Here is a 56,285-nt window from a genome sequence, read left to right as displayed (position 1 = left end):
CGATCACCGCCGCTTTGCAGTACGCCGGCGGGACGAAGATGACCGTGACGTCGGCCCCGGTCTCCTTCATCGCCTCACCGACGTTGGCGAACACCGGCAGCCGGGTGTCGCCGAACTCGACCTGCTGTCCGGCCTTGCGCGGGTTGACCCCGCCGACGACGGTGGTGCCGGCGGCGAGCATCCGCCGGGTGTGCTTCGAGCCCTCGGAGCCGGTCATCCCCTGCACGATGACCTTGGAGTCCTTGGTCAGCCAGATCGCCATCTCGATCACTGTCCTTCCGGGCGGCCGGACGCCGCTGCGGCGAGCTGTGCGGCCCGCTCGGCCGCTCCGTCCATGGTGTCGACCCGCTCGACGAGGGGGTTGGCGGCCGAGTCGAGGATCGCCCGGCCCGCCTCGGCGTTGTTGCCGTCCAGCCGGACGACGAGCGGCTTGGTCACCGTCTCTCCGCGCTGTTCGAGCAGGGCCAGCGCCTGGACGACGCCGTTGGCCACCTCGTCGCAGGCGGTGATCCCGCCGAAGACGTTGACGAACACGGTCCGCACGTCCGGGTCGGAGAGCACGATCTCCAGCCCGTTGGCCATCACCGCAGCGCTGGCGCCACCGCCGATGTCGAGGAAATTGGCGGGTTTGACGCCGCCGTGCGCCTCGCCGGCGTACGCCACCACGTCGAGGGTGGACATGACCAGGCCGGCCCCGTTGCCGATGATGCCGACCGAGCCGTCGAGCTTGACGTAGTTGAGGTCCTTCTCCTTGGCCCGCTGCTCCAGCGGGTCGACCGCGGACTGGTCGACCATCGCCTCGTGGTCGGGGTGCCGGAAACCGGCGTTCTCATCCAGGGTGACCTTGGCGTCGAGGCAGAGCACCCGACCCTCGGGGGTCCGGGCCAGCGGGTTCACCTCGACCAGGGTGGCGTCCTCGGCGATGAACGCCTGCCAGAGGCGGACCGCGATCTCGGTGATCTGGTCGGTGAGCTCGGCCGGAAAGCCGGCGGCGGTGACGATCTCGGCGGCCTTGGCCTCGTCCACCCCGACGTTGGCGTCGATCGCGATCTTCGCCACCCGGTCCGGTGTCTCGGCGGCGACCTGCTCGATGTCCATCCCGCCCGCGACACTGGCGATGCAGAGGAAGGTACGGTTGGCCCGGTCCAGCAGGTACGACAGGTAGTACTCGTCGGCGATGTCGGCGGTCACCGTCAGCATCACCTTGCCGACGGTGTGCCCCTTGATGTCCATACCGAGGATGTTGGTGGCGTGGCTGACCGCCTCGTCGGCGTCCTCGGCCAGCTTCACGCCGCCGGCCTTGCCTCGACCACCGACCTTGACCTGGGCCTTGACCACGACACGGCCGCCGAGGCGCTCGGCGATCGCGCGGGCCTCTTCCGGGGTGGTGGCGACGCCGCCGGCGAGCACGGGCAACCCGTGTCGCTCGAACAGCTCGCGCCCCTGGTACTCGTACAGGTCCACGTTTGCGCGTCCCGTTCCGTCTCCGCGGCGCGCCGTCGCGCCGCCGCCAGCGTGCAGAATCAAATGATTTCCCGGTCACGAGCGGTGACCGGCCATTGGCGCAGCCTAACCACCCGGCCCTGGGACGCCAGTAGGCGGGCGGGCGGTGTGCGCAACTGCACACATCCGGCGTGCCGCCCACCCAGCCGTACGGCGACCCGGTCGCGACCACCGGCACGCCCCGAAAATAAGGTGTGCCGGCGACGTAACCCCCGGTGACAGGTGTCGTTGAGTGAGGTGTCGGAAACGCAGCGCGGGGCCGACGGAAGCGGCCGATGCCCTGTCGGTCGAGGGGTGGCGGCGGGGCATCGTGCATGGAGAGGCCGGACGTGTGAGGGGTGCGTCCGGCCTCTCACCCTCTTCACTGGGCGGGGACGTTGCCGCGGACCCAGTCGACGATGTCGGCGGTGCTCGCCCCGGGGGTGAAGATCCTGGCCACGCCGAGCGCACTGAGTGCCGCGATGTCCTCGTCGGGGACGATGCCTCCACCGAAGACCACGATGTCCTCCGCATCCCGCTCGCGCAGCAGGTCGAGCACTCCGCGGAACAGCGTCAGGTGCGCGCCGGACAGCACGGAGAGCCCGATGGCGTCGGCATCCTCCTGGATGGCGGTCTCGACGATCTGCTCCGGTGTCTGATGCAGACCGGTGTAGATGACTTCGATGCCGGCGTCCCGCAACGCCCTGGCCACCACTTTGACGCCTCGGTCGTGGCCGTCGAGACCAGGCTTCGCCACCACCACCCGGATCCGAGTCTCCATCGCTGCGCGCCTCCTGCCGACCGGTCGATCCTTAACGAAGGTTAACCAACCTCGGCACATCGCCGGCAGCCCGGCCGACCCTGAGCCACAACCCCGAATCCACCCTGACTGAACGCACGATAAGCATTGCTCAATGTAACCAGCAGTTACCAACGAACGGCCTGATAAAAGGTTACGAAATCGGGCAATACACTACGGACGGTCGCAGGACGTCAACAATTTTTCGCGAGTCGGGTTGTGGCGACCCTAGGGGTTGGCTACCGTGTCCACGGTTGTCCTCTGGCTCCGGCCAGAACCAACCCGGCCAACGAGCGTTAATCCCAGGTTCCGCAGTGAGGTCCCCGGATGCTCGCACCGCCGCCGAACTACCCGCCAATGGAGGGTGTGCGTGCGCCAGCGCCTGTCGTCAGAGCCCGATCGATATCGGGGTCGTCGCCGCGTACCGACTCCACCCCGTAGCCGCTACGCGGCGGTCATGACCACCGCCGTCGTCGGCGCGGGTGTCGTCGCCCTCGGGGCGAGCGCGATGCCCGACGCCAAGACGCTCAGCCCGTCGGCCCTGGCCGACCTGGAGAACAGCGTCGCGCTGAGCGACCAGGCCCTGGAGATCGACGACCAGGCCCTCGACCTGGACAGCCAGATCAGCGAGCGGGCCGAGGATGCCGAGCGCGCCTCCCGGGATGCCGACCGGACCCCGGCCACCTCGATGACCCAGGCCGCTCCGGACGTGTGGATGCTGCCACTGCGCGGCTACACCTTCACCTCCCCGTACGGCATGCGCTGGGGAAAGCTGCACGCTGGCGTCGACCTGGCCGCCGCCGAGGGCACCCCGTTCCACTCGATCCACGCCGGCACGGTCACCCTCGCCGGCTGGAACGGCGGCTACGGCTACTGCGTGATCGTCAAGCACGACGACGGGACCGAGGCCGTCTACGGCCATGCGTCCCGGCTGCGGGTCACCGCCGGTCAGCGGGTGGAAGCCGGTGATCTGCTCGGCGACGTCGGCAACACCGGCCACTCCTACGGTGCCCACCTGCACCTCGAGGTGCACGTGGACTCGGAGCCGCAGGACCCGATCACCTGGCTGCGGGGCAAGGGAGTGGACCTCAAGCTGCAGGTCGAGGCGATCTACGGTGGCGTCGTCGAGCCCTGACACTCCAGGTGACTGGACGAAAACCGCTCAGACTGTACGGTCTGAGCGGTTTTTTGTGCAGTCGGTCACTCAGATCAGCGAAAAGGTGCCCTGCGTCACACTGGATTTTGTGATCCGCACCACTTTCGGTCGGGCCAGCAAATAGCCCATCCGACCACGGAGAGTCACGAAAGTCCGGCCTCCGGGCGGTCCCCGCCGACTTCTCCGGCTACCCGGTACCCACCCTCTGTGCCTGGCACACCACCATTTCCGGGTCCGTGCCCCTTACCACGGAGGTCACCCCCGTGTCGCACCCTGAGCCCACGGAGCGCAGCGAGCCCTCGACCCAGCGTCGGTCACCAGGGCTGCACCGGCTGGTTCCGCCCGGCAAGCACGCCCAGGTGGCGGAGTTCGGCCGCCGGACCCGTACCACCGCCCTCACCGTGCTGGCCGTCGTGGCCCTCGCTATCGGCGGCGCGGCCGCCGCACTCAACTCCGCCCCCGACGCCACCGCGACCGATCCGGCGACGACCTCGATCCTCGCCGACCGGGCCGACTCGGCGGGACGCGCCGACCGGAGCACCCGTCAGCCGACGGCCACCCCGGAAAGCGTCGGGGACGAGACCGGTTTCGGCCCGGCGCCCACCGACAGCAGCACCAGCCGCGCCGAGGAGACCGAGCAACCGGCGGACCCGACCGAAGCAGCCGACGGCGCCGCGCCGACCGGGACCGATGACGAGACCGCGAGGCAGACCGACGACGCCGGCAGCGACGGCAGTGACGGCAGTGACTCGGCCACGACCGCAGCGGCGCAGCCGAGTACAGCGGCCAGCGCGGCCGACTGGGTCACCCCGATGCCCGGCGCCCAGATCACTTCCTGCTACGGCCAGCGCTGGGGCGTGCTGCACGCCGGGATCGACCTGGCCCTGCCGGCCGGCACCCCGGTGCTCGCCGCTGGCGCCGGAACGGTGCAGGTGGCCGGCTGGGCGTACACCGGGTACGGGATCTCGGTGGTGATCGACCACGGCGGCGGTGTGCTCACCCACTACGCGCACCTCTCCGCGACCAGCGCCGCCGTCGGAGACCAGGTGGCCCCCGGGGACACTATCGGCGCGGAGGGCTCCACCGGCGACTCCACTGGCCCGCACCTGCACTTCGAGGTGCACGTCGGCGGGCTGTGGAGCCAGGTGGACCCGGCCCCGTGGATGCGGGAACGCGGCGTCGACCTGGGCTGCTGACCGCTGCGGTACGGGCCGGGTCAGATCTTCTCGATCGGCGCGTGCCGCAGCACCAGCCACATCGTCTGGTCACCGAAGTCGACCTGGGCCCTGGCTCCCGGCCCGTGCCCCTGCACCGCCAGCACCCGGCCCAGCCCGTACCGCTGGTGGTTGATCCGCTCCCCCACCGTCACCTTGGGCGCGGTGGGCAGCTCGCTGGCGGTGCTCAGCCGGCTCGGATCCACCCCGAGTCGCTGAGCGAGGCGGGCGGCCTTCGGCGTACCGCCGGCGAAGCCGCCGCCGCGCGCGACCGGCGACCGGTCCGCGGCGGCCGACCGCCCGCCGACCCCGCCACCCGTGCCCGACCAGGAGGTGTACGCCGCCTCGGTCCGCTCCCAGCGGACCAGCTCGGCCGGCAACTCGGAGAGGAACCGCGACGGCGGGTTGTACGCCGGCTGCCCCCACGCAGCCCGGGTCACCGACCGGGACAGGAACAGGCGCTGCCGGGCCCGGGTGATCCCCACGTACGCCAGCCGCCGCTCCTCCTCCAGCTCCCCGGTGTCGCCGAGAGCCCGCAGGTGCGGGAAGACGCCGTCCTCCAGGCCGGTCAGGAAGACCACCGGGAACTCCAGGCCCTTGGCGGTGTGCAGGGTCATCAGGGTGACCACACCCTGGTGGTCCGGGTCGTCGTCGGGCACCTGGTCGGCGTCAGCGACCAGCGCGACCTGCTCCAGGAAGCCGGCGACAGTCGCCGGCTCGTCGGACGCCTCGACCCGCTCGGTGTACTCGCGGGCCACGCTGACCAGCTCCTGCAGGTTCTCCACCCGGCCGGCGTCCTGCGGATCCAGGCTCTCCTCCAGCTCGGTCAGGTAACCCGAGCGCAGCAGCACCGACTCCAACGCCTCCTCCGGGGTGGTGGTGGCCAGTTGCTCCCGTACCCCGTCGAGCAGCGCCACGAAGTCGGCGATCGCGTTCGCCGCCCGGGTCGAGATCCCCGGTGCCTCGGTCGCCCGCCGCAGCGCGGCACCGAACGAGATCCGCTCGCGGGCGGCCAGCGCCTCGACGCACGCCTCGGCCCGGTCGCCGATGCCCCGACGCGGCGTGTTGAGCACCCGCCGGATACTCACCGTGTCGTCGGCGTTGACCACCGCCCGCAGATAGGCCAGCGCGTCGCGGACCTCCTTGCGCTCGTAGAAGCGCACCCCGCCGACCACCTTGTACGGCAGGCCGACCCGGATGAACACCTCCTCGAAGACCCGGGACTGGGCGTTGGTGCGGTAGAAGACCGCCACGTCGCCCGGGCGGGCCGCGCCGTCGTCGCACAACCGGTCGATCTGCCGGGCCGCCCAGTCCGCCTCGGCGTGCTCGGTGTCGGCGACGTAGCCGACGATCCGCTCGCCGTCGCCCTGGTCGCTCCACAGGCGCTTCGGCTTGCGACCGGCGTTGTTGGTGATCACCGCGTTGGCGGCGGTCAGGATCGTCTGGGTGGAGCGGTAGTTCTGCTCCAGCAGGATCGTGCGGGCCTGGGCGAAGTCCCGCTCGAACTCCAGGATGTTGCGGATGGTGGCGCCCCGGAAGGCGTAGATGGACTGGTCGGCGTCGCCGACCACGCAGAGCTCCCCCGGCGGTACGTCGTCCGAACCGTCCCCCACCAGCTCCTTGACCAGCTGATACTGCGCGTGGTTGGTGTCCTGGTACTCGTCGACCAGCACATGGCGGAACCGCCGCCGGTAGCTGCCGGCCACGTGCGGGTGGGCCTGCAGCAGGTGCACCGTCGTCATGATCAGGTCGTCGAAGTCGAGCGCGTGCGCCTCGCGCAGCCGGCGCTGGTAGAGCGTGTACGCCTCGGCCAGGGCCCGCTCGTTGGGGCCGGCCGCCCGGTCGGTGAACGTCTCCGGGTCGACCAGCTCGTTCTTCAGGTTCGACACCTGGGTGGCCAGCCCCCGGGCCGGGTAGCGCTTCGGGTCGAGGTCGAGCTCCCGGGCGACCAGTTGCATCAGCCGCCGCGAGTCGTCCGCGTCGTAGATGGAGAACGTCGACTTCAGCCCGGCGTGCCCATGCTCGGCCCGCAGAATCCGCACGCAGGCGGAGTGGAAGGTGGAGACCCACATCATCCGGGCCCGCGGCCCGACCAGGTTGCCGACCCGCTCCTTCAGCTCACCGGCCGCCTTGTTGGTGAAGGTGATCGCCAGGACCTCACCGGGGTGGGTCTGCCGGGCCGCGAGCAGGTAGGCGATCCGGTGGGTGAGCACCTTGGTCTTGCCGGAACCGGCACCGGCCACGATCAGCAGCGGGCCACCGGCGTGGGTGACTGCCTCCCGTTGCGGGCCGTTGAGCCCGGTCAGCAGCGCGGCACCGGCCAAATTTGGCTCAACTGGCCCTCGGCCGGCCACACCGGGCTCGACCGGGGGCGGTCCGGCCGACGGACCGTCCCGATCTGGGGTAGGTGCGGATGGGGCCGCTGGGGTTTCGAAGAGTGGATGCATCGCACGGCGAGTCTATGCCGCACGACCGACAGCCCTGCGCCGCCCGCGCCGCCCGCCAGCCCGGATCGCACGCTCAGGCCCGCCACGCTCAGGCCGTCGGCGCGCTGGGTGTCTTCCCAGAGGATGGCGGATTCTTGCGCTGGCGTCACCGGCCTGGGCATACTCGTAGCGTGATCCGCCAGGCACGATTTTTCGTTAGCTACGGTTCCGGGAGTCCGGCTGCCGTAGGTCGCGCCTGATCATCAGACCTACAAGTGCCCCGGGCTCTCGCGAGAGCCCGGGGCACTTCGCGTTCCGGCTTCCGCGTCCACCGGGGCCGGACAGTCCAGGAGGCAGGACATGGGGACCAACGCCGTTGCGCACACCGCCGACAGCAGCGCGACGCCACCGGCCGGCACCGCCGAGGAGGCGAGCCAACCGGGCGCGACCGGCTCGGCGGGGCGATCCGACGGTCGGCACCAGACCGGGACGGACGCGCCGGAGGCGGCCGATCGCATCCTGGCCATCCGGAACAGGATCAACGAGATCGACGACGCTCTGATCGCGCTCTGGCAGGAACGGGCCGAGCTGTCGAAGCAGGTGGGCGCGGTGCGGATCGCCTCGGGCGGCACCCGGCTGGTGCTCTCCCGGGAACGTGAGATTGTCGACCGCTACCGGTCGGAGCTGGGTGCCGACGGCACCCAGTTGGCGCTGCTGGTGCTGCGGGCAGGCCGCGGCCCGCTGTGAAACACCGGCCGGGACCCACGAAGGCCGGCCGGCCCGCTCCTGCCAGGCGTCGATGTGACGTGAGGCGACGAGCGGGCCGGCGCCGGGACTACTCGGTGACGTGCACGACGTCGCGTACCTCGGCGAAGTGGCAGGCACTAGGGTGCGCCGAAGTCGCCCGTACCGTCAGGGTCGGTTCCTCGGCGGCGCAGATGTCCTGCGCCTTCCAGCAGCGGGTCCGGAACCGGCAGCCCGACGGCGGGTCGGCTGGTGACGGCACGTCGCCTTCCAGCACGATCTGATCCCGCAGGCCGCGTACCGTCGGGTCGGGCAGCGGGACCGCGGAGAGCAACGCCTGGGTGTACGGGTGGGTCGGCCGCTCGTAGATCTCCTCCTCGGTGCCGATCTCCGCGATCTTGCCGAGGTACATCACGCTGACCCGGTGCGCGATGTGCCGCACCACCGACAGGTCGTGGGCGATGAAGATGTACGACAGCCCCAGCTCCTTCTGCAGCTGCTCCAGCAGGTTGATCACCTGAGCCTGGATCGACACGTCCAGCGCGGAGACCGGTTCGTCGCAGAGGATGATCTCCGGGCGCAGCGCCAGCGCCCGGGCGATGCCGATCCGCTGCCGCTGCCCGCCGGAGAACTGGTGCGGGTAGCGGTTGATGTGGTCCGGGTTGAGGCCGACCAGCTCCAACAGCTCCTGGACGCGGCGGCTACGGTCGCTCTTCGGCGCCACGTCCGGATGAATCTCGAACGGCTCACCGATCAGGTCACCGACCGTCATCCGCGGGTTCAGCGAGGTGTACGGATCCTGCATCACCAGCTGGATGTTTCGCCGGGCCCGGCGCATCTCGGTGCCACTGCGGCCGGCGATGTCCGCACCGTGCACCATGATCGAGCCGGACGACGGGGTCTCCAACCCGACCAGCAACTTGGCCAGGGTGGACTTGCCGCACCCGGACTCGCCGACGATGCCGAGCGTCTCGCCCCGGTGCAGCTGGAGGTTGATCCCGTCCACCGCGCGGACCGCGCCGATCTGCCGCTTGAACAGGATGCCCTGAGTCAGCGGGAAGTGCTTGACCAGGTCCTTGGTCTCCAGGACAACGTCACTCATCGCCCTTGACCTCCTTCCAGAAGTGGCAGGCGGAGGTCCGGCTCGGGGCCAGCGCGAACCGGGGCGGCTCCGGGTCGGCCCGGCAGACATCCTGCGCGTACCGGCAGCGCGGGTTGAACGAGCAGCCGGCCGGGATGTTCGTCAACGCGGGCGGCAGGCCCTTGATGACGTTCAGCTCCTGGCCCTTGAGGTCGATCCGGGGGATCGATTCCAGCAGCGCCTTGGTGTACGGGTGGGCCGGCGAGGCGTAGATGTCCCGCACCGGCGCCTCCTCGACGACCCGACCGGCGTACATGACCGAGATCCGGTCGGCGACGTCGGCCACCACCCCCATGTCGTGGGTGATCAGCACCAGGCCCATGTTGCGTTCCCGCTGCAGCTCCGCGAGCAGGGCCATCACCTGGGCCTGGACGGTGACGTCGAGGGCGGTGGTGGGCTCGTCGGCGATCAGCACCTCGGGGTCGAGAGCCAACGCCATGGCGATCATCACCCGCTGGCGCATGCCACCGGAGAACTGGTGCGGGAAGTCGCTGATCCGCTGTTTGGCGGCCGGGATCTTCACCAGGTCGAGCAGTTCGACCGCCCGGGCCCTTCCGTCGGCCCGGGACATCCCCCGGTGCTTGCGGAACAGCTCGGAGAGCTGGAAGCCGACGGTGAACACCGGGTTCAACGCCGACAGCGCGTCCTGGAAGATCATTGCGACCCGGTTGGCCCTGATCTTGCGCCGCTGCGACTCGGGCAGCTTGAGCAGGTCCACGCCCCGGTACTTGATCTCGCCGCCGGTGACGAACCCGGGCGGCGAGTCGATGATGCCCATGATCGCCTGAGCGGTGACGCTCTTGCCGCAGCCGGACTCACCCAGGATGGCCAGGGTCTCGCCGGCCTGCAATGAGAAGCTGACCCCGTTGACCGCGCGGGCGATGCCGTTGCGGGTGCGGAACTCGACCTGCAGGTCGTTGACCTCCAGCGGCGGTGCGCTGGCGTCGAGCCCGGGTAGTGCGTCGATGGTGGCGGTGATGTCTCTGTCTGTCGCCATGGCTCACCTCACCGCAGCTTCGGGTCGAGGGCGTCGCGCAGCGCGTCGCCCATGAGGATGAAGGAGAGCACCGTGCCGACCAGCAGCCCGCACGGGAAGAGCAGCAGCCACGGGTGGTCCAGGAAGTAGACCTGGTGCTGGGAGATCATGATGCCCCAGGACTCCTCCGGTGGCTGCAGGCCGACGCCGAGGTAGGTCAGCGTCGCCTCGGCGGAGACGAACGCACCGAGGGTGATCGTCGCGTAGACGACCATCGGGGCGATCGCGTTCGGCAGGATGTGCCGGAACATCAGCCGGCCGTGCCCGGCCCCCATCGCCTTGGCCGCCTGCACGTAGTCCAGGCCCTTGGAGGACAGCACGCTGCCCCGCATGATCCGGGCGATGGTGGTCCAGCCGAGCACGATCAGGACAGCGGCCAGCGTCCAGACGTTCTGCTGCTTGATCACGGTCAGGAACACGATCGCACCGAGCAGGAACGGCAGCGAGAAGAAGATGTCGGTGATCCGCGAGATGATCGCGTCCACCCAGCCGCCGAAGTAGCCGGCGAGCAGCCCGGCGGTGCCGCCGAGAAGGACGATGCCCAGCGTGGCGAAGATCGCGATCTGCAGCGACGGCCGGGCCCCGTGAATGGCGTGCGAGTAGTAGTCGCAGCCCAGGTTGTTGAACCCGAACGGGTGCTCCCAGCTGGGCGCGATCCGGGTCCGCTGGACGTCACAGGCGCGCGGGTCCTGCCGGGTCCACAGGGTGGGGAAGGCGGCCATCGACGCGACCAGCAGCACGTAGATCGACGCGGCGATGAAGACCGGGTCACGCAGCAGTTGCCGCCGGGCGTCGGCCCACAGGCTGGCGTTGCGTTCGGTGGTGGCCGGAGCCGGAGCTGGGTCGGGTGGCGGTGGTGCCACCTCGGTGCCGCCGGCGGGGGCCGTGGGATGGGTCGGGTCACTCATGGTGGCACCTCGCTACGCTCGGTCCGCCGTGGATCAACACGGCACCGGGCCGGATGTTCGGTCCATTGCGATCACTCATAGCGGATCCTCGGGTCGAGGACCGCGTAAAGCAGGTCCACCAGCAGGTTCACCAGCAGGAAGACCATGACCAGCATGGTCACCACGCCGATCGCCACCGAGGCTTCACCGGAGGTGGCGGCCTGGGCTACCAACGATCCGATACCGCGTACGTTGAAGATCCGCTCGGTGACCACCGCGCCGCCCATCAGCGAGCCGATGTCGACACCGAGGTACGTGATCACCGGGATCAGCGAGTTGCGCAGCGTGTGCACGCCGATGACCCGCCGGTTCGCCAGACCCTTGGCCTTGGCGGTACGCACGTAGTCGGCCCGGATGTTCTCCATGATGCTGGTCCGGGTGAGCCGGGCGGTGGTGGCCAGGGAGACCGCGCCGAGCACCATGCCGGGGATGACCAGGCTGGCGGTCGGGTAGTCGGCGATGAACCCGGCGCCGAAGACGCCACGGGAGATCACTTCCGGTATCCAGTCCTGCCCGCGCAGGACGTTGCCGAACTCGACGCCGACGTACTGGCGGACCACGACGCCGAGGACGAAGATCGGCACGGAGATGATGAAGACTGTGGAGATCTTCACCAGGTAGTCCCAGAAGCTGCCGTTACGCAGGCCAGCCAGGACGCCGGCGAAGATGCCGATGACCGCCTCGAAGACGATGGCGATGAGCACCAGCTTGAGGGTGTGCGGCAGGGCCCGGGAGACCAGTTCGGTGACCGGCTCCTGCTGCAGGTTGATGCCGAAGTCGAAGCGCAGGAAGATGTCCTGCAGGCGGTCGAGGAACAGACCGAAGCACGGGTTGCCCGGCTGCTCCAGGCAGGGGTCGCCGAAGCCGAGCTTCTCGGTCATGGCGGCGAGCTGCGCTTCGGTCGGCCTGCGGTCGCCGAAGATCGCCCGGACCGGGTTGCCGCTGAACTGGATGCCCAGCGACGTGACGTAGTGCAGTAGGAACATGGTGCCCAGCACGGTGGGGATGAACTGGAGCAACCGTCGGATGACGTAGCGCCCCATCTGGGGGGTCTCCTCTCGGCGCTAAACGTGGCGGCAACAGGCCCCCTCGTGGGAGTTCCCGTTGCCGCCACGTCGCGTTACGACTTGATCAGTCAGACTCGCAGGTCAGGAGTTCTTCAGAGTGATCTTGCCGTACTCAGCGTCCGAGATCTTGTTCCAGTGGAACTCGTCCACGTTCTCGCCGTACAGCGCGGCGATCTTGCTGAACCACATCGGGATGACCGGCATGTCCTCGACGATGAGGTCCTCGGCCTGGTTGTAGAACGGGATGGCCGCCTCGAGGTCCGCCGCGGCGTCGCCCTGGGCAATCAGCGCGTCGAAGTCGGGGTTGTTGTAGCCCGAGCTGTTGCTGTCCGAACCGGAGCCGTAGAGCGGGTAGAGGTAGGTCTCGACCACCGGGTAGTCCGGGCCCCAGCCGAGCCGGAACGGGCCGGTGAACTTCTTGTCGTCGGCGGTCGCCAGGTACTCGGGGAACTGCAGGTTGACCTTCAGTTCGTAGTCGATGCCCAGCGCGGCCTTCAGCTGGTCGCCGACCGCCTGCAGCCACTGCTCGTGACCGGCACCGGCGTTGGCCCACAGCACCAGCGGCTCGCCGTCCCAGCCGCCGGCCTCTTCCAGCAGCTCCTTGGCCCGGTCGACGTCCTGGGTGCAGTACTCGCAGACACCCGGGCGGTAGCCGTCGAAGGTCGGTGCCACGACGCCCTCGGCGGGGGTGAACCGGCCGTCGAAGACGGCGTCGATGATGCCCTGCCGGTCGATGGCGAGCGAGAAGGCCTGCCGGACCCGCTTGTCGGCGAAGCGGTCGTCGTAGGTCGGGAAGCCGACATAGGTGAAGCTGTCGCCGGGGGCCTCGTACATCCGGTCGCCGTACTGCTGCTTGGCCTCCTGGTACCGCGCCGGCGGGATGGTGTACATCACGTCCAGCTCACCGGACTGGAAGGCGGCGTAGCCGGCGTCCACATCGGCGTAGATCTTGTAGTCCAGGACGTCGGCCGCGCCCTTGTCCTCACCGGCCCAGGTCTCGCTGCGCGCCAGCTGGATCCGCTGGTCGTGCTCCCAGCTGCCCTCGATCTGGTACGGACCGTTGCCGATCGGGGTCTCGTTGCAGGCGTCGGTGTCCGCGAGGCAGGCCTCGGCCATCGGGAAGAACCCGGAGTAGCCGACGATCGCCGGGAAGCCGGCGAACGGCTCCTTCAGCTCGACGGTGAAGGTCAGCTCGTCGACCTTCTGCAGGCCGGAGAGCTCCTCGGCCGCCGGCTCCTCGCCGCTGACCTCGTCGATGCCGACGATGCGCTTCATGAAGTACGCGTTGTTCTGGGCGTTGGGCCCGTACGCCGTGTAGTTCCACGCCCGGATGAAGGCGTCGGCGTTGACCGGCTCACCGTTGTCGAAGGTGTGGCCGTCCTTGAGCGTGACGGTCCAGGTCTTGTTGTCCTCGGACTCGATCGACTCGGCGAGGTCGTTCTCCGGCTCACCGGTCTCGGCGTTGTACTTGACCAGACCGCGGTAGAGCTGGCGGATGACCAGGATGGACGGCTCGTCGTCACCAGCGGACGGCAGCAGGAACGCCGGCTCCGAGGCATAGATGCGAAGCGTACCGCCGGAGTTGTTGTTCTCCGTGGTGTCTTCGCCGTCGCTACTGCAAGCGGTGGCGAACAGAGCGATGGCGGTCGCTGCGACCGCCATCTTTAGGGTTTTCCCACGCATGGGAGAGCCTCCTCAGGGCGCTCACGGGGGGGTGTGAGGTGACTGACACTGTGACACCAGGTAGCCCGTTGCGTGAAGGTGCCGTTATCAAGGTGATACGCGGACGGGACGGCCCCGATACTCCAGTCAAGATCACTCAACCGTCGCTCGGAACCGCCCTGACCTGGGCATCTAACCACTGTACAACCCTTGTTACCGCAGAGTAGAAACGCCCTCGTGTGACCTTCCCCGCGACCCCTCCATCACGTTCGGATGTCAAGTCAATACGATTAGCCACCACTTGTCCGAGGTGCCCGGATGCCGGATTGGCGGCAATTGCCGGCTCGTAACCTCAGGATTACCATCAGTCCGCAGCAGACCCACCGCGAGGCCACAACCAGGCCCGCCTTGATTGACTCCGAATGGGTCGCCAACCAGGTTCCCACCATCCGGGAGATAGAGCAAGTCCGCTGGTCGGTCAGATGAGCCGCCGGTCCGCCGCCCATCTGGACAGTTCGTACCGGTTCGACATCTGCAGCTTGCGCAGCACGTTGGAGACGTGGGTCTCGACCGTCTTGATCGAGATGAACAGCTCCTTGGCGATCTCCTTGTAGGCGTAGCCCCGGGCGAGCAACCGCAGCACCTCCCGCTCCCGGTTGGTCAGCTGGTCCAGCTCCGGATCCACCACCGGCGCGTCCGACCGGGAGGCGAACGCGTCCAGCACGAACCCGGCCAGTCGGGGGCTGAACACCGCGTCCCCGTCGGCCACCCGTTGGATCGCCGCCGCCAGATCGTCCGGTGAGATCGTCTTCGTCACGTACCCACGGGCGCCCGCCCGGATCAGCCCGATCACGTCCTCCGCCGCATCCGAGACGCTCAGCGCCAGGAACCGCACCGACGGCCGCGCCACGCCGGAGCCCCGCAGCACCGCGTCCAGCACCGCCCGTCCCCCACCATCAGGCATGTGTACGTCGAGCAGCACCACGTCCGGGCCGACCGCGGCGATCCCGCTGACCGCCTCGGCCACCGTGCTCGCCTCGCCCACCACATCCACGTGGGCACCGAGTTCGGCGCGGACCCCGGTGCGAAACATCGCATGGTCGTCGACCAGGAAGACCCGCAACCGCCGTCCGTCCGGCTGCCCCGGTGCCCCACCCGCCGCCGGCTGGCCGGTCGGCTCACTCATGTCTGCCATCCTCTCCAGGTTGCCGGCTCTCCGGCCCGACCGGCAGCGTCAGCCGGACCTCGGTGCCCGACCCCGGCGTACTGATGATCTCGGCTCGACCGCCGTGCCGGCGCATCCGGCCGACGATCGAGCCGCGCACCCCGTGCCGGTGCTCCCCCACCCGGGCCGGGTCGAAGCCCGCGCCCCGGTCCCGGACGAAGACGCTGAGCTGCTCCGGCTCCACCTCCGCGTACAGCGACACGGTCTGCACCCCGGCGTGCCGCGCCGCGTTGACCAGCGCCTCCCGGGTCGCCGCCACCAACGCTCCGACCCGCTCGTCGGTGCCCCGGTCACCCACCACGACCGCCTCGACGGACAATCCGAAAGTGTCCTCCACCTCGGCCGCGACCTGCTCCAACGCCGCCGCGAACCGCTCGGTCGGCGAGGCCGTCGGCTTGTAAAGCCAGTTCCGCAGAGTCCGCTCCTGGCCCCGGGCCAGCCGCTGCACGGTCTTCGGGTCACCGGCGTTGCGCTGGATCAGTGCCAGGGTGTGCAGCACCTGGTCGTGGATCATCGCGGCGAGCTCGGCCCGCTCCTGCTCCCGGACCCGGCCCTCCCGCTCGGCGCGCAACTGGTTGAACGTCCGCCACAGCACCGGGGCGGTGACCACCCCGACGCCGGCGAGACCGACCAGGGCGAAGATGACGCCGTTGACGACAGCGGCGAAGTCGCCCCGGGGCGAATACACCGCGGCCACCCCGATCACGCCGACCGCCACCAGCAGCCCGCCGCCGATGAACCGCAGCAGGAAGGCCCGGCGGTCACTCTCGTCGACCACCGCACCCAGCCACGGCACCTGCGGCAGGGTCTCCCGCCAGGCGCGCCGCCGTTCCGGTGCCGACTGGTGCCAGATAATCCCGGTCCCGACCGCGATGACCGCCACCAGCCAGCCGGCGGTGGCACTCACCCCGCTGGACTCGAAGACCAGCACCTGGATCAGGATGATACCGAGGCCGATCGCCACGAACGGCAGTAGTTCGCCCAGGTCGCGACGCTTCGGCGGTCCGGCGGTCGCTGGTGGCACCACCGCCCAGAACGCCGCGTAGAGCAGCACGCCGAGTCCGCTGAACCCGATCAGTACGACGAACGCCACCCGTACGCCGACCACCGGCAGTCGCAGGTGGTGGGCGATCCCGGCGGCGACTCCGGCGACCACCCGCTGCTCGCGACTGCGATACAGACGTGGCGGCTCGATCGCGGTAGTGATCGCTGCCTCCTCGGCGGATGGGACGTGGACGATCTGACGGCCGATCCGGCCGGCGCCCGGTGGCGGTGAGTTCGGCCGGCGAGTTCGGCCGGTGGATTCGATCGTCACACGGCGACGACCCGCGCGACCACGGGGACGTCCCGGACAACCACCGTCTGGAAAGTCAGGGTGGCGTCAGGGTCGATTCCCGAGGCGGGTCGGACAGCCGGGCACGGAGGATCACAAGTATGACCGACGACCCGACCAAGCCAGGTGGACCGGCTCAGCCCCCCGACCCAGCGAACAGACCGGCTCAGCAACCCGGCCCGGCGGACGAGTCGGCACAGCAACCCGGCCCGGCGGACGAGTCGGTACAGCAGCCCGGCACAGCGGGCGAGTCGGCCGACGGGACCGCGTCGGCCCCGCCGACGGACGCCCCCGGGTACAGCTGGCCGCCACCGCCACCACAGGCCGAGGCCCTCGCCTCGCGGTACGGATTGATCAGGCCGCGTCAGGGCCGGTACCTGGCCGGGGTGTGCGGGGCTATCGGCCGGGCCACGAACACCGACCCGGTCCTGTGGCGGGTGCTGCTGGCGGTGCTCGGCTTCTTCGGCGGCATCGGCATCCTGGTGTACCTGGTGGTGTGGCTGGCCACCCCGAGTGAGGGGGACAGCACCTCGCCGGTGGAAGGGCTGCTGGGCCGGGGCCGGTCGAGCACCTCACCGGTCGTCGTACTGGTGATCGGCATCCTCGCCGCTGTCATGTTCGGCTTCATCGTCACCGACGGGTTCCGGGCCGTCCTGCTCGGCTCGGCGGTGCTGATCGGCGGCGCGTTGCTGCTCAACCGCAGCTTCCGGGAGAACGGCCCGCGACCGGCCGGACCCCCGGCGCCGGCACCGCCGGGATACGGCCCACCACCACCGCACGGGTACGGCCCACCACCGCCACCCGCGCCGGTAGCGGGAGCAGCTGGAGCAGCCGTACCGGTCGCCGTCGGGCAGCTGGCCCAGCCGCGGCCGGACGACCCGCCGACCCGCCCGCTGCCGGTGTACCCGCCGGTTGGTCCGCCGCCACCGGCCGGGGGCTACCGGGCCCCGTTCGCGCCCTACGGCCCGTACGCCGGTCGTAGCGGGCCACCAGGGCAGTTCCCCCCACCGCCTCCGGTTCCGCCGTACCCAGTGCCACCACCGCCAGCGGCCGCACCACGGCCCCGCAAGGAACGGTCCCGGCTGGGCACCATCACCTTTTCGATGATCTTCGTGGTGCTCGGGCTGGTCGCCGCGCTCGACCTGACCGACCTGGCGCCTACGCCACCCTCGGCCTACTTCGCGGCGGTACTCGCCACGATCGCGGTCGGGCTGCTGGTCGGGGCCTGGATCGGCCGGGCCCGCTGGCTCATCGCGCTGGGTCTGACGGCTGCCGCAGCGGTCGGTGTCTCCAGCCTCGTCGAGTCGGCCAAGGAGGCCACGTCGGAGCCGGTGGTGTGGAAACCGGCATCCTACGGCCAGGTGGATTCGCGGTACGCGGCGACATTCGGCGACGCCGTACTGGACCTGCGCAACGTGGACTTCACCGACCGGCAGAAGAACCTAACCGTCTCGCTGTCGTTCGGCAAACTCCGCGTCTACCTGCCGGACGAGGTCGACGTCCGGACCGAGACCGACATGAACGCCGGCAACGCGTCCGTGCTCGGCCACCGCTGGGACGGCTTCGAGCAGGGCAGCCGCGTCGTGGAGGACCTCGGATCGGACGGCACCGGCGGCGGCCGGCTCACCCTGCGGATCGAAATCAACGCTGGCGACTTGGAGGTCATCCGATGAAACGGCATCGCACCGACGGCGTCTCCCTCACCTTCGGGCTGATCTTCCTCCTGATCGCCGGCTGGTGGTTGATCGCCCAGTCAGTCAACGTACCGCTGCCTCGAGTCGGCTGGATCGTCGCCGGCGGGCTGATCCTGATCGGCGTACTCGGGTTGGTCGGTGCTCTGCGGTCCGGCCGCCGCGAACCTCCCGCTGGCACCGCTGGCCAGGACAACGGGCCGGCGGACGTTGACGAGCACAGCGCCGGACCGGCGGACGCCCACGCCCGGACGCCCGTCACCGCCGCGCCCGGCGAGCCCGCGCCCGACGAGCCCGCGCCCGACGAGCCGACGTCCGATTCCCCGACGGCCGCCGAGCCGGCCACCCGGCCCAGCGGGTCGGGTGGTTGACGGCCCGCTGCAGCCCACCGGTGGTGCACCTATGCTGGGTCCGCGTCCCACCATTGCCGCGAGGAGCCCGTCCGCCATGTCCGATACCCCCGTACCAGTCGCTTCCGTGCTTCGCACCCGCGTCGACATCGGCGAGCGCGCCGCCCGGGCGCTGACCGCCGAACTCGCCCGGGACAACGTGGCGAAGCACGTCCTGCTGGTCGGGGTGGTTCCGGGAGCGAGGGTGGTCGACGCCGCCATCGACGCACTGCTGCCCGGCGACACGATGACCGTGGTGCCGGGCAGCGTCGACCAGACGGCACAACTGCGGGCGGAGATCGCCGGTCACGGCCCGTGGGTCGACGAACGGGTCCGGGTAATCGAGACGGTGTCGGCCGCCGACCCGGCCGATCTGCTGATCGTCGGAGCCGTCCTCACCGGAAGTGGTGAACAGGCCCGCACGATGATCGACGGCTACGGCAAGTACCTCGCCGAAGGCGCCGTACTGTCCGTGGCCGCCGCGGCGCTGCCGGGCGGCACCTCCGGTGCGGCCGCCGAGTTGGATCGGCAGGCGGCGCTCTTCGGCGTCGGCAGCGACCTGGTGCTGCGCAACGTCCCGCCGCTGCGGGTGCACCGGCTGCGATTCACCCCGGCACCGGTCGACCGGGCCGCCAAGCTGGGGCCGGCGTTCCGGACCAGCAGCGTTCCGCTGACCCGGGGGATGCACATCGACTCCAGCGGCGTGGCCGCCGCCGGGATCGCCCTCGGGCTGGCCGCCGCGACCCGGCTGGCCCGGCCGAAGAGCCGGCTCTGGCTGCTGCCGGCGTTGGCCGCCGGTCCGGTCGCCGCGTTCTTCCGCGACCCGCAACGCGACGTACCGGAGGACCCGGCCGCCGTGGTCGCGGCGAGCGACGGCCGGGTGCTGTCGGTGGAACGGGTGCACGACGAACGGCTCGGTGCCACCGGGTTCCTACGGATCGCGGTCTTCCTCTCGGTGCTCGACGTGCACGTCAACCGCAGTCCGGTCGCCGGCCGGGTGGTCGACCACTTCGTCACCGACGGAGGTTTCGCCGCCGCGATGCAGCCGGCCGCCGAGCACAACGTCGCCGCGTACACGGTGCTGGAGACCCCCCGTGGGCGGGTGATCGTTGCGCAGCGTACTGGGATGGTGGCCCGACGGATCGTGCACCGCGCCCCGGTTGGCAGCCTGCTCGCCAAGGGTGAGCGGTTCGGGCTGATCAGGTTCGGTTCACGCACCGACGTCTACCTGCCGGCGGACGCCGCCGAGGCGCTGGTCGGGCCGGGTGACCGGGTGGCCGGTGGCAGCTCGGTGATCGCCCGCTGGCGCTGACCCTGGGTCAGGTGGCCCGCCGCTGGTGCAGCCAGAGCAACGGCCCGCTCACCAGGTAGGCGAGCACGGTCAGGCCGAAGGTCAGCCGCGCGTCGATCAACGCGCCGACCACCGGCACGACCCACAGCCACGGCGGCAGCTTGATCAGCCGGGCCAGCTTCGCGTACGGGAAACTGGAGACCATCGCGAAGGCCAGCAGCGCCACGACCGCCAACTGCGCACCGCCGGGGATCGGGACGTCGATCAGCACGCCGAGACCGAGGACGGCGGCGGCCAGTGTGGTCGGTACGCCGGTGAAGAACCGGCCGTCGCACGGCGACACGTTGAACCGGGCCAGCCGGATCGCTGCGCAGCCGGCGACCAGGGCGCAGGCGACCGCCGCGGCGGTGGTGGACACCGAGCCGGCCAGCGAGGCGTAGACGACGACCGGGGCGGCCAGCCCGAACGAGCACATGTCGGCGAGTGAGTCCATCTGCGCGCCGAACGGGCTCGCCACCCCAAACCGGCGGGCCAGCGCCCCGTCGAGTCCGTCGAAGACCACGCAGGCGATCAGGCAGGCCGCAGCCGTGCGGACATCGCCTTCCATGGCCAGAAAGATGGCGGTGAGGCCGAGCGTGAGGCTGGCCAGCGTGGTCGAGTTGACCAGCACGAATCCGGCCCGCCGGGCCGCTGTCGGGGTGCCGGGCAGCAGCGGTACGGGAGCCGGCCGCAGCCCGCTGGGCCGGCTGACCGCCGTGGCGGTGTGGTCGGCGGGGGTGATCGGGTGGTCCTCGACGCCGGTTGCAGGTGCCGGACCGACCGGACCGACCGCCGGGCTGAGCGGAGCGATCGTGGCGATCTCGGCCGCCGTCAGCGGGTCGACCCGGTATCGTCCGACGGAGTCCGCCGACCGCCGGCCGAACCGGAGCCGGTCGCGGCCGCTTCGGCCGACCCGCACCAGCAGGACCTGGCGGGCCAGACTGCCACTACGACGAAGCGGACCGGTCCATCCCCGGCCCGCCCATCGACGTCCTGCCGGCCGGGGACTATCAGTCGTGCGCCGCCGCCGCCACGGGGCTCTCGCCACGGATCCCTCCATCATCGGTCGGTCGTCCCGCGCAACTTGCGCCGGACGCCCGATTATGCGGCCTACACCATTGCACAGCCGACGCGGGATGGCGAGAGATCAGTCTGAGTTATGCCGGTTCGTCCGGGCCAAACCGGTCACCTACTCACTGCGATACGCTAGCTCAAGCAAGCAGTGCTAGCTGGAGCCAGCACGACCACGCCTTCCCGGCGGCGCCGCCGAGCGTCGGAGGCACCGCCGGGGTCAGGGTCAGACCAGCCGGGCGGCTCCGACCGCCTCGGCGGTCACCTCGGTCAGCTCCGATCGGATGGCTGCCAGATCCGTCCGGGCGAACCAGCGGGCCTCCGAGGTCGACCCACCGATGTCAGTGACGATCGGCAGGGACGGGCGGTCCACCTCAACCTGGTAGAAAGCGCGCACCCCGTGCCAGTCGATCGGGTAACCCTCCGGACCGAGCGAAGCCGCGTCCCGGTGGCTGGCCACGCCGAGCAGCCGGACCAGCCGGCCACGCTGGCCGGTCTCCTCGACCAGCTCGCGGATCAGCGCCGTGCCGGGCTGCTCGCCGTAGTCGGTGCCACCGCCGGGCAGATGCCACCGACCGGCACCCGGGTAGCCGGGCGCGATCCGGGTCAGCAGGACCCGCCGGGCCGGGTCGGTGGCGACCGCGTACGCCGCGAACCGTTGCGCCCGGTGCAGCCCGTCCGGCCCCGGTACGGCGTAGAACGACGGGAAGTCGGGAGCGGTGTCCGGCCGCAGGTCGATCGTCTCCGGCGGCAGGCCGAGAGCGCTGGCGGTGAACGGACGCAGCGGCAACTGTTTCGCCTCGTCCAGACTGCACCACCGGGCGAGGTCGGTGGGCTGGTTGATCCGGTGGCAGATCTGTCCGCCACGGATCGACGCGTCGTAGATCAACCGGTCGGTGTGCAGGGTGATGCCGCGCCGGGGAAGGGAGCGCATGTCGGCGAGGACGTCCCGCAACCCGGTGACCGCGACCGAAATGCCAGTTTCCGCGGCGGTCTCCCGGACGACGGTGTGGTTGGGATCCTCCCCGTGGTCCACTGCTCCTCCCGGCAGCGACCACACCCCGGGTGTACCGGAGCGCGGAGAGGCGCGGACCAGCAGAACCCGGTCCTCCGAATCGGCACAGACAGCGTATGCCGCGATCCTGCGAAGCGGCTCTAGGGCGGGAGTCACGAGTCAGAATTCTGCCCGCAAGTGGCCAGTCGGCGCGGACGACTGTCAGATTGGCGACAGTATTCTAGGTAACTGCTTGACTACCTAGAGCCGCATTCCGGGACGGATCAGGGTATTGATCCGGGAGGTCACCGAGGTCGCCGAGGACCGCCGCGCGGACCGTTGAAGCATGACGACCTCCCAGAACCCCACAGCTCAGGCCCCGTACAAGCAGCTTCGGCGACCCACCACGGACCGCATGATCGCCGGTGTCGCGAGCGGCCTCGGCCGCTACTTCGACACCGACCCCACCCTGGTCCGGGTGATCTTCGCGGTGGCCACCGTACTGACCGGCGGTTTGGCCGCGCTGACCTACCCGGTGATCTGGTTCCTGATGCCGGAGGAGCCGCCGACCGCGCCACCCTGGCCCGGCACCGAACCGACCCGGCCGCACAGGGCTGGTCCCACCGACTGACCAGTCAGCTCACTCCCACTCGATGGTGCCCGGCGGCTTGCTGGTCACGTCCAGCACCACCCGGTTCACCTCGGGCACCTCGTTGGTGATCCGGGTGGAGATCCGGCCGATCACCTCGTACGGCAGCCGGGACCAGTCGGCGGTCATCGCATCCTCACTGGACACCGGACGCAGCACCACCGGGTGACCGTAGCTGCGCCCGTCGCCCTGCACCCCGACACTGCGCACGTCGGCCAGCAGCACCACCGGGAACTGCCAGACGTCACGGTCCAACCCGGCGGCGGTCAGCTCCTCGCGGGCGATCAGATCGGCGGCGCGCAGCAGGTCCAGGCGCGGCCGGTCGACCGCGCCGATGATCCGGATCGCCAGACCCGGGCCGGGGAACGGGTGCCGCCAGACCATCGCCTCCGGCAGGCCGAGTTGCCGGCCGAGCGCCCGCACCTCGTCCTTGAACAGCGTGCGCAGCGGCTCGACCAGGGCGAACTGCAGGTCGTCGGGCAGCCCGCCGACGTTGTGGTGCGACTTGATGTTGGCGGTGCCGGTGCCACCGCCGGACTCCACCACGTCCGGGTAGAGGGTGCCCTGCACCAGGAACTCGACGTCACCGGCGGCGGCCACCTCGCGGGCCGCCGCCTCGAAGACCCGGATGAACTCCCGACCGATGATCCTGCGCTTCTGCTCCGGGTCGGTCACTCCGGCCAACGCACCGAGGAACTGGTCGGTGGCGTCGACCACCTTCAACTTGATCCCGGTCGCGGCGACGTAGTCCGACTCGACCTGCTCGGCCTCCCCCGCCCGCAGCAGCCCGTGGTCGACGAAGACACAGGTCAACTGGTCGCCGACAGCCCGGTGCACCAACGCGGCGGCGACCGCCGAATCGACCCCGCCGGACAGCCCGCAGATGACCTCCTTGGCACCGACCTGCTCGCGGATCCGGGCCACCTGCTCGTCGATGATGTTCTGCGGCGTCCAGGTCGGCTCGATGCCGGCGATGTCGTACAGGAAGCGGGTCAGCATCAGCTGGCCGTGCGCGGTGTGCCCCACCTCCGGATGGAACTGCACGCCGGCCCGCCGGCCGGCGAGATCCTCGAACGCGGCGACCGGCGCCCCGGCCGAACCGGCGGTGACCGTGAACCCTTCCGGCGCGGCGGTCACGCAGTCACCGTGACTCATCCACACCGGGATCTCGGTCGGCAGTTCCCGCAGCAGCACTGCGGCCTCGGGGCGGGCGGCCAGCGGGGTGCCGCCGTACTCCCGGTTGCCGGTGTGCGCGACCGTGCCGCCGAGCGCCAGCGCCATCGCCTGGAAGCCGTAGCAGATGCCGAAGACCGGCACCCCACCGTCGAACAGCTTCGGGTCGACCTGCGGGGCACCGTCGGCGTAGACGCTGGCCGGGCCGCCGGACAGGATGATCGCGGCCGGCTCCTTGGCCATCATCTCGGCCACCGGCATGTCGTGCGGGACGATCTCCGAGTAGACCTTGGCCTCGCGCACCCGACGGGCGATCAGCTGGGCGTACTGGGCTCCGAAGTCCACCACCAGGACCGGACGCGGCGTGCTCATGCTCCGGAGCCTACCGACCGTCGCCGAACCGTCCCGACGATGGTTCAGGGTCGCGGCTCAGCTCGCCGGCGGGCGGCGGTCCGGTGCGCCCTTGACCGGCCAGTGGGCCATCGCCCGCTCGGCGAGCGCGACAATGGTCAGCGACGGGTTCACCCCCAGGTTCGCCGGCACCGCCGCGCCGTCGACCACATGCAGGCCCGGACAACCGAAAACCCGGTGGTACGCGTCGACGACGCCGTCCGCGCGGGTGGCCCCGATCACCGCCCCGCCCAGGATGTGGGCGGTCATCGGCACGTCGAAGGGCTCGGTGACCGCGCCGCCCGGGATGCCGCCGATCTCGTCGGCGAGCAGCCGCACCGCCCGGTGACCGGTCGGGATCCAGCTCGGGTTGGGTCGGCCGTGCCCGTGCCCGGCGACCAGCCGGCCGCGTCGGAGGTATGTGGTCAGCGAGTTGTCCACCGACTGCATCACCAGCGCCACAATGGTCCGCCGCGACCAGTCCCGTACCGACAGCAGCCGCGCCGTCTCCCGGGGCCGGCCGGCCAGCGCGGCCAGCCAGCGGCGTACCCGGCGCGGCCCGCCGGCCACCAGCGCCGACTGCAGCAGCCCCATCAGGTTGGACCCTTCGCCGTAGCGCACCGGCTCGACGTGGGTGCCCGGCTCCGGGTGGAACGAGCTGGTGATCGCCACCCCGTCGGTGAAGTCGAGGGCGCGGCGGCGGGCGGCCCGGCGGGGGACAGACACGCCGAGGATCGCCTCCGAGTTGGTCCGGGTCAGGGTGCCGATCCGGGCGGAGATCGCCGGCAGCGCGCCGGTGGCGCGGGCGGCGTGCAGCAGCCGTTGGGTGCCGAGCGCCCCGGCGGCGAGCACCACCTGGTCGGCGGTGATCGTCTGCCGGCCGCCGACCCAGGCACCGGTACGGCGTACGTCGACCAGGTAGCCGGCACCGTCCGGACCCGGCCGCAGCCCGACGACCGTGGTCAGCGGCCGGATGTGCGCTCCGGCCCGTTCGGCGAACCACAGGTAGTTCTTCGGCAGCGAGTTCTTGGCACCGACCCGGCAACCGGTCAAGCAGGAACCGCAGTGGGTGCAGCCGACCCGGTCCGGCCCGGCCCCACCGAAGTACGGGTCGGCGACCCGCTCACCGGGACGACCGAGGTAGACGGCGACCGGGGTGGACCGGAACGTGTCGGCGGCGCCCATCCGGTCGGCGACCGCCCGCATCGCCCCGTCGGCGGCGGTGGTACGCGGATAGTCGACGACGCCGAGCATCTGCTTTGCGCGGGCGTAGTGCGGGGCGAGTTCGGCCCGCCAGTCGGTGATGCCGGACCACTGCGGGTCGGCGTAGAAGTCGTCCGGCGGCTCGTAGAGCGTGTTGGCGTACACCAGCGACCCGCCGCCGACGCCGGCTCCGGACAGCACCAGCACCCCGGCCCGGCCGCTACTCTCCTCCGTAGGTGTCTCCCCTGTACCTGTTCCTCCTGCGCGTACCCGGGCTGCTCCGCGTCGGGCGGCCGGGCGCAGCAGGGTGATGCGCTGGATTCCGTAGCAGCCGAGCGCCGGCATCCACAGGAACCGTCGCACCCGCCAAGAGGTGCGCGGCAGTTCGTGGTCGGCGAAGCGTTGACCGGCCTCCAGCACCAGCACCGAGTAGCCCTTCTCGGCGAGCCGCTGCGCGGCGACGCTGCCGCCGAACCCGGACCCAATCACGACTACGTCGTACCGCATCCCGCCATCATTACCGCCTGGTAACCGCTGCACCACCAGCCGACCCGCCGATCCATCCGCTAGCGGATCGGCAAGCAGCCGGAGGAAGTAGACCTGTGGTGTAGACGAGAAGTAGCCTGATACGTAGAATTCTCTGCATGGCGACGACGACGATCCGGGTCAGCACGGCCACTCGCGACCGGCTGATGCGGACCCGCACGGAAGAGTTCGGTGACGCGCCGATTGACGAGGTCATCACGCGGCTTCTAGATGAGCACGCCGACCAGGCGCTGAGGGCGAAGATGCGGGCCGACGCGGAGCACGCTCGTGGCAACATCGACGACCTCGCGGAGGTTCGCCGGGTACAGGCTGAGATGGACGAGCTCAGTGCGTGGTGACGTTTACCGGCTGCGCGCACCCCGCGACGCCGTCGGTCACGAGCAAAAAGGAGCGCGGTACGCCGTGGTGGTGCAGTCCGACGATCTCAACCTGTCAACGACGATCGTCGCTCCTACCTCCACCTCAGCCCACCCGTACGTGTTCCGGCCCGAGGTCACCGTGCGCGGCGAGCCAACCCGACTCATGCTGGACCAACTGCGTGCCGTTGACGCCGAGAAGGCGATCGGCGAGCGCGTCGGCCGGCTGAGCCCAGCCGAGTTGGTCGAGGTCAACCGGCTGCTACGCGCCGTTCTCGACGTCCTTTGAGCCGGCCCAACTCCTGGGCGGCAGACTACCGGACCTGCGCGTCGAGGTCATGCGTCTAAGCCTCCAGCGCTCGGGCGACCGCCGAGATGATCTGACTGTCGTCCCCGCCGGGTTGACGCGTCTCGTGGACGAACGCGGCAGCGTGGTGACGCAGCATCTCATCCGGACCGGGCCTGGCGGGCGGCGCGGCCGCGACCCGGGTGCCGCCGCCACGCCGGGAGGTCACCAGCCCGGCCACCTCGAGCTCGCGTATCGAGTGCGCAGTACAGGCAGGGTGGGCCAGGCCGCCCGCTTGTGTGACCGCTTGCTACAAGCGAGCTGCGCCGCGTGCCCGGTCCGGCATCGGCCTCCGCTGCCCACTCCCGGGTCGACACGCTCAGCATGAAGAGATTCACGGGCAGCTCCGAGGTTGACCGGGCGGTCCACGTCCATCATCATCTCAGGCTGGGGTGCGTACTATCATCTCAGGCTGAGATGCGCGGCATCCGCTGATGCGTGTCGTCCACTTCGGGCAGGATCCGCTTCGGGCAGGGACCGGCTGCGGGCAGAGACAGGGCTAGGACACTGATCAAACGGACCTTCACCTTCGCCAAGCACCACACGCCCAGCAACGTGCGGGTGGCGGTGCGGTGGACGATGCTCGAGACGCGGATCGTGAGAAGCCGGCTGACGATCCCGGTGGTCGCCCGCTGCGAATACGACAACATCTACCACTGCACGGTCCGCAAGACGGGCAGCCAGTGGGTGAAGGCCATCCTCAGCGACCCGGTCGTGTATCAGTATTCCGGTCTGCTGCCCTTCGATCAGCGAGTCCACCGGCGGCGTTACCCTGACGCCATCCCGCCCGGCCGGGTGGCCTCGTCGCTCTTCGTCGGCTACAAACGCTTCGAAGCGATCCCCAAGCCGGAGAGGTACCGGGCCATCTTTGTGATGCGGGACCCGCGCGACATCGTCGTCTCCAGTTACTTCTCGCTGCGGAACTCGCACACCCCGATGGGTGACGTCCTGCACCATCGGAAGATTCTCAGAGAGAAGCCCCGCAAGGAAGGCCTGCTGTACGTCATCAACCACCTCGCGGAGAAAAACCTCTTCTCCGCGCTGCGGTCGTGGGTGGTCGCACCCAGCGCCGAGACGTTCCGTCTCTTCCGATACGAGAATCTGACCGGCGAGCGACAGGCGGACGAGGTGGCGGAGCTGATGCGGCACTGCGGGATTGCTCTACCTCCGGCCGAGTTGGCGGCGCTGCTCGACCGGCACGGGTTCTCCCGGATGCGCAAGAATCGCCTGGAGACCGGGCCGACGGCGCACTACCGCAAGGGCAAGGCCGGTGACTGGCTGAACCATTTCGACGACGACATCTACGAGGCCTTCGTCGCAACGACCGGCAACCTCGTCGAACTCTGCGGGTACCCCAGCCGCGACAAGGCGCGTGCTGCCCTGGACCCGAACGACCAGCAGAGCCTGGACCCGAACGGTTAGTAGGGCCGCACCGAGACGGATCGACCGTCGTGCGGGCCGATCCCGGCGGGGCAGGGCTGCGGTCCAGCGATCGAGCCATCACAATGCGCACATGGTCTATGCCGCCAACCAGGTGCCTGAGCACCTGTTGATCAAGATCGAGCATCGGGACGACCCGGTATCGGCGGTTTCCGAGGACGACGCCCGCAGGACGCCCGTGACAGCCTCGCGTCCCACTTCCGGCGGCTGCACAGTGAGACACCGCAGTCCGGGCGAGCTCGGCCGCCTGCTCCGGGGTGGGGTAGAAGCGGTACCTGAACGCCCGCTTCACGGTCCTGGACACAGTCGACAGCCTAGCGATTCGGTCGTGAACCGTGGGGTTGGTGTGCGGTGGACACCGATCCGCCTCGGCCGCGGATCGACTTTCCCTGTCCCGCTCCGCGGGGGTTCCGTTTCCTCCCCGGCCGCAACGCCGGAGTATCCACGGAAGGACTCTGATGACGGGCGAGCCCGGCTGCCCGCCCGGCCCGCCCGTCCATCAGCTGTCAGGGCTTGGCCGGAGCGGTGTCGCCCTGCAGCCAGGCATCGAAGAATTCCCGCAGCGGCTGGCCGGAAACCCGCTCGGCGACCGTGACGAACTCCTCGGTGCTGGCGTTGCCGTTGCGGCGCTCGGCCGTCCAGGTGCGGAGCAGGCGGAAGAACGCGTCGTCACCGATGGTCCGTCGAAGCGCGTGGACGGTCAGCCCGCCCCGCTTGTACACCGACTGGCTAAAGATCCCCGCCGGGCCGGGGTCACCGGCCGGGCTGGCCCAGTCGATCCGCTCGTACTCGCGGTCGAACATCTCGTCGACGGTGGCCGCACCGTCGTGCTCGGACCACAACCACTCCGCGTACGTCGCGAAACCCTCGTTCAGCCACATGTCCCGCCAGTGCCGGATCGACACGCTGTTGCCGAACCACTGGTGGGCCAACTCGTGCGCGACCACCCAGGTGACCGGCCCGGAGTCGAAGAACACATCGCCGTACACCGGCCGGGACTGGGTCTCCAGGGCGTAGCGGATCCGGTCGTCGTTCACCACCACGCCGCCGTACGCGTCGACCGGGTACGGACCGAACACCGACTCCAGGTAGTCGGCGATCTCACCGGTGCGGGCCATCGCCTGCTCGGCCGGGCCACCTTCCGGCAGATCGGCGGAAACGGCAGTCACCATCGGCCGACCGGCGTGGGTGCCACGCTCCACCCGGTAGTCGCCGATCACCAGGGTGGTCAGGTAGCTGGCCAGCGGGGTGGACTCCGACCAGGTCCAGGTGGTCCAGCCGTCGGCGCTGCTGGTCGGCCCCGGTACGCCGATGCTCAGCGCGGCCAGCCCGTCCGGAACGGTGACGTCGATGTCGAAGGTCGCCTTGTCCAGCGGGTGGTCGTTGACCGGAAACCAGGTGCTGGCCGACTCTGGCTGGCCGAGCGCGATCGCTCCGTCGTCGGTCACGTGAAAGCCGCCCGCGCCCAGGTCCGGGCTGGTCAGGAGCTCGGGCCGGCCGCCGTAGTCGACGACCACGGTGAACTGCGTACCGTCGGCCAGCCCGGTGGCCGGGGTGACGACCAGCTCGTTGCCGTCGCGGCTGTGCCCGGCCGGGGTGTCGTCGACGATGACCGCGTCAACGACCAGCCCGGCCAGGTCAAGGTTGAACCGGGACAGATCCGTGGTGGCGGTGGCGGTGATCGTGGCGGTGCCGTCGAGCCGCTCGCTGTCCGGGTCGTAGCGCAGTGTCAACTGGTAGCCGGCCACGTCGTAGCCACCGTTGCCGTACGTCGGGAAGTAGGGGTCGCCGATGCCGGCCGCGCCGGGTTGGAAACCACCCGTCGAGCTGTCGTCGCCCCGGTCGACCGGCTCCGGCAGTACGCCGCAGCCAGCACCGGTGGCCAGCGCCACCGCGAGCAGCGCGGCGACACCGGACGTACGCCGCCGCAGCGCGAACGACGGACAGCGGCTGGTCACCGGTCGAGGACCAGACCGACCCGCTGGAACTCCTTCAGATCGCGGTAGCCGCACTTGGCCATCGCCCGGCGCAGCCCGCCGAACAGATTCTGCTGGCCGTCCGGGGAGTCGGCCGGCCCGAACAGCAACTGCTCCATGGTGCCCAGCGGCTCGTCGGCCACCCCGAGCGCGCCGCGCGGCAGCTTCGGGTGGCTGGCCACCGAATGCCACCACGCCCCGGCCGCCGGGGCCTCGGCACACAGCGACAGCGGCTCACCGAGCATCACCGCGTCGGCACCGCAGCCCAGCGCCTTGGCGATGTCACCGGAGGTCTGCAGGTCTCCGTCGGCGATCAGGTGCACGTACCGGCCGCCGGTCTCGTCCAGGTAGTCGCGGCGGGCGGCGGCCGCGTCGGCGATCGCCGTGGCCATCGGCACCCGGATACCGAGCACCGAGTCGGTGGTCGACCACTCGTCCGCGCCGATTCCGACGATCACCCCGGCCGCGCCGGTACGCATCAGGTGCAGCGCCGTCTTGTAGTCGGTGCAGCCGCCGACCACCACCGGCAGGTCCAGGTCGGCGATGAACTCCTTGAGGTTCAGCGGCTCGTCGGTGGTGGAGACGTGCTCCGCAGACACCAGGGTGCCCTGAATCACCAGGATGTCCACGCCGGCGTCCAGCACCACCGGGGCCAGCGCCAGGGTGTGCTGCGGTGACACCCGGGCGGCGACCGTACCGCCGCCGGCCCGCATCTGCCGGACCCGTTCGGCGATCAGCTCGGGGCGGATCGGTTCGGCGTACGCCTCCTGCAGCCGCTGGGTCGCCGGGTCGTCGTCGTCCAGCGCGGCCAACTCGCCGAGCACCTTGCTCGGGTCCTCGTAGCGGGTCCACAGCCCTTCGACGTTGAGTACACCGAGCCCGCCGAGCTCGCTCAACTTGGCGGCGCTGGCCGGGCTCATCGTGGCGTCCGACGGGTGCGCCACGCATGGGATCTTGAACTGGTACGCGTCGAGCTGCCACGCGGTGGAGACGTCGTCGACGTCCCGGGTCCGCCGGCTCGGCACGATGGCGATGTCGTCCAGGTGGTAGCCGCGCTGCGCGGTCTTGCCCAGCCCGATCTCGACCACGTCACGCATGGCATATCTCCGTCATGGACAGGTCGACCGCCCGGCGGCTCGGCCACCGCGCGGGCAGGTCGACGGCGTAGGTCAGCGGGTGTGGTAGTTGGGGGCCTCGACGGTCATCTGGATGTCGTGCGGGTGGCTCTCCTTCAGACCGGCCGCGGTGATCCGGATCAGCTGGCCGCGCTGGTGCAGGTCGTCGATGCCTTCGGCGCCGACGTACCCCATGGCCAGCCGGACCCCGCCGATCAGCTGGTGCACGACGGTGGCCAGCGGTCCACGGTACGGCACCTGGCCCTCGACACCCTCCGGGACCAGCTTCTCGTCGCTGAGCACGTCGTGCTGGAAGTAGCGGTCCTTGGAGTAGGAGCGGGCCTGGCCACGGGACTGCATCGCGCCCAGCGACCCCATACCCCGGTACGACTTGAACTGCTTGCCGTTGATGAACAGCAGCTCGCCGGGGCTCTCCTCGCAGCCGGCGAGCAGGCTGCCCAGCATAACCGTGTGCGCACCCGCGACCAGCGCCTTGGCGATGTCGCCCGAGTACTGGATGCCGCCGTCGGCGATCACCGGAACGCCGGCCGGGTGGCAGGCCCGGACCGCCTCCATGATCGCGGTGACCTGCGGTACACCGACCCCGGCGACCACCCGGGTGGTGCAGATCGCCCCCGGGCCGACCCCGACCTTGACCGCGTCCACGCCGGCCTCGACCAGCGCGCGGGCACCGGCGTAGGTGGCGACGTTGCCGCCGACCACGTCGACCTCGGTGTCCCGCTTCAGGGCCCGCACCATGTCCAGCACCCCGCGCTGGTGGCCGTGGGCGGTGTCCACGATCAGTACGTCGACGCCCGCGTCGACCAGGGTCCGGGCCCGCTTGTACGAGTCGTCGCCGACGCCGATCGCAGCGGCCACCCGCAGCCGGCCGGCGTCGTCCTTGGTCGCGTCCGGGTACTGCTCGCTCTTGGTGAAGTCCTTCACGGTGATCAGCCCGCGCAGTCGGCCGGCGTCGTCGACCAGGGGCAGCTTCTCCACCTTGTGCTGGCGCAGCAGGGCCAGCGCGTCCGCCTTGGCCACCCCGACCGGGGCGGTGACCAGCGGCATCGAGGTCATCAGGTCGCGTACCGGGCGGCTCTGGTCGGTTTCGAACCGCATGTCGCGGTTGGTGATGATGCCGACCAGGGCGCCCTGCTCGTCGACGACCGGGACACCGGAGATGCGGTACCGGCCACACAGCGTGTCGACGTGCCGCAGGGTGTCGTCCGGGCCGCAGGTCACCGGGTTGGTGATCATGCCGGCCTCGGAGCGCTTCACCAGGTCGACCTGGATCGCCTGGTCGTCGGCGGAGAGGTTGCGGTGCAGTACGCCGATGCCGCCCTGCCGGGCCATCGCGATCGCCATCCGCGCCTCGGTCACCGTGTCCATTGCGCTGGACAGCAGCGGTACGGAAAGTTGCACGTTGCGGGTCATCGAGGTCACTGTGTTGACCCGGCTCGGGATGACGTCCGACTCGGCGGGCTGCAGCAGCACGTCGTCGAAGGTCAACCCGAGCGGCACCGCCCGGGCCGACCCGGCGGGCATCTCCGGCACGTGGCCGCCGAACGCGGCGGGGACCGGGGGCACGTGACCGCCGTTGGCGGTGCTGTCGACGACGGGCTGGTGGGTGGGCGAGTTTTCCACGACTTTTCCCCTGAGCTGGTCGGACGGTTCGCCTGCGGCCGGCGGCGGCTGATGCCCAGGCGCCGGGTCGGCAGGCGGCCCGGCGTGGGTGGCGGTTGACCGGCTCGCCCCGTCTTGCGGTGCGATGGTTCATCGTACCCACCGCCGGACCGGCCGGGCGCGCCACCTGCGCGGCCAGCCAGACCGGGTGGGGCCCACGCAGCCGGTACGGGTGGGACTACGGTGGAGGGGTGCACGAAGAGCCGATCGATCCGTTCAGCGGCGACCCCGCCGATCCGGCAGCCGGGCTGGAGGATCCCGCCGAGGCCGGCGAGCCGGATTCGTTGACGCCCGCCGAACGGCAGGACGTGCTGGAGGACCTCGCCGACCTGGAGGTCTACCGGGCGCTGCTCGGCGCGGTCGGGATCCGCGGGCTGGTGATCGACTGCGAGGACTGCCGGGAGCCGCACTACTTCGACTGGGACCTGCTGCGCGGCAATCTGCGCCACCTGCTCGACTCCGGCCGGCCGAGGGTGCACGAGCCGGCCTTCAACCCCGACCCGGACCACTACGTGAGCTGGGAGTACGCCCGGGGGTACGCCGACGGCGTGCACGACACCCTGCGGGACGAGGCGGACGACGACCAGGGCCGGCCGGGCTAAGGTCGGTCAGGCGACCAGTCCGGTACGGAATCCGGTGGCCACCGCGTGCGCCCGGTCCCGTGCGCCGAGCTTGCGGAACAGTCGTCGCGCGTGGGTCTTGACGGTGTCCTCCGAGACGAACAGGTCGCGGCCGATCTCGCCGTTGCTCTTGCCTTCCGCCATCCCGCGTAGCACCTGGAGTTCGCGTTCGGTGAGCCCGATCCGGCGTAGTGCGGTGACTCGACCGTCCGACGGCTGGGCGCCGTCCGGTCCGGCACCGTGCGCCACGCCGCCATTGGGTGCGCTGCCGTTGGGTGCGCTGTCGGTCGACGCGCCGTCGGGGTGCGGGACGGGCGCCGGTGCGTCGGCGGTGTCGGCGGCCGGTGCCGTCGCGGCTGCGTCGTCGCGTTGGTTCGGCACCACGTTCGGGCCGGTGGCCGGATCCACGCCGGCAGCGGCCGCAGCCGTCTGCTCGGCGGCGCCGGTGACCGATTGTCCGGCGGAGTCGGTACCAGCGGCGGCGGCCCCGGGGTGATGAGTCGCCGCGCCAGCGGCACCAACAGTGGCGGTCACCGCCGGGGCCGGTGCGGCTGCTGACTGCTCGGTCAGCAGTGCCGGCGTACGGCGGCCCGGCGCGGCGAGCAGCAGCAGGGTCTTCGCCACGGCGGTGACCAGGTCGTCGGTGCCGCGCAGCAGCCCGCGGGCGCCGGCGGCCAGCGCGGCCGACGCCACCTGCGGGTCCTCCCCGCCGAACAGCACGATCACGCTGCCCGGCGAGCGGGCCAGTACCCGGCGGGTGAAGCTGGCGCTGTCCGGACGGGCCAGGGCGGTGTCGGCGAGTACGATCTCCGCTGGGCGTTCGGCGAGCCGCAGCATCACCTCCGGTTCAGAGACCGCTGTTCGTACTGCGGCGGAGAGACCGAGCCGGGCGGCAGCGGCGGTGATGTTCTGAGCTGCAACTACTGTTCGCACACACACGAGCACCTTGCGCACTTGTGACTCCCCTCTCCCGCCAGCAGCAGATCACGCGAGGCACGCTCACTCATGCGCTTCGCCACGAAAAAAGATGAAAGTTCAGGACCGGTGGCCACGTCGCCGACCGGCTATCGCGCGCAGGTTCCGACCCGGGTGATCCCACCCGTTCCGGCACGGGTGATTGAGCAGTGGGACTCCCGGGTACCCCGGTGACACGAAGGACCGGAGCGCTTGCGCGGCCGGCCGCCTGGTCCTACCACGAAGTGTCCGCAGGAGCCGCGCGGAAGGAGGGGTGCAGATGTCGGATGTACGCCGACTGCCCGGACCGATCGTCGACCTGTGGGAGTGGCAGATTCTTGGTGCCTGCCGTGGCCGGGACAGCGCCCAGTTCTTCCACCCCGACGGTGAGCGAGGGTCGTCACGCAACCGCCGGGAGTCGGGAGCCAAGGCGGTCTGCCGGACCTGCCCGGTCCGCGCAGAGTGCGCCGCGCACGCCCTGTCGGTGCGCGAGCCGTACGGGGTGTGGGGCGGTTTCAGCGAGTCGGAACGGCTCCGGCTGATCGCCCTCGGCTGGGAAGATCTCGCTGACCGCCGCGGCGGCCGGGTCGACGTGCAACGGCTGGAGGCCCGGCTGGGCCGGCCGCACAAGTCGACCGTACCGGCTCAGCGCCGGCCGGAATCGACCGCCGTCAGGCCGCAGCCGGCGGACTCGGCCACCACCGCCTGACCACGGCCACGGTTTCGAACATCCCTACTGGACTGTGACGCGGACCGAGTGCCAGCCGGTCGCCCCGTCCGGGGCGACCGGTTGGCGTAGTTCGGGCTGGGTGGCGCCGGTCCCGTCGGTCGCCCGGACCTGCAGCAGGTGCTCACCCGAGGTCGCCGGCCACTGCCAGACCCACTGCACCCAGGTGTCCGCGGAGACCGCCGGGGCCAGCTCGGCCGGCCGCCAGGGGCCGTCGTCCACCCGTACCTCGACGCCGCTGATGCCCCGGTGCGGGGCCCACGCCACCCCGGCCACCGGCACGGTGCCGGCGGACAGTTCGGCGCGGACCCGGGGGGTGTCGATCCGGGACTGGGTCTTGATCGGACCCTCCGCCGCCCAGCCACGCGGCACCCAGTACGCGTCGAAGTCGGCGAAGCTGGTCAACTGCAGCTCGGTGACCCACTTGCAGGCGGAGACGTAGCCGTAGAGGCCGGGCACCACCATGCGGACCGGGAAACCGTGCTCGACCGGCAGCGGTTGACCGTTCATCCCGACCGCGAGCAGCGCGTCCCGCCCGTCCAGCAGCGCCTCGGTCGGGGTGCCGCAGGTCCAGCCGTCGACGGACCGGCCGACGACCTGGTCGGCTCCGGGCAGCGGGCCCGCCTCGACCAGCAGGTCCCGCACCGGTACGCCGAGCCAGCGGGCGTTGCCGATGAGATCCCCGCCCACCTCGTTCGAGACACAGGCCAGCGTGACGTACCGCTCCACCAGGTCCATCCCGAGCAGGTCGGCGTAGCTCAGGGTGATCGGGTTGGTCACCCGGCCGTGGATCCGCAGTTGCCATTCGTCCGGGTCGACCTGGGGAACGGCCAGCGCGGTGTCGATCCGGTAGAAGTCACGGTTGGTGGTGACGTACCGGCTCAGCCCCGGCGCCGCCGGATCCACACCGGAAGGCAGCGGCGGCGCGGCGTCGACCGGGGCGGGCAGCGTCACGGCGGACCGGGCGGTCGCCACCCCCCGGCGTTGCGCCAGCCAGCGACCGCCGGCACCGGTGATCAGGGCGGCGCCGACCGACACGCCGACGCTGGACAGGAACCGGCGCCGGTCGGCGGTGCCGGCACCGGGCCGCACCGGTATCGACGCCGGTTCGGCGGGCGACGCGGCTGCGGCCGGCCGCAGCGGGCCGGCGAGCAACGCCCAGAGCAGCAGCGCGGCGGCGGACACGCCGATCACCGCCGGCAGGACGGCGGCCGGCCCGGCGCCGGGCCGGGTGAGCGCGGCCACCGCGCCGATCACGCCGAAGACCGCGATGCCGGCGAAGCCGACGGCGAGCCGGCGGGCGGCCAGCACCCCGATCACGGCCGCGAACCCGGCGAGCAGTACGCCGGTGCCGATCAGCAGCGCGGTCTTGTCGTGTACGCCGAACACGTCGATGGCGAACTGTTTCAGCGGCTCGGGGACGGTGTCGACGACCACCCCGCCGACCGCGACCAGCGGTGCCGAGCGGGCGCCGGTGCCGACGGCGACCAGCTCGGCCAGGCCCAGGGCGAGCGCGGCGGCGGCCACCCCGGCGAGCGCCGCGAGCGGCCCGGGCAGGCGGCCCGGCGGTTCGGTCGGCGCAGCTGGCCCGGTCGGCTCCGGCCCGGTCGGCTCCGGCCCGGTCGCGTCCGGCACCGTCGGCTCCGGCGTCATCACGTCCAACCCATCTGTCCGGCACCGTACGGGTCGACGGCGCATTGGTACCGCCGACGATACGCAGAATCCGCGTGATCAGAAACCTCGGGCGGAGTGCGCCCTCGGCCGTACTGATCACGCGGATCCAGGGTGGAGCAGGTGGAACTTCCGGTCAGAAACCGGGACCGTGCTGGTGGCCGTGCCCGTGGTCGTGGCCGCCGGCGGCCGGCTCGGCCTTCTCCGGCTTCTCCACCACGAGGCTCTCGGTGGTGAGCAGCAGCCCGGCGATCGACGCGGCGTTGCTGACCGCGTTGCGGGTCACCTTCACCGGATCGATGATGCCGGCCCCGGCCAGATCGACGTACTCACCGGTGGCGGCGTTGAGACCGTGGCCCCAGTCGCCTTCGAGTACCTTGCCGACCACGACGTACCCGTCGTAGCCGGCGTTCTGGGCGATCCACCGCAGCGGCTCGTGCAGCGCCTTGCGGACCACCGACACGCCGACCTTCTCGTCGCCGTCGAAGCCGAGGTCGTCGTCGAGCACGGCGGCGATCTGGCTCAGCGCCGCGCCGCCACCGGGGATGGTGCCCTCCTCGACCGCGGCCTTGGTCGCGGCGATGGCGTCCTCGATGCGGTGCTTGCGCTCCTTCATCTCCACCTCGGTGGCGGCCCCGGCCTTGATCACCGCGATGCCACCGGAGAGCTTGGCCAGCCGCTCGGCGAGCTTTTCCCGGTCCCAGTCCGAGTCGGACGCGTCGATCTCCTTGCGGATCTGAGTGACCCGGTCGGCGACCTCGGAGTCGTTGCCGGCACCGTCGACCACCGTGGTGGTGTCCTTGTCGACCACGATCCGCCGGGCCCGGCCCAGCGACTCCAGCCCGACCGCGTCGAGCTTGTAGCCCAGCTCAGGGGCGATCAGCTCGGCGCCGGTCAGGACCGCCATGTCCTGCAGCATCGCCTTGCGCCGGTCGCCGAAGCCGGGGGCCTTGACCGCGCAGATCTTCACGGTCTTGCGTACGGCGTTGACCACCAGGGTGGACAGCGCCTGCCCGTCGACATCCTCGGCGACGATCAGCAGCGGCTTGCCGTCCTGGGCAATCTTCTCCAGCAGCGGCAGCAGCTCCTCGATCGAGGAGATCTTCTGGGTGGTGATCAGGATGTACGCGTCCTCGAGCACCGCCTCCTGCGCTTCGGCGTCGGTGACGAAGTGCGGGGAGATGAAGCCCTTGTCGAACTGCAGGCCCTCGGTGACCTCCAGCTCGGTGGCCAGGGTGGAGCCTTCCTCGACGGTGATGACGCCGTCGCGGCCGACCCGCTCCATCGCCTCGGCGATCAGCTCGCCGATCGTGGCGTCCTGGGCCGAGATCGTCGCGACCTGCGCGGTCGAGCCCTTGTCGGCCACCTCTGCCGCCTTGGCCAGCAGAGAGTCGGAGACCTTCTGCGCGGCCGCGTCGATGCCGCGCTTGAGGCCGGCCGGGTTGGCCCCGGCGGCGACGTTGCGCAGACCTTCACGGACCATCGCCTGGGCGAGCACGGTGGCGGTGGTGGTCCCGTCGCCGGCGACGTCGTTGGTCTTCGTCGCCACCTCCTTGACCAGCTGCGCACCGAGGTTCTCGTACGGGTTGGTGAGCTCGATCTCCTTGGCGATGGTCACGCCATCGTTGGTGATCGTCGGAGCGCCGAACTTCTTGTCCAGCACGACGTTGCGCCCGCGCGGGCCGAGGGTGACCTTGACCGTGTCCGCGAGCGTGTTGACGCCGTGCTCCAAGAGGTGCCGGGCGTCGTCCGAGAAACTCAGGATCTTCGCCATGACATTCCCTTCACAGGCACTAGCCGTCGGCCGGCCGGCGGCTGCCGGGCACCGGCCAACGGGCGACGCCCCGAAGCCCCGGGCTGGGGCTTCGGGGCGTTCAGCACTGGCAGTAGGTCACTTCTCGATGACCGCGAGGACGTCGCGGGCGGAGAGCACCAGGTACTCCTCGCCGGCGTACTTGACCTCGGTGCCGCCGTACTTCGAGTAGATGACCGTGTCGCCGACGTTGACGTCAACCGGGATCCGGTTGCCCTTGTCGTCGACGCGGCCGGGGCCGACAGCGAGGACGGTGCCCTCCTGCGGCTTCTCCTTGGCGGTGTCGGGGATCACGATGCCCGACGCCGTGGTGGTCTCAGCCTCGTTCGCCTGGACCAGGATCCGGTCCTCGAGCGGCTTGATCGCAACCTTGGTCGCGGTAGTCACGGGCATACCCTCCTGGGGTATCTGGTTTTGGTGCCGGCCACGTGGGTAACCGGCGTCAATCTGCCTCATGTCCACCGGGCGGATCCGTCGTCGCGGGTGCCGGACCGCCTGGCGTTTCGCTCACCGGCGGGAGCCGGCGAGCTGGCACCCTCGACCCGAGAGTGCTAACCGCAGATTAGCAGTCGCCTGTGCGGAGTGCTAGCCCGATGGCCGAGCATGGACAATGTCGCGGTGCACCCGGACGAACTGGCCGCCCTGCGCGCCCCGGAAGGCGCGGCCGCGCTGGTTGCCGCGACCGAGGTGCTGGCCGCGCCGGGCGGGGCGGATCCGCTCGCGGCGGCGACCGCACTGCGTACCGCCGGGGTGCCGGCACCGCTGGCGACCGCCGCACTCACCCAGGCCGCGCTGCGCGCCCGCGCGGCCGGCAAGTTCGGCCCGGCCGCCGCCCGGATGTTCTTCACCCGCGCCGGCCTGGAGCAGGCCACCCGGTCGGTGGTCGCCGACCGGCGCGCCGCCCGGTTGCGCGCCGCCGGGGTGCGCCACCTCGCCGACCTGGGTTGCGGTCTCGGCGCGGACTCCCTCGCCGCCGCCCGGGCCGGCATCCGGGTGTACGCGGTGGAGGCCGACCCGGCCACCGCCGCGATCGCCGCCGCCAACGTCGCGGCGACCGGGCTGGCCCACCTGGTCGACGTGGTCTGCGCCGACGCCACCGGAGTCGACGTCTCCGGCTACGACGCGGTCTTCTGCGACCCGGCCCGCCGGTCCGGCAGCGGTCGGCGCACCTTCGACCCGGACAGCTACTCCCCGCCGTGGGACTTCGTCCGGTCGTTGGTCGCCCGGGTGCCCTGCACCGTGCTCAAGGTGGCACCGGGCATCGACCACGCGCTGATCCCGCCGGGAGCCGAGGCCGAGTGGGTCAGCGTCGACCGGGAGGTGGTCGAGGCGGCGTTCTGGTGCGGCCCGCTGGCCGACACCCCGCGCCGGGCCACCCTGCTGCGTACCGGACAGCCGGCCACGGACCTGGTCGGCGACGGCGACGAGCCGGTCGACGTCGGCCCGGTCCGGCGCTTCCTGTACGACCCGGACGGGGCGGTGGTCCGCTCACACCTGGTCGCCGCGTTCGCCGCGACCGTCGACGGCACCCTCGCCGACGAGTCGATCGCCTACGTCTACGCCGACGCGCCGACCGACACGCCGTACGGCCGATGTCTGGAGGTCACCGACGTGCTGCCGTTCTCGCTGAAGCGGCTGCGGGCGCTGCTGCGCGAACGCGGCGTCACCCGGCTGGAGATCCTCAAACGCGGCTCCCCGCTCGACCCCGCCCAGTTGCGCCGCGATCTGCGGCTGCGTACCGCCTCCGGGGCCGGCGTGGCGGCGAGTCTGGTGCTGACCCGGGTGGCCGGCGCCCCGACGGCGCTGCTCGCCCACCCGGTGCCGGCACCCGGCCGGTGACCGCACGCGGCCGACGGCGGGCGCCCGGCCGGTAACGTCGCGCGGCATGGCAGGTACCGCGACCCCGGCGACGACGCTGCTGACCAAGCGGCGGATCACCTTCCAACTACACCCGTACCGGGTCTCGCCGGACACCCCGGACTACGGCGCGGCGGTCGCGGCCGCCCTCGGCGTCGCCGCCGAGCAGGTGTTCAAGACGCTGGTGGCGCAGGTCGACGGGGCACTCGCCGTCGGCGTCGTACCGGTCACCGGGGAGCTGGACCTGAAGGCTCTGACGGTGGCGCTCGGCGGCAGGCGCGCGGTGCTCGCCGACCGGGTGCTCGCCGAGCGGACCACCGGGTACGTCCGGGGCGGCATCAGCCCGATCGGGCAGCGTAAACGCCTGCCGACGGTGCTGGACGCCTCGGCGCAGCGGTACGCCGAGGTGTACGTATCGGCCGGTCGTCGCGGGTTGCAGTTGAGTATCACTCCGGGTGACCTCGCAGCGGTGGCTGGCGCCCGGTTCGCCCCGATCGCGGCCCACTGATCCGGTCAGTCGACGGGCAGATGTCCACCGCGTTGCTGAATTGTTATCGCAGGCAACAAAACTGGTGACGTCACCGTCTTGTGCTCGGCACCACAGTCCTAATACGTTGCCGGACACAACAAAAACCGCGATGGCCCAGCTCAGCCCCAGGCCGTTGCCGTCGCCGGCCGGGCCTCCGGAGCCCACCAGCGCCCCGCGAGCCCACGCCCGAGACCGCACGACTCGCACCAGCACAAACCCCTTGTACGCGGAACATCACCCTTCGAAAGGACCCGAGCGATGCGCAAAGGGATCCTCAGCACCGCCGCCGCCGGCGTCCTGCTCGCCGGCGGCCTGACCGCCTGTGGCAGCGACACCGGCAGCGACACCGGCAGCGGCGACACGCCGACTCCGAAGATCGGCGTGATCCTGCCGGACAGCGCCTCCTCCGACCGCTGGGAGACCGCCGACCGGCGCTTCCTGCAGGAGGCGTTCGACGCCGCCGGCGTCGACGCCACCATCCAGAACGCCCAGGGCGACAAGGCCCAGTTCCAGACCCTCGCCGACCAGATGATCACCGACGGGGCCACCGTCCTGATGATCGTCAACCTGGATTCCGGCACCGGCAAGGCAGTGCTGGACAAGGCGAAGCAGCAGGGCGTCGCCACCATCGACTACGACCGGCTCACCCTGGGCGGCTCCGCCGAGTACTACGTGAGCTTCGACAACGAGGCCGTCGGCCAACTGCAGGGCGAGGGCCTGGTCAAGTGCCTGACCGACGCCGGCGTGGAGAAGCCGACCATCGCCACCCTAAACGGCTCCGAGACCGACAACAACGCCACCCTGTTCAAGGCCGGCTACGACGGCGTGCTCGACCCGCTGTACGAGTCCGGCGAGTACGTCAAGGGCCCGGACCGCTGGGTGCCGGACTGGGACAACACCCAGGCCGCCACGCTGTTCGAGCAGATGCTGACCCAGACCGGCGGCGAGATCGACGGCGTGCTGGCTGCCAACGACGGCCTCGGCAACGCGGCGATCTCGGTGCTCAAGCGCAACGAGCTCAACGGTCAGGTGCCGGTCACCGGGCAGGACGCCACCCCGCAGGGCCTGCAGAACATCCTCGCCGGCGATCAGTGCATGACCGTCTACAAGGCAATCAAGGCCGAGGCGCAGGCCGCCGCCGACCTGGCGGTCGCGCTGGCCAACGGTGAGCGCAAGGAGGTCGCGCAGACCGTCACCGACCCGGAGACCAACCGGGAGGTGCCGTCGGTGCTGCTCACCCCGCAGGCCATCTACAAGGAGAACGTCGCCGACGTGGTCAACGACGGCTACGTCACCGCCGAAGAGCTCTGCACCGACGAGTTCGCCGAGCTCTGCGTCGAGGCCGGCATCAGCTGACCGGCGTACCGGCGACCCACCGGTAGCCCCGCCGCGCGGGTGTCGCCCGGCAGCACCATCGCCGGGTGACACCCGCGGCGGCGGAACCGGCGCCGGCCGGGCACCCTTACGAAGGAGACCACCCGTGTCCGCGACCCCCCTGCTGCAACTGCGCGGGATCGACAAGAACTTCGGCCCCGTCCAGGTGCTGCGCAACGTCGACTTCGCCGTCTATCCCGGCGAGGTGACCGCGCTCGTCGGTGACAACGGTGCCGGCAAGTCCACCTTGGTCAAATGCATCAGCGGCATCCACCCGATCGACCGCGGCGAGGTCGTCGTCGACGGCCGCCGGGTGCACATCCACAACCCGCGCGACGCCGCGTCGCACGGCATCGAGGTCGTCTACCAGGACCTCGCGCTCTGCGACAACCTCGACATCGTGCAGAACATGTTCCTCGGGCGGGAGAAGCGCACCGGGATCGTCCTGGACGAGACCACCATGGAGCAGATGGCCGCGGACACCCTCGCCGGGCTCTCCGTCCGGACCGTCAAGTCGCTGCGGCAACTCGTCGCCAGCCTCTCCGGCGGCCAGCGCCAGACCGTCGCCATCGCCAAGGCGGTGCTGTGGAACAGCAAGGTCGTCATCCTCGACGAACCCACCGCGGCGCTCGGCGTCGCCCAGACCGCCCAGGTGCTCGAACTGGTCCGCCGGCTCGCCGACAACGGCCTCGCCGTCGTACTGATCTCACACAACATGAACGACGTCTTCGCGGTGTCGGACCGGATCGCCGCGCTGTACCTCGGCCAGATGGTCGCCCAGGTCCGCAGCACGGAGATCACCCACGCGCAGATCGTGGAGCTGATCACCGCCGGCCGCAGCGGTGACCTCGGCCTGCCGGCCGACAACGGCACCGAGTACGCCGCCACCACCGGACCGGGAGCCGACCGATGAGCACCGCCACCTCAACAGTCCAGCGGCCCGCCGCCTCGGCCGACTCGCCCGGCGTCGGCGAACACCTGCGCAACTACTTCTCCCGGGTGCGCGGCGGCGACCTCGGCGCACTGCCCGCGATCCTCGGCCTCATCGTGCTCTGCACGGTCTTCTCGATCGTGCGGCCCAACTTCTTCACCGCCGGCAACTTCGCCAACCTGTTCATCCAGGGCGGAGCGGTCACCCTGATCGCGATGGGGCTGATCTTCGTCCTGCTGCTCGGTGAGATCGACCTGTCCGCCGGCTTCGCCAGCGGCGTCTGCGCCGCGATCCTGGCGGTCGTCTCCACCGAGATGGGACTGCCCTGGTACGTGGCGGTGCTGGCAGCGGTGGCCACCGGAACCCTGATCGGCACCGTCCTCGGATTCCTGGTCGCCAAGGTCGGTATCCCGTCGTTCGTGGTCACCCTGGCCGCGTTCCTCGCCTTCCAGGGCACGGTGCTGCTGCTGATCGAAGGCGGCAAGAACGTCTCGCTGCGCGACGACGTGCTGATCGCGATCGTCAACCGCAACGTCCCGCCGGTCGTCGGTTGGGCCATCTTCGGCGTCGGGGTGGCCGGGTTCGCGCTGATCCAACTGCTGCGCTACCGCACCCGGTCCGCCAAGGGCCTGGTCACCGACCCGATGGTGGTGGTGCTGGCCCGCATCGGCGTGCTGATCGCGATCGCCGGTGCCGCTGTCTACATCCTCAACCAGGAGCGCAGCATCAACCCGCTGATCACCTCGCTGCGCGGGGTGCCGATCGTGGTACCGGTCATCGTGGTACTGCTGATCTTCTGGACCTTCGTGCTGCGGCGCACCGCGTACGGTCGGCACATCTACGCCGTCGGCGGCAACCGGGAGGCCGCCCGCCGGGCCGGTATCAACGTCGACCGGATCCGGATCTCCGCCTTCATGATCTGCTCCTCGATGGCCGCCGTCGGCGGCATCGTGGCCGCCAGCCGGGCCAACTCGGTGGACGCCAACACCGGCGGCAGCAACGTGCTGCTGTTCGCCGTCGGCGCAGCGGTGATCGGCGGCACCAGCCTGTTCGGCGGCAAGGGCCGGGTCCTCGACGCGGTCCTCGGCGGCGCCGTGGTCGCGGTCATCGAGAACGGCATGGGGCTGATGAATGTCAGCTCCGGGGTGAAGTTCGTCTTCACCGGTCTGGTCCTGCTGCTGGCCGCCAGCGTCGACGCGCTGTCCCGTCGTCGCGCCGCCGCCGGGTCACGATGACTGCGGAGACGACGATCCGATGCGGGCAGGACCCAGCCAGGAGGAGATCCGCCGGCACAACCTCGGCGCGTTGCTGCGGCACGTGCACGTGCACGGTGCCACCTCACGCGCCGAACTGACCACCACGCTGGGGCTCAACCGCAGCACCATCGGCGCGCTCACCGCCGACCTGGCCGCCGCCGGCCTGGTCAGCGAGGGCGGTGCCCGGGAAACCGGCCGGGCCGGACGACCGTCGCTGGTCGTCCGGCCCGCGTCCGAGCGGGTGTACGCGTACGCGCTCAGCATCGAGGTCGACCGGTTACGGGCCGCCCGGGTCGGACTTGGTGGCCGGATCCTCGACACGCGCACCGGCGACCGACCCCGGGGCACCCTCGCCGCCGAGGCGGTCGGCCCACTCACCGGCTTCGTCAAGGAGCTGCACCAGGCGGTGCCGGCCGGCGCGGTCTGCGTCGGCAGCGGCGTCGCGGTCTGCGGCATGGTCCGCCGCGACGACGGCATGGTCCGGCTCGGCCCCACCATGGGCTGGGTCGACGAGCCGCTCGGCGCGGCCCTGGCCGAGGCGCTCGGCGACGACCGGGGCGTGCTGGTCGGCAACGTCTCCGACGTGTGCGCGCTGGCCGAACACACCCGGGGCGCGGCGGTCGGCTGCGAACACGTCATCTACCTGTACGGCGACGTCGGCGTCGGCGCCGGGATCATCGCCGGTGGCCGGCGGGTCACCGGACACGGCGGGTACGGCGGCGAGGTCGGCCACATGGTAGTGCACCCCGGCGGCCGGCCCTGCCTGTGCGGATCTCGCGGCTGCTGGGAAACCGAGATCGGCGAACACGCGCTGATCCAGGCAGCCGGCCGCAGCGGGGAAGTCGTCGGCCGGGAGGCGGTGCTCGCCGTGGTGGACGCGGCCGACCGGGGCGACAGCCAGGCCCAGGCCGCCGTCCGCCAGGTCGGCAACTGGCTCGGCTTCGGCGTGGCCAACCTGGTCAACATCTTCAACCCGGAGACGGTGATCTTCGGCGGTACGCTGCGGGACGTCTACCTGGCGGCGGCCGCGCACGTGCGCAGTCGGCTCAACTCCAACGGGCTACCGGCCTGCCGGGAACACGTCCGGCTGCGTACCCCGAAACTCGGCGACGACGCCCCGTTACTCGGCGCCGCCGAGCTGGCCTTCGAGCAGTTGCTCGCCGACCCGCTCGACGCGGTGGCCGGCTGACCCGGTCAGCCGACCGCCTGCGCCGACCCGAGGCCCTGCCAGGTGCGCCACAGATCGGCGTACGGACCGTCGGCGGCGACCAGCTCGTCGTGCGAGCCGAACTCGGTGATCAGCCCGTCCTCGACCACGGCGATCCGGTCGGCGTCGTGCGCCGAGTACAGCCGGTGCGCGATCGCGATCACCGTACGCCCGTGCAGCACCGCCGCGAGCGACCGCTCCGTGCGCCGGGCGGTACGCGGGTCGATCAGCGACGTCGCCTCGTCCAGCACCAGGGTCTGCGGATCGGCCAGCACCAGCCGGGCCAGGGCGAGCTGCTGGGCCTGGTCCGGACCGACCGGGTGGCCGCCGGCACCGACCACCGTGGCCGCCCCGTCCGGCAGGGCGGACACCCAGTCCAGTGCGTCGACGGCGGCCAACGCGTCGCGTACCTCGGCGTCGGTGGCGTCCGGCCGGACCAGCGCGACGTTGTCGCGCACCGTACCGATGAAGACGTGATGCTCCTGGGTTACCAGGGCGACCCGGCCGCGTAGCTGGTCCGGGGCGAGGTCGGTCAGCGGTACGCCGCCGGCGGTGACCGAGCCGGCGGTCGGCCGCAGCACCCCGGCCAGCAGCCGGCCCAGGGTGGACTTGCCGGCGCCGGACGGCCCGACGATGGCGATCCGCTCCCCCGGCTGGGGCACCAGGGTGACCCCGCGCAGCACCTCCCGCCCGTCGACGTAGTTGAAGTGGACGTCGACCGCCGCGACCGGGTCGGCGGCGCGTACGCCGTCGGGTGCCGGCGCGCGGGGCACCGCGGTCGCGGGCCGGTCCGGCTGGGCGACGCCGAGCAGCCGGGCCAGCGACGCGGCACCGAGCTGCAGTTCGTCCAGCCAGTTCAGCAGCCGGTCCAGCGGGGCGGCCAGCAGCTGCACGTAGAGCACTGCCGCGGTGACCTGGCCGAGCGTCACCCAGCCGCGCAGGTAGCACCAGCCGCCGACCGCCAGGGTCGCCGCGACCGGCACCACGTAGCTGATCTCGATCAGCGGGAACCAGACGGTACGCAGCCACAGTGTGTAACGCTCGGCCGCGTACTGCCGGGCGATGTCGGTGTCGGTACGCCGCCGCCGGTGCTCCTGCCGGCGCAGCGCCTCGACGGTCCGGGCACCGTCGACGGTTTCGCTGAGCCCGTCGGTGATCCGCGAGTACGCGGCGCTCTCGGCCAGGTAGCCGTCCGGTGCCCGGCGCAGATACCAGCGGGTGCCTGCCCACAGCAGCGGCACCACGATCAGGCAGGGCACCGCCAGCACCGGGGCGACCAGCAGCAACGCCCCGAAGATGAAGGTCGCGGTGCTGATCGCGATCAGCGTCTCGGGCACCGCGAACCGCACCGACTTGGACAGCACGGCGACGTCGTGCGAGGTCCGGGTGAGCAGGTCACCGGTGCCGGCCTTCTCCACCGTCGACAGCGGGATGGACAGCACCCGGCCGATGAACTCTTCGCGCAACGCGGCCAGCACCCGCTCGCCGAGCCGGGCGGACGCCACGTGCGCGTAGCGAGCGAGCACCGCCTGTAAGACCAGGAACCCGGCGATCGCCAGGGCGGTCCGGTCGACGGCGGCGATCGCCGCCGTCCCGGTGGTGAGCGTCTCGACCAGGCCGCCGAGCAGCCGGGGCGCGGCGAGCCCGGCGACCGCAGCACCCACGTGCAGCGCGAGGGCACCGGCCAGCATCCGTGGGTGCCGGCGGACCAGGACACGGGCGTACCGGCGGACCTCGGCCCGGTCCGCGACCGGCAACGCCGTCACGACGCCACCTCACTCAACGCCGCCGGCTCGGTGGATGCCGCCAGCTCGGCGCGGGTCACCAGGGCGGCGTACCCGGGTTCGGTGCGCAGCAGCTCGGCGTGACTGCCGTCGGCCACCACCCGGCCGGCGTCGACGAACACCACCCGGTCGGCGTGTTCCAGCAGCAGCGGGCTGGTGGTGCAGACGACGGTGGTCCGGCCGGTCCGTGCGGCCCTCAGCCTGGCCGCGATCCGCACCTCGGTGTGCGCGTCCACGGCGCTGGTCGGCTCGACCAGCACCAGGACCGGCGGGTCGGCGAGCAGCGCCCGGGCCAGCCGGAGCCGCTGCTGCTGACCGCCGGAGAACTCCCGGCCACGTTCGGCGACCTCGGCATCGAGACCGTCCGGCAGCGCATCGACGATGTCGGTGGCGCTGGCCGCGACCAGCGCCGCCCGGATCGCGTCGTCGCTGGCCCGCCCGGTGCCGTCGAGTTCGTCGCGCAGCCGGCCGGTGAACAGCCGGTCGTCGTTGTCGGTCACCAGGATCCGCTGCCGGACCGTGGCCAGGTCCAGCTCCCGCAGCGGTACGCCGGCCAGGGCGACCTCGGCGTCGCGGTAGCGGCCCAGCCGGTCGGCGAGCCCGGCGACGTCCTCCGGCGCGGTGGCCGCGACGGCGGTCAACTGGTACGGGGCCACCCGCAGGCCGGACGTGGAATCGACCAGTTCGCCGTCGCGGTCCGGCAGTCGGCGCAGCCACGCCGGGTCGGTGAACTCCGGCGTGATGGCGAGCAGGCCCGCGACCCGGCGGGCAGCGACGTGGCCACGGGTCATGGTGTGCAGGAACTCGGTCAGCGTCCGGATCGGACCGGTCAGGAACGCGGTGTACGCGTAGGCGGCGACCAGTTGCCCGACGGTCAGCTCGCCGGAGAGCGTGAGCCGCGCCCCGAGCCAGGTCACCAGCACCAGGAACATCCCGGGCAGCAGCACCTGGCCGGCCTCCAGGACGGACTCGACCCGGGCCAGTCGGTCGCCACGCCGCCGCAGCTCCTGCGACTGGTCCCGGTAGCGGCCGGCGAAGGCCGGTTCACCGCCGACGCCGCGCAGGATCCGCAGGCCGGTCACGGTGTCGCCGGCCAGGGTCGCCAGGGTGGCCTGCTGGTCCCGGTAGGTCTGCTGGCGGCGGTGCAGCGGCCGCAGGCCGAGCCCGACGGCCGCCATCAGCGCCGGCACCCCGATCACGATCACCAGCCCGAGCGGAACGGAGGTGCCGAGCAGGATCGCGGCGACCACGACGATCGCCACCACCGCACCGATCGCCCGGGCGACGACCTCCACCGCGCCGCCGAGACTGCTCATGTCGGCGGTCCCGATGCTCACCACCTCGCCGGTGGCCAGCCGTTTCGGCAGGGTGGCGCCGAGCCGGTTGGCCTGCCGTACGGTGAGCTGGACCGTGCGGTACGCGGTGGACAGCCAGTTGAACACGCCGAACCAGTGCTGGCTGATGCTGGCCGTCGCCTGGACCAGCCCCAGCCCCAGTAGCATCGCCGACCAGCCGAGCAGCGCCTGCGAATCGCGGGCGGTGAGGCCGACGTCGACGGCGCGCCCGAGAACCGCCGGCATCAACGCCTGGCTGCCCATCCAGACCACGCTGAGCACCGATCCCCAGGCCACGGACGCCCCGGCGCGTCCGGCCAGCCAGCGCAGCAGACGCAGGGCTGACCGGTGATCGGCTACGCCGGGATCGGCGACGGGCAGGGTCCACATGACATCGCGACCGTACGGCTACTTTGCGTGGCCGATCCACCGATTTTCCCATTTCCGCCGGTCGGCCGGCGGCTTCAGCGGTCGACCTGGGTGAAGTCCCAGCTGTGCGGTGCACGGGTGACCAGCCGCAGCGGTGGTTCCGGCAACGACAACGGGCTGCTGCGCCACTTCGAGATGACGACCAGCCGGTCATCGGTCGATGAGAAGACCTCACTGGCCAGGTGCAGCGGGCTGTGTTCGATCTCCGGCAGCGCGGTGTCACAGACCCAGGTGAGCAACTCGGTCAGGCGGGACGGCTCGGCCTTCGCCTCCCACATCCGCACGATCACGTCGCCGGACATTACACGCTCACCGTGGTCAACGGCAGCGCGGAGTCGGCCGGCAGGTCCAGCCGGCTGGCCGGTACCCCGGCGGCGACCAGATGCGAACCGAGCGCCGCGACCATCGCGCCGTTGTCGGTGCAGAGTTTCGGCCGGGGCACCCGGACCCGGATCCCGTACCGCTCGCAGCGTTGCTCGGCCATCGCCCGCAGCCGCGAGTTGGCCGCCACCCCACCACCGATGACCAGGGTCTCGACGCCCCGGTCCCGGCAGGCGTCGACCGCCTTGGCGGTCAGCACGTCGCAGACCGCCTCCTGGAACGACGCGGCGACCTCCGCCACCGGCACCGGCTCACCGGCCCGTTCCCGGGCCTCGACCCAGCGGGCCACCGCGGTCTTCAATCCGGAGAAGGAGAAGTCGAACCGGTGCGCGGCGAGGTCCTTCGGCGCGGTGAGTCCACGGGGGAACGCGATCGCCGCGGCGTCGCCGTCGCGGGCCGAGCGGTCGATCGGCGGCCCGCCGGGGAACGGCAGGCCGAGCAGCCGGGCCACCTTGTCGAACGCCTCACCGGCGGCGTCGTCGATGGTGGCGCCGAGCGGGGTGACTCCGGCGGTCAGGTCGTCGACCAGCAGCAGCGACGAGTGCCCGCCGGAGACCAGCAGGGCGATCGCCGGTTCCGGCAGCGGACCGTGCTCCAGGGTGTCGACGGCCACGTGGGCGGCGAGGTGGTTGACGCCGTACACCGGCTTGTCGGTAGCGATCGCGTAGCCCTTGGCCGCCGCGACACCGACCAGCAGGGCACCGGCCAGACCGGGGCCGGCGGTCACCGCGATCGCGTCGATGTCGGCCAGGGTGACGCCGGCGTCGTCGAGGGCCCGGCGCATCGTCGGCACGATCGCCTCCAGGTGGGCCCGGCTGGCCACCTCCGGCACCACGCCGCCGAACCGGGCGTGTTCGGCCACACTGGAGGCCAGCGCGTCGGCGAGCAGCGTGTGCCCGCGGACGATGCCGACCCCGGTCTCGTCGCAGGAGGTCTCGATCCCGAGGACCAGAGGTTCGTCAGCCATCTCGCATCATCACCAGAGCGTCAGTGTTGCTGGGTTGGTAGTAGCCACGGCGTACGCCGACCGGTTCGAAACCGTACGCCGCGTACAGCCGCTGCGCGGGTGCGTTGTCCACCGCGACTTCCAGGAAGGTCCGGCCGGCCCCGCGCCGGGTGGCTTCGTCGAGCAGCCCGACCAGCAGGGTCCGGCCCACGCCGCGCCGTTGGCGGTCCCGGCGTACCGCGACGTTCTGCACCCACGCCTCGTCGGGTGTCGCCGGGTCGCCGGCCAGCGCCAGCCCGGCGTACCCGGCCAGCCAGTCGGTGCCGTCGACGGCGGCCAGGTAGTGGTGCCCGTTGGCCAGCTCGTTCCAGAACATCTCGGCCGACCACTGTTCGGCACCGAACAGGTCGGCCTCGATCGGCACCGCCTGTTCGATGTGCCACCAGCGGAACCGGACGATCCGCAGCTGCCCGTCGGCCTGGGTCACTGGAGCACCGGTTTGCGTCCGGCCGCCGCGACGGCGTCGGGCCGGCGCAGGTAGCACGGGGTCAACGGCTCGGTGGGCACCGCGGTGCGGACCCGGTCGGCCGCCAACCGTGCCAGCGGAAGCGCGTCCGGGTAGCGGGGCTCGGGTCGCACCGGTACGCCGAGCGGTTCGGCGTAGCGCAGGGCGCCGTCGCCGACCGCCGTGGTGACGCCGAGACCCGCCAGGGCCCCGGCGACGGCGGCCGGCGCGCCGACCGCCGGGTCGGTGAGCCGCCGACCGCCGGCGGCGTACACCGCCCAGTAGATCTCCCGGCGCCGGGCGTCGGTAGCGGCCAGCACCGGGCCGGTCGCCGCATCGGTGCCGGCCAGGTCGGTGCCGGCGGCGTGGCCGAGCGCGTCGAGGGAGTTGACGCCGTACGTCGGGATGTCCAGGGCGTGCGCCATGCTGGCGGCGGTGACCAAACCGACCCGCAGTCCGGTGAACGGACCAGGTCCGAGCCCGGCCACCACTGCGGTCAGGTCCGCCGCCGTCGCACCGAACTCGGCCAGGCAGGCGGCGATCTGCGGAGAGAGCAGTTCGCCGTGCGCCCGCGCGTCGACCGTACGTCGACTGGCCAGCAGACGTACGTCGTCGGTGATCTCGGCCAACGCGGCAGTCACCGCGGGAGTCGACGAATCCAGCACCAGTACCAGCACGGTATGCACCCTAACCGGACACCGCGTCCGGCTCCTGTCTGCCCTCGGCGCGCCCGTGGCCGAGTCACCCCGCGTCCCCCGCGCCCCGCGTCTCGCCCGTCGCCCGTCGCCCGTACTCTCCAGACCTGATGCCACACGTGCATCTTGATGCCACAGGTGCATCAAGCCTGGAGAGAGACCCGTCCCCCGGCCTGTCCCTGGCCCGGTGAGTCCGTCCGGCGGTGAAATCCGTCCGGCCGGGCGCGCGCCGCCGGTCGGGAACCGGACATCCGTCGAGGATGGACATCATCGGTCCCGGACGGGGACGATCAGCGAATGGAATCGTCGACCCGGCTCGGTGGGGAGGTCGGCCGGCTGCTGCGGCAGGAACGCGAACTCCGCCGGCTGACCCAGCGGGATCTGGCCACGGCCACCGGAATCGCGCAGACCACCGTGGCCCGGGTCGAGTCCGGTCACCGTGGCGCGGCGTTACCACTGGTCGAGCGGTTGTTCGCGGCGCTGGGCCGGCAGCTCGTGGTCGGAGTCGAGGACCTCGGCGAGGACCTGGACCGGCAGATCGCGCAACTCGCCACCAGCGGGATCGATGACCGACTCCTGGACACCGACGTCGAGCAGTTCCGCCGCCACGTCGACGGGATCAGCTACGTCTTCGACGGCCCGACCGCCGCACTGCTGCAGGGCGCACCGGTGCCGGCACCCGGGGTGCACGTGGCCCTGCTCTGGTCGGAGGCGGACGCCATCACCGAATGGCTGACCGGCCGGTACGCGAGCCGGTGGATGGACCGTTGGCAGGAGTACCGGCACATTCCGGTCGATCCGCGCGAGCCGTATCCGCACCGGTGGCAGACGCTAGCCGGGGAGATCCACGCCCGGATGTGCGACGAACTCCCCGAGTCGATCGACGTACGGCACGGCGAGCGGCACTACCCGGTGGTGCCGCTGGCCGAGCTGGCGATCGCCGATCCGGGCGTCGCCCGGCTACTCGACCGGCACCGGGCGGGCCGCAGCGGTCAGCCGGCACCGGGGCACGCCGGTTGACCGGTCAGCCGGCCGTCGGCTGATCGGCACCGCCGGTCCGGCTCCAGTCGATGCCGGGCAGGCCGGCGTCGGCCAGCGCCTTGTCGGTGGCGCTGAACGGCCGGCAGCCGAGGAAGCCCCGCGGGTTCATCGGGCTGGGGTGGCCGGCCTCCAGCACGACGTGCCCCGGGTTGGTGATCAGCCCGCGCTTCTTGCGGGCGTAGCCGCCCCACAGCAGGAAGACGACCCGCTGGTCGCGGGCGTCGAGCGCGGCGATCGTGGCGTCGGTGAACTCCTCCCAGCCCTTGCCGGCGTGCGAGCCGGGCCGGCCCTGCCGCACGGTGAGCACCGCGTTGAGCAGCAGCACGCCCTGGGCCGCCCAGCCGGTCAGGTCACCGCTGCGCGGCATCGGCACCCCGACATCGGTGCCCAGCTCCTTGAATACGTTGCGCAGCGACGGCGGCACCGGCACCCCGTCGCGGACGCTGAAGCTGAGCCCGTGGGCCTGCCCGGCCCGGTGGTACGGGTCCTGGCCGAGGACCAGCACCCGGCACTGCTCCGGCGGGCACAGCTGGTACGCGGTGAACAGGTCCTCCACCGGCGGGTACACCGTCTGGTCGGCGTACTCGTCGGCGACGTACCGGCCGAGCGCGGCGGTGCCGGCCGGGTCCAGGTGCGGGGTGAGCGCGGTGGCCCAGGCAGGAGGCAACATGGCCAGCAGGTCGAGCATCTCGGGAGCCTTTCGTCACGCCTCGGTGGTGGCCGCCGCCCGTCCTCATGGAGAGCTGCGCGCCGTCCGGCACTCTACTGGTGGCCTGCGACATCACCGTCCAGCATGGCCGGCCGGCTGGTCCAGCGCGGCGAGCCGGCCCGACCAGCCGGGGCCCAGCCCGGTCACCTCGGCGGTCCGGGAGTCGTCCTCGGCCCGGTGCATGCGGATCAGCAGATGTGCCTCGGCGAGCTGCTCGACCAGCCCCTCGCCCCACTCGACGACGGTGACCGCCCGGTCCATGTCGGCGTCCAGGTCGAGGTCGTCGATCTCGGCCCGTGGGTCGGGTGCGTCGCCGAGCCGGTACGCGTCGGCGTGCACCAGGGTGAGCGTGCCGCCGCGGGCCGGATCCGGCTGGTGTACCCGGGCGATGACAAACGTCGGCGAGGTGACGTCTTCGCGTACCCCGAGGCCGTCGCCGATGCCCTGCACCAGGACGGTCTTGCCGGCACCGAGCGGACCGGTCAGCACCACCAGGTCGCCCTGGCGCAGCAGCCGGCCGAGGCGGCGGCCGAGGTCGTGGGTGTCGGCCAGTTCGGGAAGCGGGATCCGGACGGTCATCGGGCGATTTTCGCAAGGAACGCGAACAGCGCCGCGTTGACCCGGTCGGCGTGTTCCAGCATCACCACGTGCCCGCCGTCGGGGATTCTCACGTAGTCGGCATCGGGCAGCCGACGCAGGATCTCCTCCGAGTGCGTCAGCGGGGTGATCATGTCCTTGTCGCCGACGATGACCAGGGTGGGGCTGCTCTCCAGGACCGCGAGCGCCGGGTACCGGGAGTGGGTCAGCAGGGTCCGTACGTACCGGGTGACGGTCTCCGCCGAGGTCCGCGAGTTCATCCGTTCGACATAGCTGACCAGCGCCGGGCTGGGCCGGTCGGTGCCGAAGCCGTACTGGCGGGTCAGCAGCCAGGCGAGGTCGGCGGTGGCCACTCGCAGCCGGTCGATCACCGAACCGGTCAGCCGGGTGGCGTTGTTGACCAGCATCAGCAGTGGCGAGCCGGCCCGACTGAGGATCGCCGGCAGGCCGAGCCGGGCCTCGTCGGCCAGGTTGCCCGAGGTCGCCATCAGTACGGTGCCGACCACCCGGGCACGGAACAGCTCCGGATGCCGTTGCGCCAGGGCCATGATGGTCATGCCGCCCATCGAGTGTCCGACCAGGATCAGTGGGCCATCGCCAGCGGCCTGCTCGATGACCGCGCGCAGCGTCTCACCGAGTGCGTCGATCTCGTAGTCGCCGGACTCCAGCCGCCCGGAGCGGCCGTGGCCGGGCTGGTCGTAGCAGACCAACCGGTACTCACCCCGCCGGGTCAGCTCCCGGCGTTGGAAGTGGAAGGTCCCCATGTCCAGGCAGTAGCCGTGTACAAAGACGATCGTCGGCCGCGGCGGTGCCGCGTCGTCCGGCTCGACGATCTCCACGTACACGTCGGTGCCATCGGCGGCGGTGACCACCCGGGTCTCGTCATAGGGCAGTTCTCCGAAGGGTTCGTCGGCGTACCGGTCTGCCACCTCCCGCTTGAGTCGGCGCACCAGGGCGCGTTCAACGGTGACCGTCGCGGTCACCCCGGCCGCCGCGACGCCGAGGGCCGCGCCCACGATGCCGGCGGTCCGGGCCACCTTCTGCGCACCGGCCCGCTGCCCGCTCATGGCCGGCTGTCCTGGTAGATCCGGGGCACCCGGGGACTACCGAACCGGGTGACGATCTCGTAGTTGATGGTGCCGACCGCGTCGGCCCAGTCGTCGGCGGTCGGGCCGCCGTCGCGTCCGTCACCGAACAATGTGGCCACCTCCCCAGCGTTGATCTCGTCGTCGCCGCAGTCGAGCACGATCTGGTCCATGCACACCCGACCGGCGATCCGCCGCACCCGGCCGCCGAGGCGCACCGGACCGGCGTTGGACGCGTGCCGGGGCACCCCGTCGGCGTAGCCGAGCGGCACCACGGCCAGGGTGCTCTCCCGTTCGGTGTGGTAGGTGTGCCCGTAGGAGACGCCCTGCCCGGCGGGGACCCGCTTGACCAGCATCACCCGGGCGCGGACGGTCATCGCCGGCCGTAGACCGAAGGTCTCGCCCGGCACCGGCGACAGCCCGTAGCAGGCGATACCGGGCCGGACCAGGTCGAAGTGGGTGTCCGGCCGGGTCAGGGTGGCCGCCGAGTTGGCCAGGTGCCGGTAGCGGGGGCGCAGCCCGTACCGGCTGGCCACGGCCAGCCCGTCGTGGTACGCCGCCAGCTGCCGGTCGATGGTGGCGTGCCCGGGCGCGTCGGCGAAGACGAAGTGGCTCCACACCCCGACCACCTCGACGGTGCCGTCGGACTGCGCCTTGGCGGCCGCCTCGACCAGCTCGGGCCAGTCGTCGCCGGTGGCCCCGCCCCGGGACAACCCGGTGTCGAGCTTGAGGTGCAACCGGGCCGGCCGGCCGGCGAGTCGGGCCGCGGCGACCGCCTCGGACAGCAGGGCGCGGCTGCCCACGCCGAGGTCGACGTCGGCGGCGACCGCGTCGTGTAGCGGCAGCCCGGGGCTGATCAGCCAGGCCAGCACCGGCGCGGTCAACCCCGCGCCGCGCAGCTCCAACGCCTCACGGAGGGTGCAGACGCCGAGCCAGTCAGCTCCGGCGTCGAGAGCGGCCCGGGCCGCCGGCCCCATCCCGTGGCCGTACCCGTCGCCCTTCACCACCGCCATCAGCTCGGCGCTGGTGCCGGCCCGCAGCCGGGCCACGTTCTCCCGAATCGCGTCCAGGTCGACCCGCACCTCTGCCTGCCACATGGGGCCAGCCTACTGACCAGTCACCTGATCGGGCAGGTTCCCGGCCGGTCAGGTCGGCACCGACCAGGGTCAGATCATCGTCACCCGATGGAAGGCCACCGCTGAGTAGGCCCGGGGCGCGGTGCCGGGATTGCCCCCGGCCCGTCTCCCCGGACCTCT

General features: G+C 71.2%; 52 protein-coding genes (1 of these 52 running past the window's edge). 19 read left to right on the top strand and 33 right to left on the bottom strand.

Annotation, left to right across the window (positions count from 1 at the left end):
* The 3 genes from sucD to ACFHWU_RS10200 all read right to left on the bottom strand — a co-directional run.
* Positions 1 to 262 carry the 5' end (the start) of a succinate--CoA ligase subunit alpha gene (sucD, locus tag ACFHWU_RS10210; RefSeq protein ID WP_416551362.1) on the bottom strand. 626 nt of this gene lie to the left of the window's left edge, so 262 of the gene's 888 nt are visible here — the first part of the coding sequence; the start codon lies at positions 260 to 262; its stop codon lies off the left edge, out of view.
* A gap of 5 nt (positions 263 to 267) precedes the next feature.
* Positions 268 to 1,464 carry an ADP-forming succinate--CoA ligase subunit beta gene (sucC, locus tag ACFHWU_RS10205; RefSeq protein ID WP_416551361.1) on the bottom strand — a complete coding sequence of 399 codons (1,197 nt, stop codon included), beginning with the start codon at positions 1,462 to 1,464 and terminating at the stop codon, positions 268 to 270.
* Positions 1,465 to 1,864: 400 nt separating this feature from the next.
* Positions 1,865 to 2,263, bottom strand: coding sequence for a cobalamin B12-binding domain-containing protein (locus ACFHWU_RS10200; RefSeq protein WP_416551360.1), 399 nt, complete (start codon positions 2,261 to 2,263; stop codon positions 1,865 to 1,867).
* Between the two features lie 388 nt (positions 2,264 to 2,651).
* Between ACFHWU_RS10200 and ACFHWU_RS10195 the strand changes: the two genes are divergently transcribed.
* Entirely contained in the window at positions 2,652 to 3,416 is a 765-nt protein-coding gene (locus ACFHWU_RS10195; protein ID WP_278173823.1) for a M23 family metallopeptidase, read from the top strand.
* A 284-nt stretch (positions 3,417 to 3,700) separates the two neighbouring features.
* A complete protein-coding gene (locus ACFHWU_RS10190; protein WP_416551359.1) occupies positions 3,701 to 4,633 on the top strand; it encodes a M23 family metallopeptidase in 933 nt (310 codons plus the stop codon).
* Positions 4,634 to 4,653: 20 nt separating this feature from the next.
* Here the strand turns inward: ACFHWU_RS10190 and pcrA are convergent, their stop codons facing one another.
* Complete coding sequence (gene pcrA / locus ACFHWU_RS10185; protein WP_416551358.1) at positions 4,654 to 7,098, bottom strand: DNA helicase PcrA; 2,445 nt, start codon at positions 7,096 to 7,098, stop codon at positions 4,654 to 4,656.
* Between the two features lie 339 nt (positions 7,099 to 7,437).
* Between pcrA and ACFHWU_RS10180 the strand changes: the two genes are divergently transcribed.
* On the top strand, positions 7,438 to 7,824 hold the full coding sequence (locus ACFHWU_RS10180; protein ID WP_278173819.1) for a chorismate mutase: 387 nt from the start codon (positions 7,438 to 7,440) through the stop codon (positions 7,822 to 7,824).
* Positions 7,825 to 7,912: 88 nt separating this feature from the next.
* On the opposite strand, the gene ACFHWU_RS10175 is transcribed toward ACFHWU_RS10180, so the two are convergent.
* The 7 genes from ACFHWU_RS10175 to ACFHWU_RS10145 all read right to left on the bottom strand — a co-directional run bounded on the left by ACFHWU_RS10175 (position 7,913) and on the right by ACFHWU_RS10145 (position 16,106).
* Complete coding sequence (locus ACFHWU_RS10175) at positions 7,913 to 8,923, bottom strand: ABC transporter ATP-binding protein (RefSeq protein ID WP_416551357.1); 1,011 nt, start codon at positions 8,921 to 8,923, stop codon at positions 7,913 to 7,915.
* On the bottom strand, positions 8,916 to 9,959 hold the full coding sequence (locus ACFHWU_RS10170; protein WP_416551356.1) for an ABC transporter ATP-binding protein: 1,044 nt from the start codon (positions 9,957 to 9,959) through the stop codon (positions 8,916 to 8,918). Before ACFHWU_RS10170 ends, ACFHWU_RS10175 begins: the two co-directional genes overlap by 8 nt.
* A gap of 8 nt (positions 9,960 to 9,967) precedes the next feature.
* Positions 9,968 to 10,906 (bottom strand): ABC transporter permease, encoded by a 939-nt coding sequence (locus ACFHWU_RS10165; protein WP_416551355.1) that lies wholly within the window; start codon positions 10,904 to 10,906, stop codon positions 9,968 to 9,970.
* A 71-nt stretch (positions 10,907 to 10,977) separates the two neighbouring features.
* Positions 10,978 to 11,988: an ABC transporter permease gene (locus ACFHWU_RS10160; RefSeq protein ID WP_416590374.1), complete on the bottom strand. Its 1,011-nt coding sequence runs from the start codon at positions 11,986 to 11,988 to the stop codon at positions 10,978 to 10,980.
* A gap of 105 nt (positions 11,989 to 12,093) precedes the next feature.
* Entirely contained in the window at positions 12,094 to 13,695 is a 1,602-nt protein-coding gene (locus ACFHWU_RS10155; protein ID WP_416590373.1) for a peptide ABC transporter substrate-binding protein, read from the bottom strand.
* Positions 13,696 to 14,152: 457 nt separating this feature from the next.
* Positions 14,153 to 14,860 (bottom strand): LuxR C-terminal-related transcriptional regulator, encoded by a 708-nt coding sequence (locus tag ACFHWU_RS10150; protein WP_416551352.1) that lies wholly within the window; start codon positions 14,858 to 14,860, stop codon positions 14,153 to 14,155.
* Positions 14,853 to 16,106, bottom strand: coding sequence for a PspC domain-containing protein (locus ACFHWU_RS10145; protein WP_416551417.1), 1,254 nt, complete (start codon positions 16,104 to 16,106; stop codon positions 14,853 to 14,855). The genes ACFHWU_RS10150 and ACFHWU_RS10145 overlap by 8 nt, the downstream gene beginning before the upstream one ends.
* A 227-nt stretch (positions 16,107 to 16,333) precedes the next feature.
* On the opposite strand from ACFHWU_RS10145, the gene ACFHWU_RS10140 reads away from it, so the two are divergent.
* From ACFHWU_RS10140 to ACFHWU_RS10130, 3 genes are all read left to right on the top strand, one after another.
* Positions 16,334 to 17,905 carry a PspC domain-containing protein gene (locus ACFHWU_RS10140; protein ID WP_416590372.1) on the top strand — a complete coding sequence of 524 codons (1,572 nt, stop codon included), beginning with the start codon at positions 16,334 to 16,336 and terminating at the stop codon, positions 17,903 to 17,905.
* The gene (locus ACFHWU_RS10135) at positions 17,902 to 18,294 is read left to right on the top strand and encodes a hypothetical protein (protein WP_416567432.1); all 393 of its coding nucleotides are present in this window, start codon (positions 17,902 to 17,904) and stop codon (positions 18,292 to 18,294) included. Before ACFHWU_RS10140 ends, ACFHWU_RS10135 begins: the two co-directional genes overlap by 4 nt.
* Positions 18,295 to 18,370: 76 nt before the next feature.
* On the top strand, positions 18,371 to 19,624 hold the full coding sequence (locus tag ACFHWU_RS10130; RefSeq protein ID WP_416590371.1) for a phosphatidylserine decarboxylase: 1,254 nt from the start codon (positions 18,371 to 18,373) through the stop codon (positions 19,622 to 19,624).
* A 7-nt stretch (positions 19,625 to 19,631) separates the two neighbouring features.
* Here the strand turns inward: ACFHWU_RS10130 and ACFHWU_RS10125 are convergent, their stop codons facing one another.
* Positions 19,632 to 20,690 (bottom strand): CDP-alcohol phosphatidyltransferase family protein, encoded by a 1,059-nt coding sequence (locus ACFHWU_RS10125; protein ID WP_416590370.1) that lies wholly within the window; start codon positions 20,688 to 20,690, stop codon positions 19,632 to 19,634.
* Between the two features lie 249 nt (positions 20,691 to 20,939).
* Positions 20,940 to 21,884, bottom strand: coding sequence for an NUDIX hydrolase (locus ACFHWU_RS10120; RefSeq protein ID WP_282233585.1), 945 nt, complete (start codon positions 21,882 to 21,884; stop codon positions 20,940 to 20,942).
* Between the two features lie 169 nt (positions 21,885 to 22,053).
* Between ACFHWU_RS10120 and ACFHWU_RS10115 the strand changes: the two genes are divergently transcribed.
* Positions 22,054 to 22,338, top strand: a complete 285-nt coding sequence (locus ACFHWU_RS10115) for a PspC domain-containing protein (protein WP_416551346.1) — start codon at positions 22,054 to 22,056, stop codon at positions 22,336 to 22,338.
* A gap of 9 nt (positions 22,339 to 22,347) precedes the next feature.
* Here ACFHWU_RS10115 and guaA read toward each other — a convergent pair whose 3' ends face one another.
* A complete protein-coding gene (gene guaA / locus ACFHWU_RS10110; RefSeq protein ID WP_416551345.1) occupies positions 22,348 to 23,901 on the bottom strand; it encodes a glutamine-hydrolyzing GMP synthase in 1,554 nt (517 codons plus the stop codon).
* A gap of 57 nt (positions 23,902 to 23,958) precedes the next feature.
* On the bottom strand, positions 23,959 to 25,629 hold the full coding sequence (locus tag ACFHWU_RS10105; RefSeq protein ID WP_416551344.1) for a GMC oxidoreductase: 1,671 nt from the start codon (positions 25,627 to 25,629) through the stop codon (positions 23,959 to 23,961).
* A 137-nt stretch (positions 25,630 to 25,766) separates the two neighbouring features.
* On the opposite strand from ACFHWU_RS10105, the gene ACFHWU_RS10100 reads away from it, so the two are divergent.
* Together ACFHWU_RS10100 and ACFHWU_RS10095 are read left to right on the top strand one after the other, a co-directional pair.
* Positions 25,767 to 26,006 carry a hypothetical protein gene (locus ACFHWU_RS10100; RefSeq protein ID WP_158632395.1) on the top strand — a complete coding sequence of 80 codons (240 nt, stop codon included), beginning with the start codon at positions 25,767 to 25,769 and terminating at the stop codon, positions 26,004 to 26,006.
* Entirely contained in the window at positions 25,996 to 26,313 is a 318-nt protein-coding gene (locus ACFHWU_RS10095; protein ID WP_416567429.1) for a type II toxin-antitoxin system PemK/MazF family toxin, read from the top strand. The genes ACFHWU_RS10100 and ACFHWU_RS10095 overlap by 11 nt, the downstream gene beginning before the upstream one ends.
* Before the next feature lie 55 nt (positions 26,314 to 26,368).
* On the opposite strand, the gene ACFHWU_RS10090 is transcribed toward ACFHWU_RS10095, so the two are convergent.
* A complete protein-coding gene (locus ACFHWU_RS10090; RefSeq protein WP_416551342.1) occupies positions 26,369 to 26,539 on the bottom strand; it encodes a hypothetical protein in 171 nt (56 codons plus the stop codon).
* Between the two features lie 338 nt (positions 26,540 to 26,877).
* Here ACFHWU_RS10090 and ACFHWU_RS10085 point away from each other — a divergent pair, with 338 nt between their 5' ends.
* Positions 26,878 to 27,792 (top strand): sulfotransferase domain-containing protein, encoded by a 915-nt coding sequence (locus tag ACFHWU_RS10085; protein ID WP_416590411.1) that lies wholly within the window; start codon positions 26,878 to 26,880, stop codon positions 27,790 to 27,792.
* Between the two features lie 524 nt (positions 27,793 to 28,316).
* On the opposite strand, the gene ACFHWU_RS10080 is transcribed toward ACFHWU_RS10085, so the two are convergent.
* From ACFHWU_RS10080 to guaB, 3 genes are all read right to left on the bottom strand, one after another.
* Positions 28,317 to 29,768 (bottom strand): M1 family metallopeptidase, encoded by a 1,452-nt coding sequence (locus ACFHWU_RS10080; RefSeq protein WP_416590369.1) that lies wholly within the window; start codon positions 29,766 to 29,768, stop codon positions 28,317 to 28,319.
* Positions 29,765 to 30,883 (bottom strand): GuaB3 family IMP dehydrogenase-related protein, encoded by a 1,119-nt coding sequence (locus tag ACFHWU_RS10075; RefSeq protein WP_416551340.1) that lies wholly within the window; start codon positions 30,881 to 30,883, stop codon positions 29,765 to 29,767. The genes ACFHWU_RS10080 and ACFHWU_RS10075 overlap by 4 nt, the downstream gene beginning before the upstream one ends.
* Before the next feature lie 72 nt (positions 30,884 to 30,955).
* Positions 30,956 to 32,545, bottom strand: a complete 1,590-nt coding sequence (gene guaB / locus ACFHWU_RS10070) for an IMP dehydrogenase (RefSeq protein ID WP_416551339.1) — start codon at positions 32,543 to 32,545, stop codon at positions 30,956 to 30,958.
* Positions 32,546 to 32,775: 230 nt separating this feature from the next.
* Here guaB and ACFHWU_RS10065 point away from each other — a divergent pair, with 230 nt between their 5' ends.
* Positions 32,776 to 33,186, top strand: a complete 411-nt coding sequence (locus ACFHWU_RS10065; protein ID WP_416567427.1) for a DUF5319 domain-containing protein — start codon at positions 32,776 to 32,778, stop codon at positions 33,184 to 33,186.
* 6 nt (positions 33,187 to 33,192) lie between these two features.
* Here ACFHWU_RS10065 and ACFHWU_RS10060 read toward each other — a convergent pair whose 3' ends face one another.
* Positions 33,193 to 34,158: a response regulator transcription factor gene (locus ACFHWU_RS10060; protein ID WP_416567426.1), complete on the bottom strand. Its 966-nt coding sequence runs from the start codon at positions 34,156 to 34,158 to the stop codon at positions 33,193 to 33,195.
* Positions 34,159 to 34,438: 280 nt separating this feature from the next.
* Between ACFHWU_RS10060 and ACFHWU_RS10055 the strand changes: the two genes are divergently transcribed.
* Positions 34,439 to 34,867, top strand: coding sequence for a WhiB family transcriptional regulator (locus tag ACFHWU_RS10055; RefSeq protein ID WP_416590368.1), 429 nt, complete (start codon positions 34,439 to 34,441; stop codon positions 34,865 to 34,867).
* Between the two features lie 24 nt (positions 34,868 to 34,891).
* Here ACFHWU_RS10055 and ACFHWU_RS10050 read toward each other — a convergent pair whose 3' ends face one another.
* From ACFHWU_RS10050 to groES, 3 genes are all read right to left on the bottom strand, one after another.
* On the bottom strand, positions 34,892 to 36,538 hold the full coding sequence (locus tag ACFHWU_RS10050; protein ID WP_416590367.1) for a molybdopterin-dependent oxidoreductase: 1,647 nt from the start codon (positions 36,536 to 36,538) through the stop codon (positions 34,892 to 34,894).
* 154 nt (positions 36,539 to 36,692) lie between these two features.
* Entirely contained in the window at positions 36,693 to 38,330 is a 1,638-nt protein-coding gene (groL, locus tag ACFHWU_RS10045; RefSeq protein ID WP_416551336.1) for a chaperonin GroEL, read from the bottom strand.
* A gap of 117 nt (positions 38,331 to 38,447) precedes the next feature.
* Complete coding sequence (gene groES, locus ACFHWU_RS10040) at positions 38,448 to 38,762, bottom strand: co-chaperone GroES (RefSeq protein ID WP_123606067.1); 315 nt, start codon at positions 38,760 to 38,762, stop codon at positions 38,448 to 38,450.
* 210 nt (positions 38,763 to 38,972) lie between these two features.
* Here groES and ACFHWU_RS10035 point away from each other — a divergent pair, with 210 nt between their 5' ends.
* The 6 genes from ACFHWU_RS10035 to ACFHWU_RS10010 all read left to right on the top strand — a co-directional run bounded on the left by ACFHWU_RS10035 (position 38,973) and on the right by ACFHWU_RS10010 (position 45,505).
* On the top strand, positions 38,973 to 40,208 hold the full coding sequence (locus tag ACFHWU_RS10035; protein WP_416590366.1) for a THUMP-like domain-containing protein: 1,236 nt from the start codon (positions 38,973 to 38,975) through the stop codon (positions 40,206 to 40,208).
* 46 nt (positions 40,209 to 40,254) lie between these two features.
* The gene (gene ybaK, locus ACFHWU_RS10030; RefSeq protein WP_416551334.1) at positions 40,255 to 40,734 is read left to right on the top strand and encodes a Cys-tRNA(Pro) deacylase; all 480 of its coding nucleotides are present in this window, start codon (positions 40,255 to 40,257) and stop codon (positions 40,732 to 40,734) included.
* A gap of 279 nt (positions 40,735 to 41,013) precedes the next feature.
* Positions 41,014 to 42,111 (top strand): sugar ABC transporter substrate-binding protein, encoded by a 1,098-nt coding sequence (locus ACFHWU_RS10025; protein WP_416551333.1) that lies wholly within the window; start codon positions 41,014 to 41,016, stop codon positions 42,109 to 42,111.
* Positions 42,112 to 42,235: 124 nt separating this feature from the next.
* The gene (locus ACFHWU_RS10020; RefSeq protein WP_416551332.1) at positions 42,236 to 43,042 is read left to right on the top strand and encodes an ATP-binding cassette domain-containing protein; all 807 of its coding nucleotides are present in this window, start codon (positions 42,236 to 42,238) and stop codon (positions 43,040 to 43,042) included.
* On the top strand, positions 43,039 to 44,295 hold the full coding sequence (locus tag ACFHWU_RS10015) for a sugar ABC transporter permease (protein WP_416551331.1): 1,257 nt from the start codon (positions 43,039 to 43,041) through the stop codon (positions 44,293 to 44,295). Before ACFHWU_RS10020 ends, ACFHWU_RS10015 begins: the two co-directional genes overlap by 4 nt.
* A 19-nt stretch (positions 44,296 to 44,314) precedes the next feature.
* Positions 44,315 to 45,505: an ROK family transcriptional regulator gene (locus tag ACFHWU_RS10010; protein WP_416551330.1), complete on the top strand. Its 1,191-nt coding sequence runs from the start codon at positions 44,315 to 44,317 to the stop codon at positions 45,503 to 45,505.
* 5 nt (positions 45,506 to 45,510) lie between these two features.
* Here the strand turns inward: ACFHWU_RS10010 and ACFHWU_RS10005 are convergent, their stop codons facing one another.
* From ACFHWU_RS10005 to tsaB, 6 genes are all read right to left on the bottom strand, one after another.
* A complete protein-coding gene (locus ACFHWU_RS10005; protein WP_416551329.1) occupies positions 45,511 to 47,289 on the bottom strand; it encodes an ABC transporter ATP-binding protein in 1,779 nt (592 codons plus the stop codon).
* Positions 47,286 to 49,031 carry an ABC transporter transmembrane domain-containing protein gene (locus ACFHWU_RS10000; protein ID WP_416590365.1) on the bottom strand — a complete coding sequence of 582 codons (1,746 nt, stop codon included), beginning with the start codon at positions 49,029 to 49,031 and terminating at the stop codon, positions 47,286 to 47,288. The genes ACFHWU_RS10005 and ACFHWU_RS10000 overlap by 4 nt, the downstream gene beginning before the upstream one ends.
* Positions 49,032 to 49,105: 74 nt before the next feature.
* Positions 49,106 to 49,360: a hypothetical protein gene (locus tag ACFHWU_RS09995; protein ID WP_281555725.1), complete on the bottom strand. Its 255-nt coding sequence runs from the start codon at positions 49,358 to 49,360 to the stop codon at positions 49,106 to 49,108.
* 11 nt (positions 49,361 to 49,371) lie between these two features.
* Complete coding sequence (gene tsaD, locus ACFHWU_RS09990) at positions 49,372 to 50,418, bottom strand: tRNA (adenosine(37)-N6)-threonylcarbamoyltransferase complex transferase subunit TsaD (protein WP_416551327.1); 1,047 nt, start codon at positions 50,416 to 50,418, stop codon at positions 49,372 to 49,374.
* Positions 50,411 to 50,863 (bottom strand): ribosomal protein S18-alanine N-acetyltransferase, encoded by a 453-nt coding sequence (gene rimI, locus ACFHWU_RS09985; protein WP_416590410.1) that lies wholly within the window; start codon positions 50,861 to 50,863, stop codon positions 50,411 to 50,413. Before rimI ends, tsaD begins: the two co-directional genes overlap by 8 nt.
* Positions 50,864 to 50,880: 17 nt before the next feature.
* A complete protein-coding gene (gene tsaB / locus ACFHWU_RS09980) occupies positions 50,881 to 51,579 on the bottom strand; it encodes a tRNA (adenosine(37)-N6)-threonylcarbamoyltransferase complex dimerization subunit type 1 TsaB (protein ID WP_416590364.1) in 699 nt (232 codons plus the stop codon).
* Positions 51,580 to 51,894: 315 nt separating this feature from the next.
* On the opposite strand from tsaB, the gene ACFHWU_RS09975 reads away from it, so the two are divergent.
* Positions 51,895 to 52,617 carry a helix-turn-helix domain-containing protein gene (locus ACFHWU_RS09975; RefSeq protein WP_416590363.1) on the top strand — a complete coding sequence of 241 codons (723 nt, stop codon included), beginning with the start codon at positions 51,895 to 51,897 and terminating at the stop codon, positions 52,615 to 52,617.
* A gap of 4 nt (positions 52,618 to 52,621) precedes the next feature.
* Here ACFHWU_RS09975 and ung read toward each other — a convergent pair whose 3' ends face one another.
* The 4 genes from ung to alr form a co-directional block, all read right to left on the bottom strand.
* Positions 52,622 to 53,326, bottom strand: a complete 705-nt coding sequence (ung, locus tag ACFHWU_RS09970) for a uracil-DNA glycosylase (RefSeq protein WP_416590362.1) — start codon at positions 53,324 to 53,326, stop codon at positions 52,622 to 52,624.
* A gap of 93 nt (positions 53,327 to 53,419) precedes the next feature.
* Positions 53,420 to 53,926, bottom strand: a complete 507-nt coding sequence (tsaE, locus tag ACFHWU_RS09965) for a tRNA (adenosine(37)-N6)-threonylcarbamoyltransferase complex ATPase subunit type 1 TsaE (protein WP_416590361.1) — start codon at positions 53,924 to 53,926, stop codon at positions 53,420 to 53,422.
* Entirely contained in the window at positions 53,923 to 55,011 is a 1,089-nt protein-coding gene (locus ACFHWU_RS09960; protein ID WP_416567424.1) for an alpha/beta fold hydrolase, read from the bottom strand. Before ACFHWU_RS09960 ends, tsaE begins: the two co-directional genes overlap by 4 nt.
* Positions 55,008 to 56,126 carry an alanine racemase gene (alr, locus tag ACFHWU_RS09955; RefSeq protein ID WP_416590360.1) on the bottom strand — a complete coding sequence of 373 codons (1,119 nt, stop codon included), beginning with the start codon at positions 56,124 to 56,126 and terminating at the stop codon, positions 55,008 to 55,010. Before alr ends, ACFHWU_RS09960 begins: the two co-directional genes overlap by 4 nt.
* Positions 56,127 to 56,285: the final 159 nt, after the last annotated feature.

Origin of the sequence: Micromonospora sp. LOL_015 (assembly GCF_048060275.1) — a bacterium.
Classification (GTDB): Bacteria; Actinomycetota; Actinomycetes; order Mycobacteriales; family Micromonosporaceae; genus Micromonospora_E.
Note: the sequence above shows the minus strand (reverse complement) of the source record. Positions and strands in the feature narration are given on the sequence as shown.

What these genes read in the sequence shown, in the direction of transcription:
- ACFHWU_RS10015 (WP_416551331.1), top strand. Translation starts at nt 43,039, where the DNA reads ATGAGCACCGCCACCTCAACAGTCCAGCGGCCCGCCGCCTCGGCCGAC.
- ACFHWU_RS10165 (WP_416551355.1), bottom strand. Translation starts at nt 10,906, where the DNA reads ATGAGTGACCCGACCCATCCCACGGCCCCCGCCGGCGGCACCGAGGTG.
- ACFHWU_RS10180 (WP_278173819.1), top strand. Translation starts at nt 7,438, where the DNA reads ATGGGGACCAACGCCGTTGCGCACACCGCCGACAGCAGCGCGACGCCA.
- ACFHWU_RS10135 (WP_416567432.1), top strand. Translation starts at nt 17,902, where the DNA reads ATGAAACGGCATCGCACCGACGGCGTCTCCCTCACCTTCGGGCTGATC.
- ACFHWU_RS10050 (WP_416590367.1), bottom strand. Translation starts at nt 36,538, where the DNA reads ATGACGCCGGAGCCGACGGTGCCGGACGCGACCGGGCCGGAGCCGACC.
- guaA (WP_416551345.1), bottom strand. Translation starts at nt 23,901, where the DNA reads ATGAGCACGCCGCGTCCGGTCCTGGTGGTGGACTTCGGAGCCCAGTAC.
- ACFHWU_RS10175 (WP_416551357.1), bottom strand. Translation starts at nt 8,923, where the DNA reads ATGAGTGACGTTGTCCTGGAGACCAAGGACCTGGTCAAGCACTTCCCG.
- ACFHWU_RS10035 (WP_416590366.1), top strand. Translation starts at nt 38,973, where the DNA reads ATGGACAATGTCGCGGTGCACCCGGACGAACTGGCCGCCCTGCGCGCC.
- ACFHWU_RS10000 (WP_416590365.1), bottom strand. Translation starts at nt 49,031, where the DNA reads ATGTGGACCCTGCCCGTCGCCGATCCCGGCGTAGCCGATCACCGGTCA.
- ACFHWU_RS10055 (WP_416590368.1), top strand. Translation starts at nt 34,439, where the DNA reads ATGTCGGATGTACGCCGACTGCCCGGACCGATCGTCGACCTGTGGGAG.
- ACFHWU_RS10150 (WP_416551352.1), bottom strand. Translation starts at nt 14,860, where the DNA reads ATGAGTGAGCCGACCGGCCAGCCGGCGGCGGGTGGGGCACCGGGGCAG.
- ACFHWU_RS10010 (WP_416551330.1), top strand. Translation starts at nt 44,315, where the DNA reads ATGCGGGCAGGACCCAGCCAGGAGGAGATCCGCCGGCACAACCTCGGC.
- tsaE (WP_416590361.1), bottom strand. Translation starts at nt 53,926, where the DNA reads ATGACCGTCCGGATCCCGCTTCCCGAACTGGCCGACACCCACGACCTC.
- ACFHWU_RS10130 (WP_416590371.1), top strand. Translation starts at nt 18,371, where the DNA reads ATGTCCGATACCCCCGTACCAGTCGCTTCCGTGCTTCGCACCCGCGTC.
- tsaD (WP_416551327.1), bottom strand. Translation starts at nt 50,418, where the DNA reads ATGGCTGACGAACCTCTGGTCCTCGGGATCGAGACCTCCTGCGACGAG.
- ACFHWU_RS10075 (WP_416551340.1), bottom strand. Translation starts at nt 30,883, where the DNA reads ATGCGTGACGTGGTCGAGATCGGGCTGGGCAAGACCGCGCAGCGCGGC.
- ACFHWU_RS10200 (WP_416551360.1), bottom strand. Translation starts at nt 2,263, where the DNA reads ATGGAGACTCGGATCCGGGTGGTGGTGGCGAAGCCTGGTCTCGACGGC.
- ACFHWU_RS10025 (WP_416551333.1), top strand. Translation starts at nt 41,014, where the DNA reads ATGCGCAAAGGGATCCTCAGCACCGCCGCCGCCGGCGTCCTGCTCGCC.
- ACFHWU_RS10170 (WP_416551356.1), bottom strand. Translation starts at nt 9,959, where the DNA reads ATGGCGACAGACAGAGACATCACCGCCACCATCGACGCACTACCCGGG.
- ACFHWU_RS09960 (WP_416567424.1), bottom strand. Translation starts at nt 55,011, where the DNA reads ATGAGCGGGCAGCGGGCCGGTGCGCAGAAGGTGGCCCGGACCGCCGGC.
- pcrA (WP_416551358.1), bottom strand. Translation starts at nt 7,098, where the DNA reads ATGCATCCACTCTTCGAAACCCCAGCGGCCCCATCCGCACCTACCCCA.
- ung (WP_416590362.1), bottom strand. Translation starts at nt 53,326, where the DNA reads ATGCTCGACCTGCTGGCCATGTTGCCTCCTGCCTGGGCCACCGCGCTC.
- groL (WP_416551336.1), bottom strand. Translation starts at nt 38,330, where the DNA reads ATGGCGAAGATCCTGAGTTTCTCGGACGACGCCCGGCACCTCTTGGAG.
- ACFHWU_RS10155 (WP_416590373.1), bottom strand. Translation starts at nt 13,695, where the DNA reads ATGCGTGGGAAAACCCTAAAGATGGCGGTCGCAGCGACCGCCATCGCT.
- ybaK (WP_416551334.1), top strand. Translation starts at nt 40,255, where the DNA reads ATGGCAGGTACCGCGACCCCGGCGACGACGCTGCTGACCAAGCGGCGG.
- ACFHWU_RS10100 (WP_158632395.1), top strand. Translation starts at nt 25,767, where the DNA reads ATGGCGACGACGACGATCCGGGTCAGCACGGCCACTCGCGACCGGCTG.
- alr (WP_416590360.1), bottom strand. Translation starts at nt 56,126, where the DNA reads ATGTGGCAGGCAGAGGTGCGGGTCGACCTGGACGCGATTCGGGAGAAC.
- ACFHWU_RS10160 (WP_416590374.1), bottom strand. Translation starts at nt 11,988, where the DNA reads ATGGGGCGCTACGTCATCCGACGGTTGCTCCAGTTCATCCCCACCGTG.
- ACFHWU_RS09975 (WP_416590363.1), top strand. Translation starts at nt 51,895, where the DNA reads ATGGAATCGTCGACCCGGCTCGGTGGGGAGGTCGGCCGGCTGCTGCGG.
- ACFHWU_RS10115 (WP_416551346.1), top strand. Translation starts at nt 22,054, where the DNA reads ATGACGACCTCCCAGAACCCCACAGCTCAGGCCCCGTACAAGCAGCTT.
- groES (WP_123606067.1), bottom strand. Translation starts at nt 38,762, where the DNA reads ATGCCCGTGACTACCGCGACCAAGGTTGCGATCAAGCCGCTCGAGGAC.
- ACFHWU_RS10105 (WP_416551344.1), bottom strand. Translation starts at nt 25,629, where the DNA reads ATGCGGTACGACGTAGTCGTGATTGGGTCCGGGTTCGGCGGCAGCGTC.
- ACFHWU_RS10140 (WP_416590372.1), top strand. Translation starts at nt 16,334, where the DNA reads ATGACCGACGACCCGACCAAGCCAGGTGGACCGGCTCAGCCCCCCGAC.